Source organism: Ideonella alba (assembly GCF_018069875.1).
GTDB lineage: Bacteria > Pseudomonadota > Gammaproteobacteria > Burkholderiales > Burkholderiaceae_C > Ideonella > Ideonella alba.
Genome location: NZ_JAGQDF010000013.1, coordinates 108,721 through 164,186, shown reverse-complemented (window position 1 = coordinate 164,186; position 55,466 = coordinate 108,721). Strand labels below are relative to the sequence as shown.

Genomic DNA, 55,466 nt, shown 5'->3' with positions numbered 1-55,466 from the left:
CGGCCTCGACCTTGGACAGGTCCAGGATGTCGTTGATCAAGGCCAGCAGGGTCTGGCCGGAGCCGTGGATCAGCTCGGCGCAGCGCCGCTGCTCGTCGCTCAGCGGCGTGTTCAGCAGCAGGCTGTTCATGCCCAGCACGGCGTTCAGCGGGGTGCGGATCTCGTGGCTCATCGCCGCCAGGAAGCGCGACTTGGCCTCGTTGGCGGCCTCGGCGGCCTGCTTGGCGCGCGCCAGCTCGCGCTCGTTGCGGGTGATGTCGCGGAACACGCTGACCACGCCACCCTCGGGCGTGCGCCGCTCCACCGCGTGGATCACGCGGCCGTCGGGCAGCTCCTGCTCGTAGCCGCCTTCGCGCTGGCGGTGCACGGCCAGGCGCATCTGCACCCAGCCCTGCTGGTCGGCCTGGCTGGCGTCGGGCATCAGCGCCAGCGCACCGGTCAGGGCCAGGCGCTCGAAGTCGACGCCCGGCGCCAGCACCGGCTTGAGCCAGGGGAACAGCTCCTCGTAGCGCTGGTTCCACACGACCACCCGGTCCTGCGCGTCGCACAGCAGGAAGCCGTCACCCATGGCCGACAGCGCGCGCTCGAGCGAGTCCTTGGTGCGCTGGGTCTCGGCGCGGGCGCGCGCCAGGCCCCGCAGGTAGTGGTCGGCGGCCACGGCGGCACCGATCAGCGCCAGCGAGAACAAGGCCGCCACCGCCACCACCAGGCGGCGCGTCAGCTCGCCCTCCTGCAGCGCCGCCGCCTGCGACAGGCCGGCGCTGACCAGCAGGCCCTGGTAGAGCAGCGGCCGCGCGGCCACCAGCGCGGGCTCGCCACGCAGGCGCCCCTCCACCTCCTGCGCCTCGCCGCCGGTCTTCAGCGTGCCCAGCGGCCGGGCCAGCTGGCTGCCCAGCAGGGCGTCCTGCGGTGGCGCCACGGCCATCAGCAGTCCGTCGTCGCGCTCCAGCGTGAGGCAGATGCCACCTTCCTCGGCATTCGGGCCGAGGATGGACGCGGCCACCGCCGCTGGCCACTCGGCGACGATGAACCAGCGCCGCCCGCCGGGGTCGATCAGCGGCCGCGCCAGGTAGAGCACCCGCTCGGCGGTGGCAAAGGTCTGGACCGGCGCGGACACGCGCAGCTGGGGCACGGCCTGCTGGCGCAGGCCACTGAGCCAGTCGGCCGGCGGCTGCATCGGCGGGCGGCCGTCCAGGGCCTGGGCCGACACCCGCACCCGGCCCTGCTCGTCAATCAGGGCCACGTCGCGCAGCGACAGGTTCTGGCGCACGGTGGCATACAGCAGCTGGCGGGCGCGGGCCTCGTCCAGGCCGGTGGGCGACCAGGCCGGTTGCAGCGTGCTGTCGTGGCCGGCCAGCAGCAGATCCAGGCCCAGCAGGCTGCGGTTGAGCGCGGCCTCGGCGCCGGCCACCTGGCGCTCGACGGCGCCGCGCGCTTCGCGCAGCGCCTCCTCGCGCAGGCTGTGCAGCAGCCAGGCGGTCACCCCGGCGACCAGGGCCACCAGCACCGCGGCCATCAGGCCCACGGCGCGGCGCGTGCGCCGGGTCTCGGCCGCGCCGTCGGTGGACAGGGCGGTGGGGGTCACGGTCCGCGCGGCGCCATCGTGCCGCTGACCGGCCCCAGCGTTCGGTTCCAGGCCTCGGCGCAGCCGGCGCCGCAGCGCTGCAGCCAGCGGGTCAGCACGGTGCTGGCGAAGATCTCACGCTGGCGACGGACATCGGCCGGCGTCGCCCGCACCTCGGCCATGCGGCCCTTGCGGCCGCCCACGCAGGCCTGGGCGCCGATGTTGCAGGCCAGGCCTTCGCCGGTTTCATGGTCGGACTCCAGCCAGATGTCGTGTTCCAGCCGCGCCAGCTCGCGGTTCAGCAGCTGGCGCAGGTCGGCCGGCAGCGCCAGCCAGGCAGCGCGGTTGGCGCCGAAGTAGGACAGCCCCCAGGTGATCGGCAGCGTGTGGATGTGGGTGGTGACCTCGTGCAGGCCGATGGTGTTGCCCGACATGCTGCCGGTGACCGCGCAGTCCAGGCCGCCACTGCGCATCTGCTGCACGATCTCGGCGAAGGGCGTGGTGACCGCGGTGCCGCCCAGCGCTTCCACCCAGTCGGCCTGGGTGGGGCTGGAGGTGCGCACCTTGCGGCCCGCCAGGTCGCCCAGGCTGGCCAGCGGCTTGTTGCAGAAGACCATCTGCGCCGGGTACGTGTAGACCGCCAGCAGCTCGATGCCGTGGCGCTCGCGCAGGCGCTCGGCCAGCAGGGGCCGGAAGGCCGCCAGGTGGCGGCGCAGGCTGGCGATGTCCGGGTTCAGGCCCGCCAGGTCCACTGCGCCCAGCAGCGGGTCCTGGCCGCTGGCCTGGCTGACCAGCAGTGTGCCGAAGCTGACCACGCCCAACTGCATCAGCCGCACCATGTCGGCACCCCGGATGCCGGCGCGGTCGAAGGGCACGATGTCGGCACGCAGGCGCCCGGCGCTCAGGCCCGGCAGCTCCTGCGACCAGAACGGCTCCTCGTGGCGCAGGTACTGGTTGACGCCTGCCAGGCCCCCCACCACGCGCAGCACGGTGGGCTCCGGCGCTGCGGCCGTGGCCGTCGCCGCGACCAGCCAGGCCGCCGCCATGAGCGCCCGGCGGCCAGACCATCGCACGGCCGGTTGCCGCCCCGATCGCCACCAGGTGCCGTGGTGCATCGCTGGAACTCCTTCATCGCGCGCCGCGGCTCGCTGCGGCCGCAGTGGTGGCTGGAAGTATGGCACCGTCGGGGTGACATCCCTCTTCAGACGTCGTCAATCCTGACCCACTAGCATCGCCGACCATGCGCCACTACCGCCCTCATCCCATGCGACTGCACGCCCTGGCCCTGGCCGGTCTGGCCAGCCTGCTGGCCCCGGCCAGCCACGCCGCCGATGACGAAGGCCATTTCAGCTACCAGGTCGGGCTGGCCACGGCCTGGAAGCCCAGCTATGCAGGCTCGGACAACTACGACGTGTCGGCGCGGCCGGTGATCGGGCTGCGCTGGGGGCGTTTCCGGCTGACCTCGTCGCAGGCCAACCTGATCGAGGGGCCCAGCGACGGCAGCCGGGCGCCAGGCGCCAGCGTGTCGCTGGTGGAGTCGACCCGGTGGAGCTCGGGCCTGGCACTGCGCTACGACAAGGGCCGCTTCGCCAGCGACGACCCGCGCCTGGCCGCGCTGCCCGAGGTGCGCAGCACGCTGCGCGCCCGGCTCTACGGCCGCTACGCGCTGGAGGGCGAGGCCGATGACCAGCGCGCCATCAGCGCCGCGCTGTCAAGCGACCTGCTGGGCCGCGACGGCGGCGTGACGCTGTCGGTGGATCTGTCGCGCCGGGTGGCCTTGTCACCCACGCTGCGCTGGACCCAGGGCATCGGCCTGAGTGCGGCGGACGCCACCTACATGCGCAGCCACCACGGCGTGCCGGCCGCCTCGGCGCCGGCGGCCGGGCTGCCGGCCTACGACCCGGGCGCCGGCCTCACCGATGTCCATGTGGGCACGGGACTGACCTGGCGCGTCCACCCGAACTGGCGCCTGGGCGGCACGGTCGGCCTGACCTACATGCTGGGCCCCGCGGCGGCCAGCCCGCTGACGCTCCAGCGCAGCTCGGTGGGGCTGGTGCTGGGGCTGGTCTACATCAGTTCTCCTGACTGAGACCCAGCGATTCGTGGGCGCCGAAGTAGGTCGCGAACAGGTCCTCGTCGCGGCTTTCCTGCACCTGCAGGCCGGCCAGCACCTGGCGGAAGGGGCGCGGCCGCGGCGGTGATTCCACGCTCAGGCCCATCGGCTGGGTGTCGGCCCAGCAGGTGGAGACAGCGGGGGCGGGGCGCAGCGCGGCGGCAAATCGGCGGGCGAGTTGAAGGGGCATGGCGTTCTCCGGACGACTCCTGCAATGTCGGAGGCTTCGGTCCAGAGCCTAAGGGCCGCGTGAGGCCCGCAGCGTGGCGAAATGCGGGGGAAAAGCCGCCTTGGCCCCCCTACGCCTCGGGGGGCAGCGGCGTCAGGGGCTCGGCCAGCGGGGCGGTGAGGGCTTCGCCGTCCACGCTGGCGCGGCCCACCGCCCGGTCGACCGGCCAGCTGCGCAGCGCCTGCGGCGGTGTCGGCGGCAGCAGCGCAGCGAGTGCCTCGGGCCGCTGCTCGCCGCGGTCCAGCCAAGCCGCCCAGTGCGCCGGCTCGACGATCACCGGCATGCGGTCGTGCACCGGCGCCATCGTGGCATTGGCCTCGCGGGTCAGGATGCAGCAGCTCAGCAGCCAGTCGGCGCTTTCGTCAGGGCGCCAGGCCTCGAACAGGCCGGCGAAGGCCAGCGGCGCGCCGTCGGCGGCGCTGAAGTACCAGGGTTGCTTGAAGGGCTTGCCGTCGGCGCCGCGGCGCGGCTGCCATTCGTAGAAGCCGCTGGCCGGGATCAGGCAGCGGCGTCGGCGCAGCGCCTGGCGGAACGACGGCTTCTCGGCCGCGCTTTCCAGCCGCGCGTTGTTGAGCTTGGCACCGATGCCGGCGTCCTTGGCCCAGTGCGGCACCAGGCCCCAGCGCATCAGCGTGCCGATGCGCTCGCCCTCGCGCGTGTCATGGACCACCGGCACCTCGCTCTGCGGGGCGATGTTCCAGCGCCGCTCGAAGGGCTGGATGCGGGTCAGGCTGAAACCCTGTACCAGCGTCGCAGGGTCATAGGCCACCACGTAGCGGCCGCACATCGCAGGCTCCTCCCGGGCAATGGGTCGGCCTGGATGATAGGGCCGCGGGCGTTCAGGCGGCGCGGATGCCCTGCATCGCCTGGGCCAGCTGACCGGCCTGCTGGCGCAGGCTCTCGGCAGCGGCCGAGCTCTGCTCGACCAGCGCGGCGTTCTGCTGGGTGGAGGCGTCGAGCTGGTGCACCGCGCCGTTGACCTGGGCGATGCCCTCGCTCTGGGCCTGCGTGGCGGCGGTGATGTCACGGATGATGTCGGAGACGCGCTGCACCGCGGCGACGATCTCGTCCATCGTCGTGCCGGCCGAGCCCACCAGCTGGGCGCCGGCGTCCACCTTCTGCACGCTGTCGCCGATCAGCTGCTTGATCTCGCGCGCCGCCTCGGCCGAGCGGCCGGCCAGGCTGCGCACCTCGCCGGCCACCACCGCGAAGCCGCGGCCCTGCTCGCCGGCGCGGGCGGCTTCGACCGCCGCGTTCAGCGCCAGGATGTTGGTCTGGAAGGCGATGCCGTCGATGACGCCGATGATGTCGGCGATGCGCTTGGAGGCCTGGTTGATCTCGCCCATCGTGGTCACGACGTCGGCCACCACCTGGCCGCCGCGCCCGGCCACCTCGGCGGCGCCGGCCGCCAGCTGGCTGGCCACGCGGGCGGACTCGGCCGTCTGCTGCACGGCGCCCGAGAGCTGCACCATCGCCGAGGCGGTCTGCTGCAGCTGTCCGGCAGCCTGCTCGGTGCGGCCGCTGAGGTCCAGGCTGCCGCTGGCGATCTCGCTGGACGCGGTCTGGATGCTGGCGATGCTGCCACCCACGGTCTTCAGCACCTCCCCCAGCGACAGCAGCGCCGTCTTCAGCCCGGCGGCCGCGGACGTGCGCGCCGGCAGCGACTGCACGTCCAGCGCGATGCGGCCCTGGGCGCCCAGGTGCTCGACCAGGCTTTCCAGCTCCTGGCCCTGGGTGGCCGCGCTGCGCATCAGCGTCGCCAGGTACACCTCCAGCGCGGTCTGCACCACCACGTAGCCGGCGTGCACCATCACCCGCATCAGGTCGGGCTCGGCCAGGCAGTAGGTGCCCAGGCCGGCCGCCTGCAGACGATCGAACACCACGTGGTGCACCGCAATCACGCCGGCCGCCAGCACCAGCGGCCGCCAGTCACGGTAGGCCAGCAGGAAGGCCAGGGTCACGAAGACGCCGAAGTGCATCTCGGTCAGGCCGCGGGCCAGCTGGATGTGCAGCGCCACGCTGGACATCAGCGTCGCCGACAGCACCAGCCGCGACGCCAGCGAGCCCGGCGCGCCCAGCGCCACCAGGGTGCCCAGCAGGGCCAGCGGCAGGCCGGCGCCCAGGGCCAGGCCCGGCTGGCCGACATACACCCCCAGCCCGACGGCCATCACGACCGAGGCGAGCAGGGACAACAGGATCAGTCGATCCGCCTGGCGGGCCAGGCGGGACGGGGGAAGGGACGAGGCCATGCGGTCTCCTGGCAAGGAACGGGACGGCGACGGGGGCAGTCGCCCAGGACGCCACTGTGCCGGTCAGTCCGGGCGGCCATAGGCGCAAAATGCCCGGGCTTGCCGGTCCTGTTCCGCCGGGGGCGACCCGCGCGGGGTTCACGCGCAAGCGACCGCCGCGCAACATGCGCGCAACACGCCCTCGCCACGATCGCCTGCCAGCCGACAAGACACCCAACCGACCTGCCGAGGAGCCCCTTTTGTCCGAACACCGCCTGTCCAAGCGCCACTTCCTGGGCCTGATTGCCGCCCTGCCGATGACCAGCCTGGTCGGCTGCGGGGGCTCCAGCAGTGGCGATGCCTCGCTGCGCCTGGTCAACGCCAGCGGCTACGACGCGCTCGACCTGTACATCGACGATGAGCTGCTGCTGTCCTCGGTGGCCTACGGCAGCGCCAGCAGCTACACCAGCGTCTCGGCCGCGACCGTCACCGCGGCACTGACCAATGCCGACTCGGCCACCTACCTGCTGAGCCAGAGCCGTACGCTGGAGACCGACACCCAGTACACCGCCGTGGCCTACGGCTGGCAGGGGGCGCTGAAGTCCAACCTGATCGCCGACTCGGTGGACGCCGCCGACAGCGGCAAGACCAAGCTGACGGTGCTCAACACCGCCAGCGATGCCGGCAGCCTGGACGTCTACCTGACCGCCGCCAGCGATGACCTGGACGCCTCGACACCGGTGGCCACCGGCGTGGCGGGCGGCTCGTCCTCGAGCGTGACCAGCGTGACCGCCGGCACCTACCGCCTGCGCGTCACCGCCAGTGAAGACACCAGCGACCTGCGGCTGGACGTGGCCAGCATCACGCTGGCCAGCACCGGCGTGGTCACGCTGGTGCTGATGCCCGGCCCGGGCGGCGTGCTGGTGCATGCGATGCAGCTGGTGCAGGGCGGCGCGGTCACCGCGCTGCTGAACACCCAGGCGCGGGTGCGCGTGGTGGGGGGCGTGGCCAGTGGCGCCACGGTCAGCGCCAGCGTGGGCGGCGTGTCGCTGCTCAGCGGCGCGCCCTCGCCGACGATCGGCAGCTACAAGCTGGTGGACGCGGGCAGCAGTGTGGCGATCAGCGTCAGCGTGGCGGGCAGCAGCCTGGCCGCGCGCACCGCCACGCTGGAGGCCGGCGGCGACTACACGCTGCTGGTCAGCGGCACCGCCGCCTCGCCCACCGTCAGCGTGGTCGAGGACGACAACCGCCTGCCCACCAGCACCAGCAAGTACAAGCTGCGTCTGCTCAATGCGATGAACGGCATGGACAGCTACCCGCTGACGCTGACGGTCGACTACGAGGCCGTGATCTCGGACCTGGCCGCCGGCGCGGTGTCCGACCCGGTGGCGCTCAACAGCAACGACGCCGCGACGCTGGAGGTCAGCTCGGCGCTGTCCTCGACCGCGCTCTACAGCCTCACCGACACCGCATTGGCGGCACAGGGCGTGTACACGGTGTTCATGTTCGGCACCTCGGCCGCGCCTTCGGGGGCGCTGCGCAAGGAACGCTGATTGGCGCCCCCGGCCGCGGGGTACCGCGGCCACCCCCCGAGGGGGTGCGCAGGCCGCTTTGGGCGAGTCCTGACGTGTCGACGTCCTGAGGACGTCGGCGCGCCTGACGAGCCGGGCGAGCTCTGCGAGCCCGTGGAGCGGCCGTGCGCTGGCCTGCGCGGCGCCCCCGGCCGCGGGGTACCGCGGCACGGGGCGCTCCGCTCAAGACGACTTGAGCTTGCAGAACACGAACTTGCCGGACACGCCCCAGATGTGCTCGGCGACGGTGCCGCCGGTGACGCCGGGGAAGTTGAACTCCATGCCGCCACCGGTGCTCATGAAGTCGCCGGTGCGCATGTAGATCACCACGCCGTTGGCATCGACGTCGATCTCGTCCACCGCTGTGCCGGCAAAGGCCAGCGACGGTGTCGCCGCCAGCTTGGCCTGCTGGTAGGTGGGCATCCAGATGCCCAGCCCCGGCTCCAGGAAGAAGTTGCAGTCGTCGTTCAGGGCGATCGTGGTCAGTGAGCCGTCGGTGGCCTGACCCTTGAGGCCGTCAGCCTGGTACACCTTGCCCGGCCCGTTGGGCGGCGTGGCGGTGTCGGAGTTGGCCGCGATCCAGGCGTTGATCGCACCGAACACGTCCTGGTTCGCCTGCGCGTCGGTGGTCGAGGCCTTGCACTGCGTGTAGGCGACGATGGTGCCCAGCGTGGTCTTGGTCGGGCAGAGCTTCTCCAGCTGCGACAGCGTGACCGTCGGACCATCGCCGGACGGCGGCGGGGGGGGCGGAGGAGGAGGCGGGGGCGGCGGCGGGGGAGGGGGAGGGGGCGGCGCCGGCACCGGCGCAGGGGCGGGTGAGTCACTGCCGCCACAGGCGGTCAGGCCCTGGCCCAGGGCCAGGACAGCGGCGAGCGCGAACATGACGCGCAGCGCACTCAGGTGGGTGGTCTTCATGGTGTGGTGTCGGGCTTCGGGCTGCTCGCCGCCCCGGGGCGGGGCCGTCCACGTGGCGGCCTCGATGGGGAACGCCCAGCGCCCGGGTGGGACGGCTCACCAGACACCCCCCTAGGTGTGCAGTCCCCCCCCAGTTTCCGACCTGGCCGTCGCGCCAGTCCGGCCGGTCCGGCCCGACCGGGCCGCGCGCGCCCTCAGGCCAGGCGGCCGGCGCGGAAGTCGGCGATCGCCTCGTGGATCTGCTGCGGCGTGTTCATCACGAACGGGCCGTACTGGACGATCGGCTCACCCAGCGGCTGGCCCGCCAGCACCAGCAGGCGTGCCGGCTGCACACCGGGGTTGGACAGCTGCACGCCGTCGCTGCCGGCCTGGTTGGCCAGCAGGCCCATCTGGCCCGCCACCAGGCGGCCGCCACCCAGCGCGGCTTCGCCACGGTAGACGTGCACGAAGGCGTTGTGCGCGGCCGGGATGGCCACCGCGTGCGACGCACCCGGCGCCAGGTGCACGTCCAGGTACAGCACCTGGGTGGCCTCGCGCTGCACCGCGCCCTGCACGCCCTGGTGTTGGCCGGCGATCACGCGCACGCGCACGCCGCTGGCCTGCCACTCGGGGATCTGGGCGTCGCTGAAGTCGCGGTACCAGGGCGGGCACAGCTTGTCGCGGCCGGGCAGGTTCAGCCAGAGCTGGAAGCCCTCCATCCGGCCCTCTTCCTGCTCGGGCAGCTCGCTGTGGATGACGCCGCGGCCGGCGGTCATCCATTGCACGCCGCCGTTTTCCAGCAGGCCCTCGTGGCCGGCCGAGTCGCGGTGGCGCATGCGCCCGGCGATCATGTAGGTCACGGTCTCGAAGCCGCGGTGCGGATGGTCCGGGAAGCCGGCGATGTAGTCGGCGGCCTCATCCGAGCCGAAAGCGTCGAGCATCAAGAACGGATCCAGGCGCTGCTGCAGCGGGCCATCGAGCAGGCGCACCAGGCGCACGCCGGCACCGTCGCTGGTGGGGCGGCCGGTGACGATGGTGTCGAGGAGACGGGGCGAGGTGAGGGTGTCCATGGGCACAGATGCTAGAGCCGACGCGGGCGCCCCAGGTGCAGGCGCGCCGCACGCAGCGTTGCAATTTCTCGCTGGTGCGGGGCGCCTCAGCGCTTCATGGCCTCGACGGGCACGTCGTCAGGCAGGCGCAGGCAGGGCAGGCGCTCGATCCAGGCGCTGAGCAGCCGCTGCTGGCGCTCGCGGTGGGCGGAAAACTCATCCTGGCCGATGTGGAAGTTGCCCTGCGGATCGGGCAGCGTCACCCGGCCCTCGACCGCGAACAGGCGGTCGTGGACCAGCACATGGCGGCGCACCAGCGGCCAGACGCAGTCGCGCAGGAACCACTGGTCGACGTTGGGCGTCTCGGCCTGGCGGCTCTGGTAGGCCGTCAGCAGCGGCCCCAGGTCGGGCAGCACGCCGGCCACGCCGCCCCACAGGCCGGCCAGCATCAGGTCGGTGTGGGTCCACCAGTCGCGGATCACATGGAACCAGCGGCCCGAGGCGATCCAGTCGTCGACCGCGCGCACCTCGCGCAGGCTGAACACCGAGTCGCAGTCGCGCACCACGAAGCGCCCCACCGCCGGGTCGTTGGCCACCAGGAAGCGCCAGCACAGGCGCTGGCGCAGCGACTGCCCGGACGGCATCACGCGCACGTCCACCCGCAGCGCGCGCAGCGCGTCGACGAAGGCCTGGGGCACGCTCTCGTCCAGCGACAGACGCATCACCCAGCCGGGGTAGAGGTCGGGCATCAGCAGTGCGTTGCGCAGCGCGCCGCGCAGGTAGCGCGGGTTGGCGCCCCACAGCGAGAACGACACCACCGACGCCTTGCCCTGCACCTGCTGCGCCAGCGGGTGCGGTGGCGGCTGCCAGGGTGATCCGGGCTCGGGCAGTGCGCGGTCCTTGGTCTCCAGCGACAGGCGCCCGGCCTCCTGGGCCTCCGCGCGGCGGCCCACGCGCATCAGCGACTTGGCCCGCAGGTCCAGCGCCAGCGGCAGATCGGGCTGCAAGGCCAGCACCCGTTCGGACAGCGACAGCACCTCGCCGTGCCGGCCCAGGCGCTGCAGGCAGACGGCCAGGTTGATCAGGGCCTCCTGGTGTTCAGGCTGCTGGCGCAGCAGCTGCTCCAGCACCGTGGCGGCGCCGCCGTAGTCACCGATCAGGAAGAGGTAGTAGGCCAGCTGCAGCACGCGCGGCGCCGGCTTGCGTTCGCCGAAGCCGTTGATCGACGCCACGGCCGCCTGGATGGCCGGCATGCGCTGGCCCGCCCGCCACAGGCGTTCAGCGGGCTGGTCCCAGCCCTCGGGCATCGGGCGCGCAGGGGTGTTGTCGGCCATGGCGCGAGGCTAGCATGCGGGGCGATGACCGCGCCTGCTCTTCGCGCCACGCCCGCCCAGCGCCAGCGACTGCGCGCGCTGTGGCGCTCGGCCGGCTGGCCCAGCCGCGACATGCTGGAGCTGGAGCTGATCGGCGCCGGCTGGGTCGAGCGCCTGCTCGACGGCGAGGGCCGCGAGACGCTGCGCCTGACCGATGCCGGCATCGCCCAGCTGCTGGACGCGCGGCGGCGGCACCAGGCCGCGCGCGGCGCGCACGAGGACCTGGTCGCGCAGGTCGCGCAGGCGATGCAGCGCGACGGCCGGCTGGCCTGGCGCGGCCTGGCGCTGCGCGCCCCGCTGGTCGAGCCCGGGGCGGCCGGCGGCAGCCGCACGCGCTGGGTGGTGGCCATGCCGGATGTCTACTCGATCCGCCACACCACCCGCGAGGACGCGCTGCTGCCGATCGCCCACGAGGTGAAGGTCTCGCGCGCCGACCTGCTGGCCGACCTGCGCCGCCCGGCCAAGGCCGAGGCCTACCGGGCGCTGGCCAGCGAGTGCTGGTATGTGCTGGCCGCCGGCATTGCGCAGGCCGACGAGATCCCGCCGCTGTTCGGCGTGCTGCAGGCCACGCCCGGCGGCGCGCTGGAGGTGCTGCGCCCGGCGCCCCGGCGCCCGTTCACGCCGCAGCTGGGCCTGTGGATGGCGCTGGCCCGCGCCACGCCGGAGCCGCCGGACGAGGAGAGTCCCCAGGCGCCACTGGGGCCGGTGGCGTAGCAGAATCGGGCCCCGACCGCGGAGCCGCCATGAAACACACTGCCCTGATCGCCACCCTGCTCTGTGCGCTGGCCGGCCCGGTGCCTGCCGCCCTGCCCTCGGGCCCGGGCGCCGTGGCCTGGCTCAGCGCCGAGGCCGACGCCGACATCGAGCGCGCCTTCGCCCAGGCCCGCGAGCAGCGCAAGCCGGTGCTGCTGTACTGGGGCGCGGTGTGGTGCCCGCCCTGCAACCACCTGAAGTCCACGCTGTTCAACCGCCAGGACTTCATCGAGCGCAGCAAGTCGGTGGTGCCGGTCTATCTGGACGGCGACGCGCCCGGCGCGCAGAAGCTGGCCAGCCGCTTCAAGGTGCGCGGCTACCCGACGATGATCCTGATGGACGCCCAGGGCCAGGAGCTCACCCGCCTGCCTGGCGAGATTGACGCGCCGCAGGTGCTGCGCGTGCTGCAGCTGGGCCTGTCGGGCGGACGGCCGGTGTCGGCGGTGCTGGCCGATGCGCGCGCCGGCAAGCCGCTCAAGCCCGCCGAGTGGCAGCTGCTGGCCTTCTACAGCTGGGACACCGACGAGGACCGCCTGGTGCCCGAAGCCGAGCGCCCCGGCCTGCTGGCCCAGCTGGCTGCCGCCTGCCCGAAGACCGAGCGTGACAGCGCCGAGCGCCTGCTGCTGCGCGCGCTGGCCGCCAGCAACGAGCAGCGCGGTCTGCGCGCCGATGCCGCCACCCGCCAGCGGGTGCAGGCGCTGATGGGCCAGCCGGCCCGCGCCCGCGCGCTGATGGACGTGCTGGTCAACTACCCGGCCGAGCTGGCCGCGGCCGCCGCCCCGGTGGCCGGCGCCGACCGCGATGCGCTGGTGGCCGCCTACGACCGCGCGCTCCAGGCCCTGCAGGCCGACGCCACGCTGTCGCGCGCCGACCGCCTGAGCGCGCTGATCGCCCGCATCGACCTGCAGCGCCTGGGCCAGCCCAAGGACACCAAGGCACCCACCCTGCCCGCAACACTGAAGCAGCAGATGCGCGACATGGCCGCGCTGTTCGACCGCGACGTCAAGGACGGCAACGAGCGCCAGACCGTGATCACCGCCGCCGCCCATGGCCTGGCCCGCGCCGGCCTGTGGGCCGACAGCGACGCGCTGCTGAAGGCCAACCTGGCGAAGAGCCACTCGCCCTACTACCTGATGAGCCAGCTGGCCAGCAACGCACGCCAGCAGGGGCGCACGGCCGAGGCGGTGGACTGGTCAGGCCAGGCCTTCGAGCGCGCCAGCGGCGGCGCCACCCGGCTGCAATGGGGCGCCGCCTATGTCAGCACGCTGGTCGATCTGGCGCCGCAGGACAGCGCGCGCATCGAGGCCGCGGCCGCGGCGATGCTGAAGGAAGCCGCCGGCCAGAATGCCGCCTTCCACGAGCGTAGTGCGCGCTCACTGCAGCGCATGTCCAGCAAGCTCGCCAGCTGGAATGCCGACGGCAGCCACGCCGCCGTGATCGGGCGCTTGCGCGGCCAGCTCGGGCCGGTGTGCCAGGCCCTGCCGGCCGCCGATGCGCAGCGCGCCACCTGTGACGCGCTGCTGAAAGGCTGACGCCGTCAGCGAGCGCTTACTTGATCAGGCCTTCGGCCTGCATCGCCGCCTGCACCGCCGGGCGGGCCGACACGCGGGCCCGGAAGGCCGCCAGGTTCGGCAGATCGCTGATGTCGATGCCGGTGGGCGCGGTCCAGTTGCTGACCACGAACAGGTAGCTGTCGGCGATCGTGAAGGTGTCGCCGGTCAGGTAGTCGCGGCCGGCCAGCTGGCTGTCGACCCAGGCCAGGCGCTCCTTCAGGCGGCCGGCGAAGACGGGCTTGGCCTCGGCCGGCACGGCCGGGTTGAACAGCGGCGAGAAGCCCTTGTGCAGTTCGCTGGTGACGAAGTTCAGCCACTCCAGCACGCGGTAGCGCGCCATCGTGCCGGCGGGCGGCACCAGGCCGCTGGCCGGGGCCAGGTCGGCGATGTACTGCTGGATCACCGGGCCTTCGCTGAGGCGCTCGCCGTTGTCCAGCTCCAGCAGCGGCACCTGGCCCTTGGGGTTGATCGCCAGGTAGTCGCTGCCGTCGGCCAGCTTCTTGGTCTTGGTGCTGGCCAGCACCAGGTCGAAGGGCAGACCGGTCTCGCGCAGCGCGATGTGCGGAGCGAGCGAGCAGGCGCCGGGGCTGTAGAAGAGCTTCATCGGAGGGGTTCCATCAGTGGTCAGGGGGGCCGATGCTGCCAGCAAGCACCCCCCGCTCGCAAGGCCTGCGTGCCCCGACTGGCGCACACGGCTGTGGTGCGGCCACCCAACGGAAGTGTGTCATCGGGGCGCTGCGGTGGTCGGCGCCTCAGGCTCGGTATACATTCGCAGTTTCTGGGGAGCCAGGTCCACGGCGTCGCCGCAGAGCGGCCCGGGACTCGGTGGCGCGGTCCGGCTCGGCCGCGCGGTCATGCGATGGTCGATGGGCGCAACATGACGAGGAGTCGGCACCAGGTGCCGGTCAGCACGGGGGCGGCCCCAGGCGGGTCTGCCGCCAGCCTGTCAGCGCCCACTCGGCGAGGGCGGCCGCTCCAGGCCGTCGTCGCGCCGACGCCGCGCCCGCGACGGCGGCGCCTGGGTGCCGTCGGCGCGCAGCCGACGCAGCGCCTTCAGGATCGTCGCCTGCCAGGGCAGCGCATGGACGATGGCATTCAGGTGCGCCGCGGCGCGGCTGGCATGGATCGGCTCGCGCTCCTGCAGGAAGCACAGGTTCGAGTTGATGCCCAGCGGGTCGGCCAGCACGACGATGCCGTCGTCGATCAGCGCCCAGTCCCAGCCCAGCCGCACCATCGGACCGGCCTCGATCGACTGCCAGGTGGTGTAGCCGACCTCGCGGGCGCGGGGCAGCTCAGGCTCGTCCACCGTGGTGTGCAGGTGGCGGAATCGGGTGGGGGGGACGTGGCAGGTGGGCCATTCGACCTGCGGCAATGCCAGGGTGCTCCAACGGTACATGGTTCCTTCCTGGGCCGGTTTGTCCGGCGCGATGTGTCGTGCCGTCATTGTCTGGAGCGTGCTGGTGGGGTCAACCTGCCTGGGTTGATAGGGCTGACCCGGAGGGCGTCATGGTGATCGCCACCGAGTACCTGGACGCCCGCGACGCCGCCAGCCTGGTCGACCTGGAAGGCGCGCTGATCCGCTTCGCCCAGCGGCGCGACTTCGCCACCGTCAGCGCGGTGGTGGTGGTGGACCAGCCCGACGGCGACGCCACCTTCGTCTCGGTGGGCAACATTCCCGAGGCCTTCTATGCCGCGCACAAGAACCGCGACAACTCGCGCCGCGACCCGGTGCTGCAGGCGGTCAAGCACCAGACGCTGCCGGTGGTCTGGGACCAGAACACCTATGTGAAGGCAGGCGCGTCCGACCTCTGGGAGGAGCAGGCGCCCTTCGGCTTCCACCAGGGCATCGGCCTGGCCATGCATGCCGGCGGCCTGCATTACCTGCTGGGTGTGAACGGTCCGGGTCGGCTGCCCGACAGCGTGGACACGCTGACCTCGCTGGTGGCCGAGCTGCAGCTGATGGCGGTCTACAGCCATGACGCCGCGCTGCGCCTGATCCGCGTGCCCGAGCCCGAGGAGGACTCGGTCAGCCTGACCGCGCGCGAGCGCGACGTGCTGACCTGGACGCTCGAGGACAAGAGCGCCTGGGTGGTGGGCAAGCTGCTCAGCATCAGCGAGCACACGGTGGCCTTCCACCTGAAGAACGCGATGCGCAAGCTGGGCTGCGCCACCAAGCATTCGGCCGCCGCCAAGGCGGTCCGACTGGGCCTGATCACCCCGCCTAGACGATAGGCGCCAACTTGTCAAGCTGCCACGGCGCGTAGCTGCCCGCAGGGTGGGCTCGCTGGTGCAATGACGTCATTCCAGATCGGATTGCCGTCCAGACACCAGGAGTCGAGCCATGAACCCAATCGCTGTCATCGCGTCGCAACGTGACTTCCCCCGCACCGGCGGTTGGTGAGTCGCGCCAGTGCGCGTCCTATATCTACAAGCAGTGGTGAGGTCGTCGTTGGGACACCCCGCCGAACAAGGCGACGAGACGGAGGCGCACATGGATGCCACGCCCGTTCGCTGACAACGAGATCCCTCCACAGCCCGCGCGGCCTCGCGCCTGACGGGCTGAGCTTGGACCCGGCAGGCCTTGCGCCTTCCGGGTCGTTTTTCTTGGGGCGGTGTCAGTCCTTCTTCATCGGGCAGGTGCTCATGCCCAGCAGCGGGTAGGCCGGGCAGAAGCGGGTCAGCCCGGTCAGCAGGGGCACGACGCCAATCCAGCCCCAGACACCGATCTGGCCAGCCAGCGTGAGGCCGATCAGCACCAGGCCGACGAGGATGCGGGCGATGCGGTCGATGCCGCCGACGTTTGCAGTCATGGTGAATTCCTTCCAGCGTTGATCAAGGCCCTGTGCCGGGCCAGGCCTGCGCATGGTGCTCGCGCCGGGGCGATTCGTCTGTGACCGCCGTCACTCAGCGCTCTGGCCGGCCGCCAGGCGGCGCAGCGCCGGGGCGTCGAGCAGCTCGATGCGCTCGCGGCCCAGGCTGAGCCAGCCGGCGCGCTCGAAGCGCTTGAGCAACCGGGTGACGATCTCGCGCACCGTGCCCAGCTCGTCAGCCAGCGTCTGGTGGGTGACCAGCAGCGGGCTGCCATGGCCGAGCAGCGCGGCCGCCAGGCGCTGGTCCAGGCGCTGGAAGGCCACCGCCTCGGCCAGGCCCATCAGGTCGGCCAGGCGGTCGCCGAAGACGCCGAAGACAAAGCGCCGGAAGCCCGGATCGACCACCCAGAACTCGAACCCCGCGCGGCTGAGCACGACCAGCTCGGTGGGCTGCGTGGCGCTGCCGTGCGCCACCAGCGGGCTCTGGCCGAACAGCCCGGCGGTCGAGGCCACGCACAGCTCGCCCGGGGTCACCCGGTACAGCTCCAGCGAGCGGCCGCCCTGCGAACCACGCGCCACCCGCACCTCGCCGCTGAGCAGCATCGGAAAACCCTGGCAGGGCGCGCCCTCCTCGAACAGCGGCGTGCCCGGCGGCACCGTCAGCACCATGGCCTGCGTGGCCAGCACCTGGTCGCGCAGCTCAGCCGGCAGGGCTGCCACGGCAGGGTAGGCCTGGCCCAACCGGTCGGCGAGGCTGGGGGAAGGCGGGGCGTCGGTCATGCGCAGAGTGTAGAAGCGCCACCGGCCGCCCTGGTGCGGGCTATGCAGGCGATCAAAACTATCAAATGGTGCTGTTCGATAGTTTTTTCGAGAATGGGCGCCATTGCAGCACAGGAGTGTGTCCATGGCCAAGTCCGCCGCCTTCGGCGTCGTCCACATCGCCACCTCGTTCGGCGTCGGCTACGCGCTGACCGGCAGCCTGGCGCTGGCCGGTGCGATCACGCTGGTCGAGCCACTGGTCAACACCGTGGCCCACTACGGATTCGACAAGGCCTGGGACCGCTGGGCCGCGCCGGGACGCGGCGGTCAGTCCGCCGGACGCGTCTGCGCTTCCAGCCCACTGAGCCAGCGCATCGCCTGCTCGCGGCTGTCGCCGCACATGTCCTCGCACGGCTGCAGCGACGCGCACACCGCGGGCCGCTCCGGTCGGCCGAAGATCCGGCAGCGGTCGGCGTCGTCCAGCTGCACGCAGCGCACGCCCGCCGGCTTGCCCTGCGGCATGCCGGGGATGGGGCTGCTGATCGACGGTGCGATGCAGCAGGCGGCGCAATGGGGTCGACAGTCCATGCGGCGGATTGTCCCTGCCGCCGGGCGGGCGTGCACGCCGGCGGGCCGCCCACTAAAATCACGGGTCCCCCTGACGCCGGAGACGCTGCGCGCGCGACGCCGCAGCCGCCGGCCCCTGCCCGCCCATGATCTACCCCCAGGAATTCGACGTCATCGTCGTCGGTGGCGGCCACGCCGGCACCGAGGCCGCGCTGGCCGCCGCCCGCATGGGCGCGGCCACGCTGCTGCTGAGCCACAACATCGAGACGCTGGGCCAGATGAGCTGCAACCCGTCGATCGGCGGCATCGGCAAGGGCCACCTCGTCAAGGAGGTCGATGCGCTGGGCGGCGCGATGGCACTGGCCACCGATGAAGGCGGCATCCAGTTCCGCATCCTCAATGGCAGCAAGGGCCCGGCGGTGCGCGCCACCCGCGCCCAGGCCGACCGCATCCTGTACAAGGCCGCGATCCGCCGCCGCCTGGAGAACCAGCCGAACCTGACGATCTTCCAGCAGGCGGTGGACGACCTCGTGGTCGACGGCGACCGCGTCACCGGCGCCGTCACCCAGCTGGGCATCACCTTCCGCGGCCGCGCGGTGGTGCTGACCGCCGGCACCTTCCTGGACGGCAAGATCCATGTGGGCCTGGCCCACCATGCCGGTGGCCGCGCCGGCGACCCGCCCGCCCAGCGCCTGTCGGCCCGGCTGAAGGAGCTGAAGCTGCCGCAGGGCCGGCTGAAGACCGGCACGCCGCCGCGCATCGACGGCCGCACGATCGACTTCACCCGCCTGACCGAGCAGCCCGGTGATGGCGTGCCGCTGGTGGGCCGCTGGGGCGAGTCAGCACCCACCGGCCCCGAGGTGCCGGTGTTCAGCTTCCTGGGCTCGGCCGCCATGCACCCGCGCCAGCTGCCCTGCTGGATCACCCACACCAACGAGCGCACGCACGCCATCATCCGCTCGGGCTTCGACCGCAGCCCGATGTTCACCGGCATCATCGAGGGCGTGGGGCCGCGCTACTGCCCCAGCATCGAGGACAAGATCAACCGCTTCGCCGACAAGGACAGCCACCAGATCTTCCTCGAACCCGAGGGCCTGACGACCAACGAGTTCTACCCCAACGGCATCTCCACCTCGCTGCCCTTCGACATCCAGCTGGCCGCGGTGCGCTCGATGACCGGCCTGGAGAACGCCCACATCCTGCGCCCCGGCTACGCGATCGAGTACGACTACTTCGACCCGCGCGAGCTGAGCAGCACGTTCGAGACCCGCGCGATCCGCGGCCTGTTCTTCGCCGGCCAGATCAACGGCACCACCGGCTACGAGGAGGCCGCCGCCCAGGGCCTGTTCGCCGGTGCCAATGCCGCTGCCCAGGTGCTGGGCCGGCCCGCGCTGAGCCTGCGCCGCGACCAGGCCTACCTGGGCGTGCTGGTTGATGACCTGGTGACCAAGGGCGTGTCCGAGCCCTACCGCATGTTCACCAGCCGCGCCGAGTTCCGGCTGCAGCTGCGCGAGGACAACGCCGATGCCCGCCTGACCGAGGTGGGCCGCTCGCTGGGCCTGGTGGATGACGTCCGCTGGGACGCCTTCAACCGCAAGCGCGACGCTGTTTCACGTGAAACCGAACGCCTGAAGTCCACCTGGGTCCACCCCGGCATCTTCCCGGCCGAAGCCGCCGAGCCGCTGCTGGGCAAGGCGATCGAGCGCGAGTACAACCTGGCCGACCTGCTGCGCCGACCCGGCATCAGCTTCGACACCCTGGCCGCGATCGCCGCCACCGCCCGCCCGGACGCCGGTGTTTCACGTGAAACCTTGCGCGCAGAGCTGGGCGAGCTGCTGGCCGACACCGTGGTCGAGCAGGTGGAGATCGGCATCAAGTACGCCGGCTACATCGACAAGCAGCAGGAGGAAGTCGAGCGCGCCCAGGCCTATGAGCACCTGACGCTGCCACCCGAACTGGACTACAGCCAGGTCACCGCCCTCAGCCACGAAGTGCGCCAGAAGCTGGCCCGCCAGAAGCCCCAGACCCTGGGCCAGGCCGCCCGGATCTCCGGCGTGACGCCGGCGGCGATCTCACTGCTGCTGGTCCACCTGAAGAAGAAGCGCTTCAAGGGCTTCGACGGCCAAGCCACCGCCACCCCGGAAACCACACCACCGTGAGCCACCCGCACGCCGCCGCGCTGGCGCGTGGCATCACCGCCCTGGGCCTGACACTGCCCGACGGCGCTGAAGCCCAGCTGCTCGCCTACCTGGACCTGATCGCCCGCTGGAACCAGGTCTACAACCTGACCGCCGTGCGCGATCCCGCGCAGATGCTGACCCAGCACCTGCTGGACTGCCTGGCCGTGGTGCAGCCGCTGCGCCAGCAGGCCGCCGCCCTGGGCCACGCCGATGATCTGCGCCTGCTCGACGTGGGCAGCGGCGCCGGCTTGCCCGGCGTGGTGCTGGCCATCGCCAACCCCGGCTGGTCGGTCACCTGTGTCGACACCGTCGCCAAGAAAGCCACGTTCATCCGCCAGGTGGGTGCCGAGCTGGGCCTGCGCCAGCTGCAGGCGGTGCACCAACGGGTCGAGGCCATGAGCAGCGCGCCATACACGATGATCACCTCGCGGGCCTTCGCCTCGCTGGTCGACTTCATCACCCTCACCCGCGGCCGCCTCGCGCCCGGCGGCTGCTGGGCCGCGATGAAGGCCCGCCTGACCGAGGACGAGCGCCAGGCCGTGCCGACGGATGTGTCGATGTTCCACGTGGAACGCCTGACGGTGCCCGGGCTGGACGCCGAGCGCTGCATCGTCTGGCTGCGGCCCGCTCACTGACCGCCCACAGGCCGTCCACCCCTGTTCCACGGCCTGCCCACAGGCGGGTCCACAGCTTTGTCCACAGGCCGCTGAAGTATGCTGAGGCCATGGACCTTCCCAGCCTCAGCGGCCCGTTCATGGGCATCGCCGACTACCCGGCCTTCTGCGCGGCCATCGTGCTGTTCCTGGCCCTGCCCGGCCCAGGCACGTTCGCACTCCTGACCAGCACCGCCAAGGGCGGCTTTCGCGCCGGCGCTGCAGCGACCTTCGGCATCATTGCCGGCGACCAGGTGCTGCTGTGGCTGGCCGTGGCCGGCGTGGCCGCCCTGATGGCCGCCTACCCCGCGGTCTTCGACGCCGTGCGCTGGGCCGGCGCCGCCTACCTGGCCTGGATCGGCCTGAAGCTGCTGACCGCCAAGGACGGTGAATCGGCCAGCCCGGTGCGCATCGAGCCGCACCACTACTTCCGCCAGGCGCTGCTGATCACCCTGCTCAACCCCAAGGCCATCGTCTTCTACATGGCCTTCTTCCCGCTCTTCATCGACCCCGCCCAGCACCGCGGCCTGCCCACCTTCGCCGCGATGGCCATCACCATCGCCCTCATCACGGCGGTGTACTGCCTGCTGCTGTGCGCCTTCGCCCAGGCCGTGGCCGCGCAGGTCCGCGCCCACCGCCGCGTGGCCCGCTGGCTGGAGCGACTGGCCGGCGTGTTCCTGATCGGGTTTGGCTGGCGGCTGCTCAAGGACTGAATGCTGCCCACAGCGGCCGTTGGCCGCTGTGGGCCAAGGCCCCGAACGTTGGGCTCCCCCCAGCCCCCCTCCAAGAGGGTGGCTCCAGTCAGAACCACAAAAGGTGGTGCGCCAAGCGTGCCAGCGCCACGCCGGCCGGCAGGCCGGCCCGAAGCTCATGCTGGAGCCCCCTTCTTGGAGGGGGGCTGGGGGGAGCTCAACGGAATAGGGCTCTGCCCACAGCGGCCTGCGGCCGCTGTGGGCAGAAATCAGACACCCCGTCCCAGACTCCAGCGACAATCGCCCCGCCCCTACGCGCCCATCCCAGCCCACCATGTCCCGCATCTTCTGCATCGCCAACCAGAAAGGCGGCGTCGGCAAGACGACCACCTGCGTCAACCTGGCCGCCGGCCTGGCCAAGGTGGGGCAGCGCGTGCTGCTGGTCGACCTGGATCCGCAGGGCAATGCCACGATGGGCTCCGGCGTGGACAAGCGCAGTTTGGAGATGAGCGTCTACGACGTGCTGCTGGAAAGCGCCAGCGTCGCCGAGGCCCGTGCGCGCGCCGAGAAGGCGGGCTACGACGTGCTGGGCGCCAACCGCGAGCTGGCCGGCGCCGAGGTGGAGCTGGTCCCCCTGGAGCACCGCAACGAACGCCTGCGCCGCGCGCTGAAGGCCGCCGAGGCCGACTACGACTTCGTGCTGATCGACTGCCCGCCGTCACTGAGCCTGCTCACCCTCAACGGCCTGTGCAGCGCCCATGGGGTGATCGTGCCGATGCAGTGCGAGTACTTCGCGCTGGAAGGCCTGACCGACCTGGTCAACACCATCAAGCAGGTCCACGCCAACCTCAACCGCGACCTGCAGCTGATCGGCCTGCTGCGCGTGATGTTCGACCCCCGCATCACGCTGCAGACCCAGGTCAGCGACCAGCTCAAGTCGCACTTCGGCGACAAGGTTTTCAACACCGTCATCCCGCGCAATGTGCGCCTGGCCGAGGCGCCCAGCTACGGCCTGCCGGGCGTGGTGTTCGATCCGGCGTCCAAGGGCGCCCTGGCGTTTGTCGAATTCGCGCGCGAGATGGTGCAGCGGGTGAACGCCTGAGCCGGCGCTAGACTCCCGCTCAGCCGGTCCACCGGCCGGGCCGCCCGCGCGTTGTGGGCGCTCACACCAACGCGCTTCCAGGGAGTCTGTCGATGTCCGTTCCTCACTTCGGGGCGCTGCGCCGCGCCGCCGCCGCGCTGTCCTGCCTGCTGCTGGCCGCCGCGCCGGCCTGGTCCGCCACCTCCAGCTACGCGGACGTGCCCGGCAGCGCTGATCACCCGCTGGTCAAGCGCTTCGCCGGCTCCACCCTGGTGGGCATCAAGAAGGCCGACTGGGACCAGGCGCTGCTGCCGCTGTCGGCACGTGAAAGCGAGGACGGTCGCTCCAGGCTGCTCGACACCCGCACCGTCGAGGGCAAGCTCACCCGCCTGGTCTACCTGGCGCCGCTGGGCAAGACCCCGCTCGAAGTACATCGCAACTACGAGGCCGCGCTGCAGGCCGCCGGCCTGAAGAAGCTTTACGCCTGCGACCGCGACTGCAGCAAACTCTACTTCTCGTGGACCAAGACCGCCGACATCGACGCCGGCATGACCTGGTCCAAGGGCTCGATCGCCAGCGTCAACAGCGGCACCTACAACGTGTCCTCGCCGCTGCATTACGACGGCCGCATGCTGGTGGGCAGCCTGAACCAGGGCGGCCGGGAGGTGTATGTGCTCACCTACACCTCCAGCGCCGTGGGCGACGACACCCGCACCACCGCCACCTACCTGGAGATCGTCGAACCCAAGGCCATGCCCACCGGCCAGGTCGCGGTCGACGCCAAGGCACTGCAGGCCGGCCTGCAGAGCGACGGCAAGATCGCGCTGTACGGCCTGTTCTTTGACACCGGCAAGGCCGACATCAAGCCCGAGTCCAAGGCCCAGCTCGACGAGATGGCCAAGCTGCTGCAGGCCCAGCCGGCGCTGAAGGTCTACATCGTCGGCCACACCGACAACCAGGGCGCGCTGGACGCCAACCTGGCGCTGTCGCAGCAGCGCGCGCAGGCGGTGGTGGCCGCCCTGGGCGCGGCCCCCTACAAGGTCGATGCCCGCCGCCTGCAGCCGCGCGGCGTGGCCAGCCTGGCGCCGCTGGCCAGCAACGCGGCCGAGGACGGCCGCGCGCGCAACCGCCGGGTCGAGCTGGTGCTGCAATAAGGCCGGGGCGTCGCGGGCCTCACAGGCCCAGCGACTCCTCGCAGCCCAGGTGCACGTTCATCGCCTGCACCGCGGCGCCGCTGGCGCCCTTGCCCAGGTTGTCCAGCCGCGCCATCACCACCGCCTGGGTGTCGTTGGCGAAGACGAACAGGTCCACGCGGTTGGTGTCGTTGCAGGCCTGCACGTCGAAGAAGCCGCCGGCCAAGGTGTCCGGGTCCGAGAGCGGCATCACGCGGATGAAGCGCTCGCCGGCGTAGTACTCGGCCAGCGCCTGCTGCAGCTGCGCACCGGTCGTGCCCGGCTTCAACATCGACAGATGCAAGGGCACACTCACCGCCAGACCCTTGTAGAAGCTGGCAACGATCGGCATGAACACCGGCGGCCTCGCCAGCCCGGTGTGGGCCTTCATCTCGGGCAGGTGCTTGTGCGCCAGCGCCAGCGCATAGGGGCGAGGCGCCGTCAGCGCCGCATCGCCACCCGCCTCGTACTGGGCGATCATGCTCTTGCCGCCGCCCGAGTAGCCGGTGATCGACGTGGCCGTGACCGGCGCATCGGCCGGCAGCAGCCCGGCCTGCACCAGCGGCCGCACCGCCAGCACGAAGGCGCTGGCGTGGCAGCCGGGGTTGGCGATGCGCTTGCCGGCGCGGATCGCGTCGCGCTGGCCCGGCGCCAGCTCGGGCATGCCGTAGGTCCAGCCTGGCACCGTGCGGTGGGCGGTGCTGGCGTCGATCAGGCAGGTCTTGGGGTTGGTGACCATCGCGGCCGCCTCGCGCGAGGCGGCATCGGGCAGGCACAGGAAGGTGATGTCCGAGGCATTGATCAGGCGCGCCCGCTCGGCCGCGTCCTTGCGCTTGTCGGCATCGATCTTCAGCACCTCCAGGTCCGCACGGCCCGCGAGGTACTCGTGGATCCGCAAGCCCGTCGTGCCTTCCTGGCCATCCACGAACACCTTGAACGTCATGTCGATCTGCCCCACGCGCACAAGCGGTGCGCAAGAATCCGAAGAACCGCTGATACTACGGTAGAAACCCACCCCATGAACACATCGCCCCGCATCCTGCTGTTGCCCGGTTGGCAGGACTCCGGTCCCACGCACTGGCAGAGCCGCTGGGAAGCGCTGCACGGCGACCTCCGCGTGCAGCAGCACGACTGGCTGTGGCCCAAGCGCGGCGACTGGATGATGCAGCTCGAAGAAGCCCTGCTGGCCGACGAGCGCCCCGCGGTGCTGGTGGCCCACAGCCTGGGCTGCCAGCTGGTGGCCGCCTGGGCCGCGCACAGCCGCCACAGCGCCCGGGTGGCCGGCGCGCTGCTGGTGGCACCGCCTGATATCGAACGCGCCGATGCGCCGCCGCAGATCGCTGGCTGGGCACCGATCATCCGCCGCGCGCTGCCCTTCCCGGCCATCGCGGTGATCAGCAGCGACGACCCCTACTGCAGCAGCGAGCGCGCGCATGAAATGGCTGCCGACTGGGGCGCCGCTGCGCTGGAGATCGGCCCGCTGGGCCACATCAACGGTGACTCCGGCCTGGGCGACTGGGCCGAAGGCCGCGCGCTGCTGCGCAGCCTGACCGAGCCGGTCGACGACGACGACGACTGATCGCCGACAATCCGGGAATGAACCCACCCCAAGCTCACTCCGTTCGCGGCCCCCGAGGGGCGCGTCAGCGCCTACGGGCGGCCGGGCGACGCTGACATGGCAACCAAGAAACCCAAGGGCCTGGGCATGGGCCTGGAGGCCCTGCTGGGCCCCAAGGTCGGCGACGGCCCCAAGCCCGCCGAAACGCGCGATGGCGCGCCGGCCACGCTGGCGGTGGCACAGCTGCAGGCCGGCAAGTACCAGCCGCGCACGCGCATGGACGAGGGCTCGCTCTACGAGCTGGCCGAGTCCATCCGCAGCCAGGGCATCATGCAGCCGATCCTGGTGCGCCCGGTGGGCGACCCGGTGCTCGCGCGCTACGAGATCATCGCCGGCGAGCGGCGCTTCCGTGCCGCCCAGCTGGCCGGCCTGAGCGAGGTGCCGGTGCTGGTCAAGCCCGTGCCGGACGAGGCCGCGGCGGTGATGGCGCTGATCGAGAACATCCAGCGCGAGGACCTGAACCCGCTGGAAGAAGCCCAGGGCCTGAAGCGACTGGTCGACGAGTTCGGCCTGACGCACGAACAGGCCGCGCAGAGCGTGGGCCGCTCGCGCAGCGCCGCCAGCAACCTGCTGCGTCTGCTCAACCTGGCTGATCCGGTGCAGAAGCTGCTGATGGCCGGTGATCTGGACATGGGCCACGCCCGCGCGCTGCTGGCCCTGCCTGGCGCACAGCAGGTGCTGTCGGCCAACGAGATCGTCGCCAAGAAGCTGTCGGTGCGCGACGCCGAGAAGCTGGTCCAGCACGCCCTGAACCCCGGCCGCCAGACGCCGCTGCTGCGCGTCAAGCAGCAGAAGTCGCGCGACATCCTGCGGCTCGAGGAACGCCTCGCCGACCGCCTCACCGCCGAGGTCGAGATCCGCGTGCAGAAGAAGACCAAGCGCGGCGAGCAGGGCGAGATCGCAATCCGCTTCTCGTCGATCGACGAGCTCAACGGCCTGCTGGACAAACTCGGCGCGCTGGACGAGTGAGCGTCAGCCCGCCGCCGCCGCGCGCGGCTGCCGCGCCAGCCACAGCAAGCCCAGCGCCACCAGGCCGATCGGCAGCAGCGAACCCAGGTTCAGCCAGGTCCAGCCCTGTGTGGTGATCAGCGCGCCCGACGAGAACGAGGTGACGGCCATCACCGAGAACATCACCGTGTCCATCGCGCCTTGGGCGCGGTTCTTCTCCTCGGGCCGGTAGGTGCTGGTGAACAGCGTGGTGGCGCCGGTGAACAGGAAGTTCCAGCCCACGCCCAGCACCAGCAGCGCCCCCAGGAAGTCCATCACCGCCACGCCTGAGAGCGCCATCGCCACGCAGGCCGCGTTCAGCAGCACGCCCACCGCCATCACCGGCAGGGCGCCGAAGCGCTTGATCAGGTGGCCGGTGAAGAAGCCGGGCACGAACATGCCCAGCACATGCCACTCCAGCACCAGCGCCGCGGCCGAGAACGGGTGCTGGCACTGCGCCATCGCGATCGGTGTGGCGGCCATCAGCAGGTTCATCACGCCATAGCCCAGCGCGCCGGCCAGGATGGCGACGACAAAGGCCGGCTGGCGCGCCAGCTCGCGCACCGAGCGGCCCGGCGCAGCGCCCGGCGCCGGCGCCTGGTGCGTCGGGAATGCGATGAAGGACAGCGCCAGCAGCGCCAGCGCCGCCACGCCAATCAGCGCGATATAGGCGCCGGCAAACGGCACCGCCAGCCAGTCGCGCGTGGCACTGGCCAGGTTGGGGCCGGCGAAGGCGCCCAGGATGCCGCCACCCAGCACCCACGAGATCGCCATCTCCTTCTTCTCGGGCGCCACCAGCTCGGGCCCGGCGAAGCGGTAGAGCTGCGCATTGGCGTTGTAGAAGCCGGCCACCACGGTGGCTGCCAGCAGGGCCCAGAAGTCCTGCCGCCAGGCCGCCAGCGCGCACAGCGCGGCGGTCAGCATGGCCACCACCAGGCCCAGCTGGAACGAGCGCTTGCGGCCCCAGCGCGCCTGCACGCGCGCCACCAGCGGCGCGCTGAGCGCACCGCCCACCACATAGCCGGTCACCGGTAACGTCGCCATCCAGCCCACCGGCGCCAGCGCCAGGCCCACCAGGCCGTTGATCGCGATGAAGGTGACGTTGTTCGTGAGAAACAGGCCCTGGCACAAGGCCAGCAACGCGAGGTGGCGGTTCATGACCCCGATGTTCGCACCGGATTGGCGTCAACCCGCATGCACTCGGTGCGCGTTACAGCCATCATGGGGCTGTCCGGGCCGCTGCGGAACCAAAGCCGTGCGGCATGGTCCTTGCGAGAAATGCCAGGGCAAGCCGGCCTTTCTCGAGCCTTGATCGGAGTCCAACCCGCGAGAAGCTGCGCCCCATGCACTGACCACACGGAAAGCTCTGATGACGCCCGGGTCTGTCCAGCCGGGACGCCATCAGAACTTCCCCGACGCCCCGCCGGCCTGATCCCCGGCGCGCGCCGCCTGATGCCCGACAGGAGGTCTTGCATGGACGTGATCAGCAGCTTCGCCGCCCGCTACGAGCGCACCCGCGAGGAGGAAATGTCCCTCGAGGACTACCTCGCCGAGTGCAAGCGCAATCCGCTGGCCTACGCCACCGCCGCCGAGCGCATGCTCAAGGCGATCGGCGAGCCGCAGATGGTGGACACCCGCAACGACCCGCGGCTCTCACGCATCTTCGCCAACAAGGTCATCAAGATCTACCCGGCCTTCGCCGAGTTCTACGGCATGGAAGACGCGATCGAGCAGGTCGTCTCCTACTTCCGCCATGCCGCGCAGGGTCTGGAAGAGAAGAAGCAGATCCTCTACCTGCTGGGCCCGGTGGGCGGCGGCAAGAGCAGCATTGCCGAGCGCCTGAAGGCGCTGATGCAGGAGGTGCCGTTCTACGCGATCAAGGGCTCGCCGGTGAACGAGTCGCCCCTGGGCCTGTTCGACTTGGCCGAGGACGGCCCGCTGCTGGAAGAACAGTTCGGCATTCCGCGGCGCTACCTCAACCGCATCATGAGCCCCTGGGCGGTCAAGCGCCTCGAGGAGTTCGGCGGCGACATCCGGCAGTTCAAGGTGGTCAAGCGCTACCCCAGCATCCTCAAGCAGGTGGGCATCGCCAAGACCGAGCCGGGCGACGAGAACAACCAGGACATCTCCAGCCTGGTGGGCAAGGTCGACATCCGCAAGCTCGAAAGCTACGCCCAGGACGACCCCGACGCCTACAGCTACTCGGGCGGCCTGTGCCTGGCCAACCAGGGCCTGCTGGAGTTCGTCGAGATGTTCAAGGCGCCGATCAAGGTGCTGCACCCGCTGCTGACCGCCACCCAGGAAGGCAACTTCAAGGGCACCGAGGGCTTCGGCGCCATCCCGTTTGACGGCGTGGTGCTGGCCCACAGCAACGAGAGCGAGTGGAAGGCCTTCCGCAACAACAAGAACAACGAGGCCTTCCTCGACCGCATCTACATCGTCAAGGTGCCCTACTGCCTGCGCGTCAGCGAAGAGGTGAAGATCTACGAGAAGCTGATCCGCAGCTCCAGCCTGGCCGAGGCCAAGTGCGCCCCGGGCACGCTGAAGATGATGAGCCAGTTCGCCATCCTCACGCGCCTGAAGGAGCCCGAGAACTCCAGCCTGTACAGCAAGATGCAGGTCTACGACGGCGAGAACCTCAAGGACACCGACCCGCGCGCCAAGAGCTACCAGGAGTACCGCGACTACGCCGGTGTCGATGAAGGCATGAGCGGCATCAGCACGCGCTTCGCCTACAAGATCCTGTCCAAGGTCTTCAACTTCGACAGCCAGGAAGTCGCCGCCAACCCGGTGCACCTGATGTACGTGCTGGAGCAGCAGATCGAGCGCGAGCAGTTCCCCAAGGAGACCGAAGAGAAGTTCGTCGCCTTCATCAAGGAACAGCTCAGCCCGCGCTACGCCGAGTTCATCGGCAAGGAGATCCAGACCGCCTACCTGGAGAGCTACTCCGAGTACGGCCAGAACATCTTCGACCGCTACGTCACCTACGCCGACTACTGGATCCAGGACCAGGAGTACCGCGACACCGACACCGGCGAGGTCTTCGACCGCGCGGCGCTCAACGCCGAGCTGGAGAAGATAGAGAAGCCCGCGGGCATTGCCAACCCCAAGGACTTCCGCAACGAGATCGTCAACTTCGTGCTGCGCGCGCGGGCCAACAACCAGGGCAAGAACCCGGTCTGGACCAGCTACGAGAAGCTGCGCTCGGTGATCGAGAAGAAGATGTTCTCGAACACCGAGGAGCTGCTGCCGGTCATCAGCTTCAACGCCAAGGCCAGCGCCGATGAGGCCAAGAAGCATGAGGACTTCGTGCAGCGCATGGTGGCCAAGGGCTACACCGCCAAGCAGGTGCGCCTGCTGTGCGAGTGGTACCTGCGCGTGCGCAAGAGCAGCTGACAGACCCCCCCGAAGCGGCCTGGCGGCCGCCTCCCCCCAGGGGGCGCCGCCAGCGGCCCGGCCAAGCCGGTTCCGCGGCGGCCACCTGGACTAGGCAGAGGCACAGCAGAACATGGCGCTGCAACAGATCATTGACCGCAGGCTGGCCGGCAAGAACAAGTCGATCGGCAACCGCGAGCGCTTCATCCGCCGCCACAAGGACCAGATCCGCGAGGCGGTGCGGCGCGCGGTGGACGGTCGCGGCATCCGCGACCTGGAGCGCGGCGAAGAGGTGCGCATCCCCAAGAAGGACCTCTCCGAGCCGGTCTTCCACCACGGCCAGGGCGGCCAGCGCGAGTACGTGCACCCGGGCAACCAGGAGTACGTGCAGGGCGACCGCATCGAGCGGCCCAAGGGCGGCCAGGGGCAGGGCGGTGGCCAGGGCCAGGCCAGCGACTCCGGCGACGGCGAGGACGACTTCGTCTTCGCGCTGTCCAAGGAGGAGTTCATGCAGATCTTCTTCGAGGACCTGGCGCTGCCGCACCTGATCCGCACCCAGCTCGCCGAGATCCCCGAATACAAGACCCACCGCGCCGGCTTCACCACCGACGGCACGCCCAACAACCTGCATGTGGTGCGCTCGATGCGCGGCGCGCTGGGCCGGCGCATCGCGCTGGGCGGCGAATCCCGGCGCGAGCTGCATGCGCTGGAGGACCGCGCCGCCGAGCTGCGGCGCCTGCCCGCCACCGACCCGGCCACGCAGCGCGAGCTGGCCGAGGTGGAGGCGCGCATCGCGGTGCTCAAGGCGCGCCTGGGCCTGATCCCCTTCCTCGACCCGATCGACCTGAAGTTCCGCAGCCGCGTGCGCACCCCGGTGCCGTCCAGCAAGGCGGTGATGTTCTGCCTGATGGACGTGTCGGGCTCGATGGACGAGCAGCGCAAGGAGCTGTCCAAGCGCTTCTTCATCCTGCTCTACCTGTTCCTGACGCGGCACTACGAGAAGATCGACCTGGTCTTCATCCGCCACCACACGCAGGCGCAGGAGGTCAACGAGCACGACTTCTTCCACGCCCGCGAGACCGGCGGCACCGTGGTCTCCAGCGCGCTGGAGCTGATGGACCAGATCATCCGCGCCCGCTACAACCCCAGCGAGTGGAACATCTACGGCGCCCAGGCCAGCGACGGCGACAACTGGCACCACGACTCCGCCCGCTGCCACGAGCTGCTGTCGCAGCGCGTGCTGCCCGCCTGCCGCTACTACGCCTATGTGCAGGTGGCCGAGGAGGAGCAGAACCTGTGGGAGGAATACGCCCGCCTGGCCGAGCACCACAAGAACTTCGCGATGAAGAAGGCGCTGGACGCCGCGCAGATCTACCCGGTGTTCCGTGACCTGTTCAAGAAGGAAGGGGTGCCCGCATGAGCGCAGACAGACCGCGCGAGTACTCGCAGGACCGCCGCTGGCACGACGACCGCAGCAAGATCCCCGAGGCCGGCGACCGCCGCCGCGGCCGCGAACCGTTGCTGGCCCCGCGCCCGCTGCCCCGGCGCCCCGAGCAGCCGCTGCCCGACCCCAGCGACTGGTCCTTCGAGCTGATCGAGCAGTACCACACGGTGATCGCCGCCACCGCGCGCCGCTTCGGTCTGGACACCTACCCCAACCAGCTCGAGATCATCACCGCCGAGCAGATGATGGACGCCTACGCCAGCGTGGGCATGCCGGTGAACTACCGCCACTGGAGCTACGGCAAGGAGTTCATCGCCACCGAGAAGAACTACCGCCGCGGCCACATGGGCCTGGCCTACGAGATCGTCATCAACTCCAACCCCTGCATCAGCTACCTGATGGAGGAGAACACGATGGCGATGCAGGCGCTGGTGATCGCCCACGCCGCCTACGGCCACAACAGCTTCTTCAAGGGCAACTACCTGTTCCGCATGTGGACCGATGCGGCCTCGATCATCGACTACCTGGTCTACGCGAAGAACTACGTGGCCGAGTGCGAGGAACGCCACGGCGTGGAGACGGTCGAGCTGTTCCTGGATTCCTGCCACGCGCTGCAGAACCACGGCGTGGACCGCTACCGCCGCCCCAGCAAGAAGAGCCTGGCCGAGGAACTGGCCGCGCGCCAGGACCGCGAGGCCTACGCGCAGCAGCAGGTCAACGACCTCTGGCGCACGCTGCCACGCAAGGCCGATGCCGCGGAGGAAACCCAGACCGCACGCCGCTTCCCGGCCGACCCCGAGGAGAACATCCTCTACTTCATCGAGAAGAACGCCCCGCTGCTCGAACCCTGGCAGCGCGAGATCATCCGCATCGTGCGCAAGGTCGCGCAGTACTTCTACCCGCAGCGCCAGACCCAGGTGATGAACGAAGGCTGGGCCACCTTCTGGCACCACCGGCTGCTCAACCAGATGTACGACGACGGCTACCTCACCGACGGCGTGATGATCGAGTGGCTGAAGTCGCACACCAACGTCATCTACCAGCCCAAGGTGGGCCAGCGCGGCTACAACGGCATCAACCCCTACGCGCTGGGCTTCGCGATGTTCACCGACATCAAGCGCATCTGCGAAGAGCCCACCGACGAGGACCGCGCCTGGTTCCCCGACCTGGCCGGCACGCCCTGGCTGCCCGCGCTGGACCAGGCGATGCGCAACTACAAGGACGAGAGCTTCATCGGCCAGTACCTCAGCCCCAAGCTGATGCGCGACTTCCGCTTCTTCGCGATCAAGGACGACGAGAAGGACAGCGAGCTGGAAGTCAGCGCCATCCATGACGAGAGCGGCTACCGCCGCGTGCGCGAGGCGCTGAGCCGCCAGTACGACCTGGGCAGCCGCGAGCCCAACATCCAGGTCTGGAACGTCAACCTGAGGGGCGACCGCAGCCTGACGCTGCGCCACACCCAGCACCTGGACAGGCCGCTGGACGACGGCGCCCACGAGGTGCTGCGCCATGTGGCGCGGCTGTGGGGCTTTGGCGTGCAGCTGGAAAGCGTCAACGGCCAGGGCGACATCACCCGGCGCTGGAGCGTGCCCGCCCCATCGAACTGAAGGGGCCGGCGCGGCGGCGGACGCGGCCCTTGATGCGGCGCAATGGGCGCCGCCATGGCAGGCGTAAAAGAGGCTTGCCGGCCGGCGATCTCGCCCCAAGGCGGTGGAGGTCGACCGAGGGGCCGGTGAAGCTCCAAAGGAAGTCCCCCCATGTCTGCCCTGCTCCGCACCTCCGCATCGCGCGTGTTCGCGCTGTCCGCCCTGTTCGTGGCCGCCGCGGCCGCCGCCGCGCCCGCCATCACCGATCTGCCCCACATGGCCCCGGCGCAGCGCGCCCAGGCGCTGCAGGCCCTGCGCCAGACCCCGGCGCTGCCGATGGCGGCGCTGGACACCACGCCACCGGTGGTGGTGTCGATCAACGCCGGCACCACGGTCGATGCCGGCAAGAGCATGAACCAGCTGGTGGTTGATCTCAACGTCACCGACGATCTCTCCGGCCTGCTGCACACCTTCATGACCGCCAGAAGCCCCAGCGGCGCCCAGACCGTGGCCAACGGCCAGCACCTGGGCGGCTGGACGGCGTTCAAGGGCCAGATGGCGCTGCGCTTCGGCCCCTTCGCCGAGCCGGGCGTCTGGACCATCACCGAGGTCTACGGCAGTGACATCGCCGGCAACAACTTCGTCTGCGACGCCGCCTGCCTGGGCGCACTGGGCGGCAACCTGCAGTTCACGGTCACCGGCACCCGGGCCGATGCGCAGGCACCCACGCTGAGCAGCGGCCGCATCCTGACGCCCGCGGTGTCGCTGAGCACGCCGGTCAAGGGCACACTGGACCACCTGCCGATCGTGCGCATGCAATTGGGCACCGCCGACCAGGGCGGCTCAGGCACCGCCGGCGCCTACGCCACCTTCTGCCTGCCGGACCAGAGCAGTTGCTTTGGCACCTGGAGCGAGAACTGGGTCTACGCGCAGAAGAAATCCACGCTATACGGCTACGCCAGCACCTGGGTCGGGATGCCCATCGGCACCTACCTGCTGAAGGACGTCACGCTGCATGACCACGCCGGCAGCACGCGGGTCTACACCAGCACCGCCTTCGGCGGCAGCACCGACTTCGCGCCGTGGTTCCCCAATGGCACGCAGGTGATCGTCAACCCGTGATGCCACGGCGGGGGCCTCTGGCCCCCGGCAGCGCCAGCGGTGTGCGGGCCACCGCGGGGATGCTGCGCACCCGGCTCAGTCGCACGTCGGTGAAGCGTTCGTCCGTCGGCTTGACGATGCGCGGGCGGGCCCGTGTCAGAACAATCAGGCGCCATCAGAACATCCTGAGGGAGCCTCCATGCGACACCCCGTCCTCGCCTTGTTGCTGGCCGCGTTGAGCGCGGCAGCGCCGCTCATGGCTGATGCGGCCGCTCCGCGCCGGCCTGTCGCGCCGGCTTCGGATGAGACGCCACCGCAGCTGACCTACCTCAACCTGCCCAAGTCGGTGAGCGTTGGGCCGTTCGGGGCCTCGCTGGTCTATGACATCCGGGCCCAGGACGATGTGGCCGGCCTGTGGCAGGTGTGGCCAACGCTGGTTGGCCCCTCTGGACAGACCATCGAGTTGAGCACGGCGCCCTATTGGGGTGACCTGTCGATCGACAAGCAGGTGGGCTGGTACCTGATGCCGTCGGTCGAGCCGGGACAGTGGACGATCCGCTCGGTGCAGTCCTGTGATGCCTTCGGCAACTGTGCCGTCCTCGACGCAGCGGCCCTGGCCAGCGTAGGCGGGCGCCATCGCATCACCGTCAAGAACCCGGGCTATGACGCCGTCGCGCCCACCCTGACGACCGGACAACTCAGCGCCTACTATCGCCAGGGCCGGTTGCCTCCCTACCTGATCGCACGACTCACGATTCAGGACACCGGAACGATCAGTGTGTCAGGCGTCAACGGCGCTGAGGTTGTGCTTTGCCTCGCCGACGGCTTCACCTGCGTGAGCGCATCGGGCGGCACCCTGGTTCCGGGCCTCGCGAGCACCACCGTCGTCGCGGCCAGCCAAGTGAGCGAGTACATGCCACAGGGCCAGTACTGGATCAAGTCCATCCGCGTGAGCGACCAGCAAAGCAATCAGCGGGTCTACACCAGCACCCTGTTCGGGGGCGAGACCGACTTCGCGCAGATCGTTCCTCAACCCTGGCTGAACCTGCCCTGAGGCCCGGCCACACCCCTCAGCCCAGCAACTCCAGCAGCGTGCGCGCCACCACCTTGGTGGCGCGGCGCAGGTCGTCCAGCACGATGTGCTCGTCGGCGCGCTTGGCGTTGCTCTCGCGCACGGTGCGCGGGCCGGCGCCGTAGATCACCGCCGGGATGCCGCGCTCGCAGTACAGGCGCACATCGGTGTAGAGCGGCGTGCCGCTCTCGGGGATGGGCTCGCCGAACACCGCCTCGCCGTGGCGCTGCAGCGCGGCCACCAACGGGCGGTTGCCCGGCAGGGGCTGGAGCGCATGGGCCATCAGCAGGCGCTTGATCTCGACCGTCACGCCGGGCACGGCGGCGGCGGCTTCGGTGATCACGCGGCGGATGTCGGCCTCCACCGCCACCGGGTCTTCCTCGGGGATCATGCGGCGGTCGAGCTTCAGCACCACCTTGCCCGGCACCACATTGGTGTTGGTGCCGCCCTCGATGCGGCCGACATTCAGGTAGGGGTGGGTGATGCCCGGCACCTGCGAGCTGATCTTCTTGTATTGCGCGTTCTGTGCGTACAGCGCCGACAGGATGGCGGTGGCGCCCTGCAGCGCATCCACGCCGGTGTGCGGAATGGCCGCATGCGCCATCACGCCGTGCACCGTCACCTCCATCTGCAGGCAGCCGTTGTGGGCGGTGACCACCTGGTAGCTGAAGCCGGCGGCGATTTCATAGTCGGGCTTCGTGTGGCCATGCTTCAGCAGCCAGCCCGGGCCCAGCTCGCCACCGAACTCCTCGTCGTAGGTGAAGTGCAGCTCCACCCCGCCCTTCAGCGGCAGCCCCAGCGCCTCGATCGCGCGGGTGGCGAAGGTGTAGGTGGCGAAGTCGCACTTGCTGACCGCCGACGCGCGGCCATAGAGCTTGCCGTCGACCACCTCGCCGCCATACGGGTCATGCGTCCAGCCCTCGCCCGGCGGCACCACGTCGCCGTGGGCATTGAGCGCGATCACCGGGCCGCCGTCGGCGTAGCGGCGCCGGGCGATCAGGTTGGTCACGCTCTGCATGCCATAGGCGTGCACCTCGGCGGCCGGCACCGGGAACCGCTCGGCGGGGATGCCGAAGCCCGCCAGCAGCTCGGCGGTGCGCTCGGCGTGCGGTGCGTTGTTCCCGGGCGGGGTGTCGGTGGGCACCTGCACCAGGGCCTGCAGGAAGCGCACTTCCTCGTCGAAGTGGGCATCGATCCATTGATCGAGTGAGGCGTAGCGGTCGGTCATCGGTGGTCCGCGGCAAGTTGTTCGGTCAGGTGGGTGAAGGCGCGCACCGCGAGTTCGCAGTCGTCGTTGCTCACGCCTTCGAGCGGGTTGTGGCTGATGCCGTCGTTCAGGCCGCGCACGAAGAGCATGGCCTGGGGCATCGCCTCGTGCAGCTTCATCGCGTCATGGCCGGCGCCGCTGGGCAGGGTGAAGACCGGCAGGCCCAGCGCCTGCACCGCGGCCTCCCAGCGGCGCTGCCAGGCCGGCGCGCTGGGGGCAGCGGCCGCGCGCATCGTCTCTTCCAGCGTGATCGCCACGCCGCGGCGGGTGGCGATGCGCGCCGCCTCGGCCTGCACGTCGGCCAGGCAGGCGTCGCGCACCGCGTTGGTGGTGGCGCGGATGTCCAGGCTGAAGCGGCAGCGGCCCGGCACCACGTTGATCGAGCCCTCGGGCACCTGCAGCATCCCCATCGTGCCGACCAGGTCGGGCACGCTGGCGGCGCGCTGCTCCAGGAACAGCGCCAGCTCGGCCACCGCGCAGGCGGCGTCGCGGCGCTGGCCCATCGGCGTGGTGCCGGCGTGGCTGGCCAGGCCCACGGCCTCGCCCAGCAGGCGCACGCTGCCATTGATGCTGGTGACCACGCCCAGCGGCAGGTCGCGCGCACTCAGCACCGGGCCCTGCTCGATGTGCACTTCCACGAAGCCCAGGTAGCGTGCGGGGTCACGCCTGAGCGTAGCAATCGCGGCCGGGTCCAGCCCGGCCTGCTGCATCGCGCTGCGCATCGTCACGCCGTCGGCGTCGGCCTGGTCCAGCCAGCCCGGATCGAACTGGCCCACCAGCGCACCCGAGGCCAGGAAGGTGGCCTTGTAGCGCTGGCCTTCCTCTTCCGCAAAGCCCACCACCTCGATGCCGAAGGGCAGGCGCCGGCCGGCCTGGTGCAGCGCGCGCACCACCGCCATCGGCACGAAGATGCCCAGGCGGCCGTCGTACTTGCCGCCGTTGCGCACGGTGTCGTAGTGGCTGCCGGTGAGCAGGCGCGGGGCCTGCGGGTCGATGCCGCGGTACAGGCCCACGACATTGCCCACGGCATCGATCGTCACCTCGTCGAAGCCGCACTCCTCGCGCATCCAGGTGCACAGGTCGCGGGCGCAGGCGCGGTGCGCGTCGGTCAGGTAGGTCACGGTCAGCTCGCCGCGCTCGGCGAAGCCGGGGTCGCTGTGCACGGCCAGGCGCTCGGCCCAGTCCCACACGCGGTTGCCCTCGGTCGGTTCCACGCCGAACTTGTCGTTCAGCCGGATCTCGGCGATGCGGTGGATGTTGCGCAGGCACTCGGCGCGCTCCATGTCCACCGGGTTGTTCAGGCGGCGCGCGAAGGTGGCGATGATGGCGTGGCGATCCAGCCCCAGACCACGCGGGCCACGCACCGCCAGGATGAAGGGGAAGCCGAACTTCGCGTTGTAGTCGGCATTGAGTTGCTGCAGTCGCGCGAACTCTTCGGGCGTGCAATCGGTCAGGCCGGCCTTGCCCTGCTCGTTGGTGGATTCGGCGGTGAGGCTCTTGCTGACCATCGCCTTGCCGGCCAGCTCGGGGTGGGCGCGGATCAGAGCTAGCTGCGCGGCCACGCCGGCCTCGTCCAGCACCCGCACCATGCAGTGCTTCAGGTGGGCCAGGCTGCGGAAGGGCCGCAGCGCGCAGGCGCGCTCGGCGATCCACGGCGAGTGCTCGTAGGTGCCGTCCAGCAGGCGGGTCACCTCGTCGACCGAGGCGGCATTGAGTTGATCGATCGTCAGCGGCACGGCGCGCTCACTCCCAGATGAAGGCGGTCTGCGCATCGAACGGGTGCTCGGCGCGCCAATGGTGGGCAATGTCGATGCGCCGTGTCACCCAGACCCGGTCATGCGACTGCACATGGTCGAGGAAGCGCTGCAGCGCACGCATCCGGCCCGGGCGGCCCAGCAGCCGGCAGTGCATGCCGATGCTCATCATCGCGGGCCGCTCGTCGCCCTCGGCGTACATCACGTCGAAGGCGTCCTTCAGGTACTGGAAGAACGGGTCGCCGTGGCTGAAGCCCTGCGGCAGCGCAAAGCGCATGTCGTTGCAGTCCAGCGTGTAGGGCACCACCAGGTGCGGCGCCAGCGTGCCGTCGGTCTTCCTGACCTGCAGCCAGAAGGGCAGGTCGTCGCCGTAGTAGTCGCTGTCGTAGGCGAAGCCGCCATGGTCGGCCACCAGGCGGCGGGTGTTGGGACTGTCGCGGCCGGTGTACCAGCCCAGCGGACGTTCACCCGTCAGGCGTTCAATGATCTCCATGCCGCGCTGCAGGTGCTCGCGCTCCTCGCACTCGGGCATGGTCTGGTAGTGGATCCACTTCCAGCCGTGGCAGGCGATCTCGTGGCCCAGTTCCACAAAGGCCTGCGTCACCTCGGGGCAGCGCGCCAGCGCGCTGGACACGCCGAAGATGGTCAGCGGCAGGCCGCGGCGCTCGAACTCGCGCAGCAGGCGCCACACGCCCACGCGTGAGCCGTATTCGTAGATGCCCTCCATGCTCAGGTGCCGCGCCGGGTAGCTGGCGGGGTTGAACATTTCGGAGAGGAACTGCTCGGAGCCGGCGTCGCCGTGCAGCACCGAGTTCTCGCCGCCCTCCTCGTAGTTCAGCACGAACTGCACCGCGATGCGGGCGTTGCCGGGCCAGCGGGCGTGGGGGACGTCGCGCCCGTAGCCCTTCAGGTCGCGGGGATAGCGTGGGGTCATCTCAGGTCTCGGTGGACAGCACCGCCGCCAGGTCCGGCGCGCGTGGATGCATGCTCAGGTTGGTCTCGACGCTGCGCAGGTGGTGTTCCATCAGGCGCACCACCGCACGGCTGTCGCGGCGGGCCAGCGCGTCGACGATGGCCTCGTGCTCGGCCTGCGAGGCCTCGGCCGAATGCGCCGACTGGTACATCAGCGAGATCAGCGAGGAGCGCCGCAGCAGTTCTTCCAGCAGCTGCGCCAGCACCTCGTTGCCCATCATCCGCGCCAGCAGCACATGGAAGTCGGCCAGCAGCCGGGTGCGGCCGGGCACGTCGGTGCGGGCCACCGCCTCGCGCTCGGCCTTCAGGTGGCGGCGCAGTTCGGTGACCTGGGCGTCGGTGATGCGCGCGCACAGCTGGCGCGCCATCGCCGACTCGATCATCGAGCGCACCTCGAAGACCTGGCGCGCTTCTTCCGGGCTGGGCATGGCCACGAAGGCGCCGCGCGCCGGCTCCAGCGTCACCAGGCGGTCGCGGCTGAGCTGGTTCAGCGCCTGGCGCACCAGCGTGCGCGAGACCTGGAAGATGTCGGCCAGCTTCTGCTCGGCCAGCTTGGTGCCGGGCATCAGCCGGCGCTCGACGATGGCGGTGGTGATCGACTCGACGATGCGCGCGGTGCTGCCCATGACCTGTGCCTCTGCGGCCGCCTCGGCCACGGCGGCACGCGGCTTGCGTGCTGTGCGGGTGGTGGTGGTGGCGCTGCGGGTCATGATCGGTTGACGTGTATTCGAAAGTGTATACACTTTTATGCATTCCGCAAGCCACGCCACCGAAAGGACACCTCCCATGGGACTCAGCACCCACGTGCTCGACACGATGAACGGCTGCCCCGCCGCCGGCATGGCGGTGCGCCTGGAGCGCCTGCTGCCCGGTGGCAGCCAGGTGATCCGCAGCCTGACCCTGAACGACGACGGCCGGGCCGACGGGGGCCCGCTGCTGGCCGGCCTGGACATGCAGATCGGCCGCTACCGGCTGGTGTTCTCGGTGGCCGCGTACTTCAAGTCCCGCGGCGTGGACCTGCCCGACCCGCCCTTCCTGGACGAGGTGCCGCTGGACTTCGGCATCGCCGACATCGCCGCGCACTACCACGTGCCGCTGCTGGTCAGCCCCTGGTCGTATTCCACCTACCGCGGCTCCTGAAGCCGCCACGCCGGGCACGGCACTTGCACGCGCCCGCACACCCTCACCCTGCCGGAGTTGCTGCCATGCGCCTGTCCCGCCGCCTTGCCCTGTCCTGCCTGGCGCTGGCCGCCAGCCTGGCCGCACTGCCCGCCCGGGCCGCCTGGCCCGACAAGCCCATCCGCCTGGTGGTGACCTTTGCCGCCGGCGGCGCCAGCGACATCGTCGCCCGCACCATCGCCGACCCGCTGGCCAAGGCGCTGGGCCAGCCGGTGGTGGTGGACAACAAGCCCGGTGCCGGCGGCACGATCGGGGGCCTCGACGTGGTGCGCTCCGCACCCGATGGCTACACGCTGATGCTGTCGAACTCCACGCCCACCTCGATCGGCCCGTACACCGTGCCCAAGCCGCCCTACGACCCGGTCAAGCAGTTCACCCATGTGGCGATGCTGGGCGTGGCGCCGGTGCTGATCATGGCGAACCCCAAGACCGGCCCGGCCAGCCTGAAGGACCTGCCCAAGGCGGCGGCCGCCCCAGGCTTCGTCTTCGGCAGCGGCGGGCCGGGCTCGATCGGCCACATCGTCGGCGAGATGACCAAGGACGCGATGAAGCTGCAGATGACGCACGTGCCCTACCGCGGCGGTGCGCCCATGACCACCGACCTGATCGCCGGCACGATCCCACTGGGCATCGACGTCATCACCGCCTTCGTGCCCATGGTCAAGAGCGGTCAGATCCGCGCGCTGGCCGTGACCACGCCGGGCCGCTCGCCGCTGCTGCCCGAGGTGCCCAGCGTCACCGAGCTGGGCCTGCCGCAGCTGGTGGCCGAGAACTACTTCGGCGTCTCCGGCCCGGCCGGCCTGCCCAAGGAGGTGGTCGATCGGCTGACCAAGGCGCTTGCAGACATCGAGTCCGACCCCGCCATCCTCAAGCGCTTCGGCGAGCTGGGCATCACCCCCTCGCGCATGACCGGCGCCGCCTTCGGCGCCTTCGTCGCCAAGCAGGTGGCCGACTGGGCCCCGGCCATCAAGGCGGCTGACCTGGCGCCCTGAGGCACGCACATCCGGGTCGTCCCGCTGGACGATCGTGTACGAATGTGTATACACTTTGACCCACGTCGCCGCGGAGCCCGCGTCGCCCTGCCCGGGGCGCGGTTGCGACGTCACTCCCTCACAGAGCCCGCCGTGGTGAGGACCGGCCAGCGTCGCCCCCCGGCGTCCCGGCCGGCCGAACGCTAGAGGGCATGATGGAAGCGTATCTCCTCGACTGGGCCAACCTGCTGCTGCGCTGGCTGCACGTGATCACCGCGATCGCGTGGGTGGGCTCCTCGTTCTACTTCGTCTGGCTGGACAACCACCTGATCCGGCCCAAGTCGCCCGACCTGCTGGAAAAGGGCGTGGATGGTGCGCTGTGGGCGGTGCACGGCGGGGGTTTCTACAACCCGCAGAAGTACATGGTGGCGCCCAAGAAGATCCACACCGAGCTGCACTGGTTCTACTGGGAAAGCTACTCCACCTGGCTGTCGGGCTTTGCGCTGTTCACGGTGCTGTACCTGTTCAACGCCAGCACCTTCCTGATCGACCAGAGCGTCTACGCCTGGACGCCACTGGGCGCGATCGCCGCGGCGCTGGGCTTCCTGGTGGTGTTCTGGCTGGTCTATGACGGCATCTGCCGCACGCTGGGCGCCGGCCCCGAGGCCGACACCAAGGTGGGCGTGCTGATCACCGTGCTGGTGGTCTTCGCCGCCTGGCTGGCCTGCCAGCTGTTCGCGGGCCGCGCTGCCTTCCTTCTGGTGGGCGCGATGATGGCCACGTCGATGAGCGCCAACGTGTTCTTCTGGATCATCCCGGGCCAGCGCAAGATCGTCGCGGCGATGACCGCCGGCCAGCCGTCCGATCCGATCCACGGCAAGCGCGGCAAGCAGCGCAGCGTGCACAACACCTACTTCACGCTGCCGGTGCTGGCGGCCATGCTGAGCAACCACTACGGCATGCTCTACAGCCACCGCTGGAACTGGGTGATCCTGGTGCTGATCATGCTGGGCGGGGCGCTGATCCGGCACTTCTTCGTGGCCCGCCACAAGACCCACGTCAAGGGCCTGCCCGACCCCTGGCCCTGGGCCGTGGCCGGCGTGCTGCCGCTGCTGGCGGCGGTGGCCCTGGCCGCGCCCTGGGACCGCCTGAACGCCCCACCGCCGCGGGCCGACGCCCCGGCGCCCACGCTGGCCGCCGTGCAGACCATCGCGCAGCAGCGCTGCGTGATGTGCCACAACGAGCAGGTCAACAACAAGGGCGTGATGCTGCACAGCGCCGAGCTGATCGTGAAGCACGCGCCGCAGGTCTACCAGCAGGCCGTGGTGCAGCGCCTGATGCCGCTGAACAACGCCACCGGCATCACCGAAGACGAACGCGCGCTCATCGCGCGCTGGTTCGAATCCGGCGCAAAACCCTAGACCCCCACGCTCCCTGCCGGTCGCTGCCCCCCGAGGGGGCTTTGGCAGCGGACCGGCGAAGCCGGATCCGCGCCAATCTCTTGACGGGGTCTGCTGGCTGCTGAACGACAAGACGAGGAGACATCCATGACAACCGCATCCACGGTCCACCCGGTGGACGAGAAACTGCCTGCTGGCCGCCTGGCCGCGCTGGGCCTGCAGCATGTGCTGGTGATGTACGCCGGCGCGATCGCGGTGCCGCTGATCGTCGGCCGGGCGCTCAAGCTCAGCCCCGAGCAGGTGGCGCTGCTGATCTCGGCCGACCTGTTCTGCTGCGGCCTGGTCACGCTGATCCAGTCACTGGGCTTCACGCGCTGGTTCGGCATCAAGCTGCCGGTGATGATGGGCGTGACCTTCGCCGCGGTGGGCCCGATGGTGGCCATGGCCAACGCCATGCCCGGCCCGGACGGCGCCCGCGCGATCTTCGGCGCCATCATCGGCGCCGGTGTGATCGCCATGCTGCTGGCGCCGGTGATGGGCCGCCTGCTGCGCTACTTCCCGCCGGTGGTCACCGGCACCATCATCGCGGTCATCGGCATCAGCCTGATGCGGGTGGGCGTGGGTTGGGCGCTGGGCGGCCCGGCCAACCTGGCGCAGAACGTGGACGTGCCCAAGCTGGTGGCCATGGTCGATGGCGCCAAGGCCACGGCTGAGGCGGCGGCCGCGTCGGCCGCCCCAGGCGCCTCGGCACCCGCGCTGAAGCTGGGCCCGGTGCCCATGGTCAACAACCCCGGCTACGGTGCGCTCGACAACCTGGCGATCGCCGGCTTCGTGCTGGCCGTGGTGCTGCTGCTGGTGAAGTACGGCCGCGGCTTCGTCGCCAACATCGCGGTGCTGCTGGGCATCGTCGCCGGCAGCGTGCTGGCGGTGGCGCTGGGCAAGATGAATTTCGACAAGGTGGCCAAGGCCGCCTGGGTGGATGTGGTCACGCCCTTCGCCTTCGGCATGCCCAGCTTCGACCCGTTGATGATCGGCACGATGACGCTGGTGATGATCGTCGTGATGATCGAGTCCACCGGCATGTTCCTGGCGCTGTCCGACATCACCGGCAAGCGCGTCAGCCAGGCCGAGCTCACCGCCGGCCTGCGCACCGACGGCCTGGGCACGCTGATCGGCGGCCTGTTCAACACCTTCCCCTACACCAGCTTCTCGCAGAACGTGGGCCTGGTGGGCGTGACCGGCGTGCGCAGCCGCTATGTGTGCGTGGCCGCCGGTGTGATCATGATCGTGCTGGGCCTGCTGCCCAAGATGGCGGCGCTGGTCGAATCGGTGCCGCAGTTCGTGCTGGGCGGCGCCGGCCTGGTGATGTTCGGCATGGTGGCCGCCACTGGCATCCGCATCCTCGGCCGCGTGGACTTTGCCGGCAACCGCCACAACCTCTACATCGTCGCCATCTCGGTGGGCATGGGCCTGGTGCCGCTGGTGGCACCGCGCTGGACGCAGCAGATGCCGCACCAGCTGCACCCGCTGCTGGAGTCGGGCATCCTGCTGGCGGCCCTGACCGCGGTGCTGCTGAACCTGTTCTTCAATGGCAGCCGGGGCGCAGATACCGCGGCCTCGGTCGAAGCGTCGAAGAGCTTCGACGCCCACTGAGCCCCGCTGGCCGCCCGGCCGCTCAGGCCTGCGGCCAGCCATCCGCCGCCATCGCGCTGCGCAGGAACTCGATGAAGTGCGTCACCTTGGCCGGCACCAGCCGGGGTGACGGGAACACCGCGTGGATGTCCTGCGCCGGCAGCGCGTGGTCGGCCAGCACCGGCTGCAGGCGGCCGTCCTCCAGCGCATGGCGCGCCACGTACAGCGGCAGCGCGGCCAGGCCCAGGCCGGCGCAGCAGGCGCCCAGCACCGCGCTCAGGTTGTTCGAGCGCAGCGGCCCGCGCACCGGCACCGACAGCTCCACGCCGCCGGGTGGGCGCAGCGTCCAGCGGTCGTCGCCCTGCACGCTGGAATAGACCAGGCAGGCGTGGGTGACCAGTTCGGCCGCATCGGCCGGCGCGCCATGGGCAGCCAGGTAGCCAGGCGCCGCCACCAGCAGCCAGGGGTTGCGGCCCAGGAAGCGCGCGCCCAGTGACGAATCGGCCAGCCGGCCCATGCGGATCGCCACGTCCACGCCCTGCTCGACCAGGTTGACGTAGCGGTCCTCGAAGCTCAGGTCCAGCACCACCTCGGGGTGGGCCTGCATGTAGCGCAGCGCCAGTGGCACCAGCACCCGCCGGCCAAAGGCCACCGAGCTGCTCACCCGCAGCTGGCCCGCCAGCCGGCCCTGCTGCAGCGCGGCCAGGTTGTCGGCCTCGTCCAGTGCCTCGGCGATGCGCTTGCACTGCTCGTAGTAGCGCTGGCCGATCTCGGTGGGCGCCACGCCACGCGTAGAGCGGTGCAGCAGCCGCGCGCCCAGGTGCTGCTCGATCGCCGCCACCGCCTTGGTGGCGGTGGGCTGGGTCACGCCCAGCTCGGCAGCGGCCTTGCTGAAGCTGCCGGTCTCGACGACCCGGATGAAGAGTTGCACGCGCGCGATGCGGTCCATGGCGCCGATCCTAGGGCCACCAGCCATTCCTGCGCAGAATAGGACTTATCGACGGACTGCGGTTCACAGCACCGCCGTCACGCCCGAGCATCCGCCCCAACCCCTACAGGAGACACGCGATGCCCAAGATGACCGCGGCCATGGCCGCCGTGCTGGTGATGGAAAAGGAAGGCGTGACCCAGGCCTTCGGCGTCCCCGGCGCGGCCATCAACCCCTTGTACGCCCAGCTGCGCGAGCGGCAGACCATCGGCCACATCCTGGCCCGCCATGTCGAGGGCGCCTCGCACATGGCCGAGGGCTACACCCGCGCCAAGGCCGGCAACATCGGCGTGTGCATCGGCACCTCGGGCCCGGCCGGCACCGACATGATCACCGGCCTGTATTCGGCCCAGGCCGACTCCATCCCCATCCTGTGCATCACCGGCCAGGCGCCGCGCGCCCGGATGCACAAGGAAGACTTCCAGGCGGTGGACATCGCCCGCATCGCCGCCCCGGTCACCAAGTGGGCCACCACGGTCATGGAGCCGGCCCAGGTGCCGCGCGCCTTCCAGCAGGCCTTCCACCTGATGCGCTCGGGCCGCCCGGGCCCGGTGCTGATCGACCTGCCGGCCGATGTGCAGACCGCCGAGATCGAGTTCGACATCGACACCTACGCCCCGCTGCCCGTCTACAAGCCCGCCGCCACCCGCGCCCAGATCGCCCACGCGCTGGCGATGCTGCAGACCGCCGAGCGACCGCTGATCGTGGCCGGCGGCGGCATCATCAATGCCGACGCCAGCGCGCTGCTGGTGGCGTTCGCCGAGCTGACCGGCATCCCGGTGATCCCCACGCTGATGGGCTGGGGCGCGATCCCCGACGACCACCCGCTGATGGCCGGCATGGCCGGCCTGCAGACCCAGCACCGCTACGGCAACGCCACGCTGCTGGCCAGCGACTTCGTACTGGGCATCGGCAACCGCTGGGCCAACCGCCACACCGGCTCGCCCGAGGTCTACTGCCGCGGCCGGCGCTTCATCCATGTGGACATCGAGCCCACCCAGATCGGCCGTGTCTTCGCGCCCGACTACGGCATCGTCAGCGATGCCCGCGCAGCGCTGGAACTGTTCGTCGAGGTGGCGCGCGAGATGCAAGCCGCCGGCACGCTGAAGGACCGCCGCGCCTGGGCCGCCGACTGCGCCGCGCGCAAGCGCGACCTGGGCCAGCAGCGCAAGACACAGTTCGACCAGGTGCCGATGAAGCCGCAACGCGTCTACCAGTGCATGAACCGCGCCTTCGGCCGCGACACCACCTACGTCAGCACCATCGGCCTGAGCCAGATCGCCGGCGCGCAGTTCCTGCACGTCTACCACCCGCGCCACTGGATCAACTGCGGCCAGGCCGGCCCGCTGGGCTGGACCGTGCCCGCCGCGCTGGGGGTGCGTGCGGCCGATCCGGGGCGGCGCATCGTGGCGCTGTCGGGCGACTACGACTTCCAGTTCATGCTGGAAGAGCTGGCCGTGGGCGCGCAGTTCAAGCTGCCCTACCTGCACCTGGTGCTGAACAACAGCTACCTCGGTCTGATCCGCCAGGCGCAGCGCGGCTTCAACATGGACTACTGCGTGCAGCTGGGCTTCGACAACATCAACACCCCGCCCGGGCAGAACGCGCGCCGCTACGGCGTGGACCACATCAAGGTGGTGGAAGGCCTGGGCTGCAAGGCGATCCGCGTGGAGCGCCCCGAGGACTTCGCCCCGGCCATCGCCCAGGCCGAGGCCTGGATGAGCGAGTACCAGGTGCCGGTGGTAGTGGAGGTGCTGCTGGAGCAGGTCACCAACATCGCGATGGGCACCGAGATCAACGCCATCCATGAGTTCGAGGAACTCGCCACCACCGCCGCCGACGCCCCCACCGCGCTGGCCCTGATCGACTGAGGACCGCCCATGCCGCGCTTGGCTGCCAACCTGACGATGCTCTTCACCGAGGTCCCGTTCCTGGACCGCTTCGAGCGCGCCGCGCGCGCCGGTTTCCAGGCGGTGGAGTTCCTCTTTCCCTACCCGTTTGCAGCCGACGAGATCCGTGCCCGGCTGGACGCCCACGGCCTGCAGTGCGTGCTGCACAACCTGCCCGCCGGCCACTGGGACCTGGGCGAGCGCGGCATCGCCTGCCTGCCCGGCCGCGAGGAGGAATTCCGCCGCGGCGTGGACACCGCGCTGCGCTACGCCGAAGCGCTGGGGGTGCAGCAGCTCAACTGCCTGGTGGGCATCGCCCCCGCTGGTGTCGACGAGGCCACGCAGCGCGCCACGCTGCTGGCCAACCTGCGTCATGCGGCGGATGCGCTGGGCCGCGCCGGCCTGACGCTGCTGGTCGAGCCGATCAACCGCTACGACATCCCCGGCTTCTGGCTCCACCGCAGCGAGCAGGCGATCGCGCTGATCGACGAGGTCGGCTCGCCGCACCTGAAGCTGCAGCACGACCTCTACCACGCGCAGCGCAGCGAGGGCGAGCTGGTCGGCACGCTGCAGCGCCTGATGCCGCGCATCGGCCACCTGCAGATCGCCGACAACCCCGGCCGCCACGAGCCCGGCACCGGCGAAATCCACTGGCCGTTCGTCTTCGCCGAGATCGACCGCCTGGGCTACGCCGGCTGGATCGGCTGCGAATACAAGCCCGCCACCAGCACCGAGGCCGGCCTGGGCTGGCGCCAGCGCCTGGCCCTCTGAAACCACAGCTTGCCTCACAGGATCATTGCATGAGCCACCCTGAGTCCCGCGCCCTCGGCTTCATCGGCCTGGGCATCATGGGCGCGCCGATGTGCGCCCACCTGATCGACGCCGGCCACACGCTGTTCGTCCACACCCGCTCGCGCGTGCCCGAGGCAGTGGCCAGCCGCCGCGCCACCCACTGCACCACCGCGCGCGGCGTGGCCGAGCGCGCCGAGGTGATCTTCCTGATGCTGCCCGACACGCCCGATGTCGAGCGCGTGCTCTTCGGCCCCGACGGCGTGGCCGAAGGCCTGAAGAACGCCACCACCCGCAAGACGGTGGTCGACATGAGCTCGATCTCTCCCATCGCCACGCGCGGCTTCGCCCACCGCATGGCCGCGCTGGGGCACGATTACGTCGACGCACCGGTGTCGGGCGGCGAAGTGGGCGCGAAGAGCGCCACGCTGTCGATCATGGCCGGTGGCGACGAAGGCGCCTTCGGCCGCATCCGCCCGCTGCTGCAGCACATGGGCCAGAACATCACCTGGGTGGGCGAGGCCGGTGCCGGCCAGACCGCCAAGGTGGCCAACCAGATCGTCGTGGCACTGACGATCGAGGCCGTGGCCGAGGCGCTGGTGTTCGCCGCCAAGGCCGGCGTCGATCCGGCCAAGGTGCGCCAGGCGCTGCTGGGCGGCTTTGCCAACTCGAAGATCCTGGAGGTGCATGGCGAGCGCATGGTCAAGCGCACGTTCAACCCGGGCTTCCGGATCTCGCTTCACCAGAAGGACCTGGCGCTGGCGCTGGACAGTGCGCGCGCGCTGGGCATGGCCCTGCCCAACACCGCCAGCACCCAGCAGCTGTTCTCGGCCTGCGTGGCCCAGGGCGGCGCCGGCTGGGACCACTCGGCGCTGGTGCGGGCGATCGAGGCCCTGGCCGGCCAGGCCGTGGCCGACTGACCCGCCCGCGATGGACCCCCGCACGCTGCTGCGCCAGCTGTTCGACGCCGCGATCGCCTCAGCCCAGCCCGCGCGCGCACTGGCACCCCACCTGGCCGGTCTGGCCGAATCCACCCGGGGCCGCATCCGCGTGCTGGGCGCCGGCAAGGCGGCTGCCGCCATGGCCCAGGCGCTGGAGCAGGCCTGGCCCGGCGACCCGGCCCGGCTGGGCGGCCTGGTGGTCACCCGCTACGGCTATGGCGCCGCCTGCCGCCACATCGAGGTGGTGGAAGCCGCCCACCCGGTGCCCGACGCTGCCGGCCAGCAGGCCGCCGCCCAGCTGATGGCCGAAGCCCGCGCGCTGGGCCGCGACGACCTGGCCCTGGTGCTGATCTCCGGCGGTGGCTCGGCGCTGCTGCCGCTGCCCCCCGATGGCGCCACGCTGGCCGATCTGCAGACCCTGAACCGCGCGCTGCTGGCCAGCGGCGCCACGATCCGCGAGATGAACACCGTGCGCCGCCACCTGTCCGCCATCCAGGGCGGTCGCCTGGCCGCTGCCGCCCACCCGGCGCGGGTGCTGACGCTGGCACTGTCCGACGTGCCCGGCGACGACCCGGTGGACATCGCCAGCGGCCCCACCGTGGCCGACCCCAGCACCGTGGCCGACGCGCAGGCGGTGATCGATCGCCACCGCATCACGCTGCCCCCCGCGCTGGCGGCGGCGCTGCAGCGCCCGGAGGCCGAATCGGCCAAGCCCGGCGACCCGCGCCTGGCCCGCGCCGAATGCCGCCTGATCGCCACGCCCGGCCAGGCCTTGCAGGCCGCTGCGGCCGTCGCCCGCGCGGCCGGCATCACCCCGCTGATCCTGGGCGATGCGCTGGAGGGCGAGGCCCGCGAGGTGGGCACGGTGCTGGCTGGCATCGCCCGCCACGCCGCGCGCCAGGGCCAGCCCGCCACCCGGCCCTGCGTGCTGCTCAGCGGCGGCGAGACCACGGTCACGCTGGCCCAGGGCCTGGGTGGGCGCGGCGGCCGCAACGTCGAGTGCCTGCTGGCCAGCGCGATGGCGCTGCAGGGCGAGACCGGCGTCTGGGCCCTGGCCGGTGACACCGACGGCGTGGACGGCGCCGAGGAGGTGGCCGGCGCCGTGATTGGCCCGGACACGCTGGACCGCGCGGCGGCGCTGGGCCTGTCCGCCCGCCAGGCGCTGGACCGCCACGATGCCCACGCCTTCTTCGAGCAGTTGGGCGACCAGGTCATCACCGGCCCCACCCGCACCAACGTCAACGACTTCCGCGCCTTCCTGGTCCTCTGAGCGGGGACTCCTGGGGTTTTTTTCGCCGCGCCGCCGCGCGGCTTTCTCCACACCTGTCTTCATAGAAGTCTCATTGGTAGGAGTAGTAGAGGGCGCCCGCATCTGTGGACAAGTCGCTTTTGTCGTGGCCTGACAGGCACTTGGCGCACCGGTCTTCCTGTGTCCAGGCCCAGGGACGGCCACACGGTCGGGCGACAACAACTTGGCGCCACAGGCCCTGCCCTGTGGACAAGCCCGACTTGTTCAGGACACTGTCCACAGCCTTGTGCGTTGACAGCGCGCCAGAATGCCGCCATGAGCCGCCCCGCCCCCGCCTGGAAGCCGCCGCCGCGCCAGGGCGTGGGGGCCAGCGCGGTGGCCTTGCCGCACGGGGACTGGCCCACGGTGCTGGCCTTTCTGGCCTGGCGCCTGCCCAAGGCCAGCACCGCCGAATGGGCCCAGCGTCTGGCTGCGGGCGAGGTCTTCGACGAGACCGGCCAGCCGGTGCCGCCTGACGCCGCCTACCGCCCGGGCCAGCGGCTCTGGTACTGGCGCACCCCGCCTGCCGAGCAGCCGGTGCCCTTCCAGGCCGAGATCCTGTTTCAGGACACCCACCTGCTGGTGGTCGACAAGCCGCATTTCCTGGCAATGACGCCCAAGGGCCGCCATGCCCGCGAAACCCTGCTGGCCCGGTTGCAGCACCAGCTGGGCCTGGACACCCTGGTGCCCATCCACCGCCTGGACCGCGAGACCGCCGGCGTGGTGGTTTTCAGCCTGCGGCCCCAGGACCGCGGCGCCTACCAGGCGCTGTTCCGCGAGCGGGCCGTGGCCAAGGTCTACGAGGCACTGGCGCCTGACCGGGCCGACCTGGCCTTTCCGCTGACCCGCCACACCCGCCTGGCGCCCTGCAGCGAACAGTTCATGGTGGTGCGCGAGGTGCCCGGCGAGCCCAACGCCCTCACGCGCATCGAGCTGATCGAGCGCCTGGGTGACCTGGCCCGCTACCGCCTGCACCCGCAGACCGGCCAGACCCACCAGCTGAGGGTGCACCTGAACGCGCTGGGCCTGCCCATCGTGGGTGACCGCATCTACCCGGTGCTGCAGCCGGCGCCCGCAGCCGGTGAGGCCGAGGACTTCAGCGCGCCGCTGCAGCTGCTGGCGCGGCGCATCGCCTTCACCGATCCGGTGACCGGTCAGGCCCGGGTGTTCGAGAGCCGACGGCAGCTGGCGCTGCCGCCCAGTATCCCTTCCATGTCTTCAATATCTGATTGGTCATAGCAGTAGAGCAGGCGCTGCGCTGTGGACAAGGCGCCGAGCCGCCGCTGCGACAGGCACTTGCGTGACCGCAGACCCTGTGGGCAGCACCCGGGAGGGATCCGGGATGAACAGACAACAACCTGCGCAGCGCAGACGCGGCTGTGGACAAGCGAGGAGTTGTTCCAGGCTTGTCCAAAGGTTTGTCCAGAGGCCCGCCGCCCGCACGGGCGGCGGCTGAACGGGCAGGGGCGTCAGGGTGTCTGCAGGTAGACGACCTGGGTCTCCATGTACTCGTACAGCCCGTGCTTGCCGTCGGCGCCGCCGATGCCGCTCTTGCGCCGGCCGGCATGGAAGCCCTGCATCGCCTCGAAGTGCTCGCGGTTGATGTAGGTCTCGCCGAAGCGCAGCTCGCGCGCCGCCTTCATCGCGGCATTCAGGTTCTGCGTGAAGACCGACGAGGTCAGGCCGTACTCGGAGTCGTTGGCCAGGGCCAGCGCCTCGTCCAGGCTGTCGACCACGCGCAGCGGCAGCACCGGACCGAAGATTTCCTTGGTCATCACGTCCATGCCGTCGGTGCAGCCCACCAGCACCGTGGGCTCGTAGTGGAAGCCGGGGCGGTCGGCCACGCGGCCGCCGGTGCGCACCTGCGCGCCCTGCGCCTTGGCCGATTCGACCAGCGCCGCCACCTTGTCCAGGCCGGCCTGGTTCATCAGCGGGCCCATGTGCAGGTTGGGGTCGGTCAGCGGGTTGCCGTACTGGGTCTCGGCCATCAGGCGGGTGACACGGTCGGCCAGCCTGTCGGCGATGCCGCGCTGCACGTACACACGCTCGGCCGCGTTGCAGACCTGGCCAGTGTTGAGCACGCGGCTGTTGAACAGCGCGTTGGCGGTGAGCTCCAGATCGCAGTCGTCCAGCACGATGGCCGGGGCCTTGCCGCCCAGCTCCAGGTTCACGCGGGTCAGGTTCTTCGACGCGGCCTCCATGATCTTCATGCCGGTGCCCACATGGCCGGTGAACGAGATCAGGCCCACGTCCTTGTGCGCCGACAGCGCCGCGCCGGTGGTGCGGCCGCCGGTGACCAGGTTGAACACGCCCGCCGGCAGGCCGCACTCGTGCAGCAGCTCGGTGAAGTCGAAGGCGTTGAGCGGCGTTTCCTCGCTGCTCTTGATGACGATGGTGTTGCCCGCCACCAGCGCCGGCGCCATCTTGCGGGCGATCAGGAAGAAGGGGAAGTTCCACGGCAGGATGCCGGCCACCACGCCGATCGGGCGGCGGTGCAGGTAGATGGTCTCGCCGGGGCGGTCGCTGTTGAGGATCTCGCCCTCGATGCGGCGCGCCCACTCGGCCATGTAGTCCATGTAGTTGGCGGTGAAGTCGATCTCCACCTCGGCCAGCGGCAGGATCTTGCCCTGCTCCAGCGAGATGCGCCGGGCCAGGCGCGTCTTGTGCTCGCGCAGCTTCTGCGCGACGGTGCGGATGAAGCCGGCGCGCTGGATCGCGGGCAGGCGCTCCCAGGCCGGCTGGGCGGCCCGGGCGGCGGCCACCGCGCGGTCCACGTCGTCGGCGTTGGAGTCGGGCACGCTGGCGATGAACTCGCGGGTGCTGGGGTTGTGCACCTGCAGCGTGGCGGTGGACGAGGGGCTGACCCACTCGCCGTTGATGTAGTTGCGCTCGAACTTGTCCATGGTGTGTCTCCTGTGGTGGACGAAGGTCACTTCTCGAGTTTGAAGACCATGACCGTGCCGCCTTGCGGCACGGCCTGGGGCTTCCCGGTGAGGCTGTCGATGCCCGACTGCATGCGCTGGGCGTCGACGCCCCAGCCGGCCTGCACGGCGATGAACTGCTCGCCATTCACCTCGAAGGAGGTGGGCACGGCGGTCACGCCCGAAGGCATCGCGTACTGCCACAGCAACTGGCCGTTGCTGGCGTCGAAGGCGCGGAACTGGCGGTCGTTGGTGCCGCCGGCGAAGACCAGCTTGCCGCCGGTGGTCAGCAGCGGGGCCCAGAGGTGGGTGTCGAACTTGTGGACCCAGACCTGCTTGCCGGTCTTCAGGTCCCAGGCCTGCAGTTCGCCGATGGTGCTGGGCTTCTGGCCGTCCTTGTAGCGCAGGCTGCCCAGCACGCCCTCGATCGGGTAGCCGATATAGAGGTCACCCTTCTTGTACTTGCCGGGTTCGGCGGCGGGCAGTTCGGCGCACAGGTTGTTGTTGGCCGGGATGTAGAACAGGCCGGTCTTGGGGTTCCAGGCTTCCGGCGGCCAGTCCTTGCCACCCCACAGCGAGGGGCAGAACCCCACCGCCTTGCCCATGCCCGGGCGCTTGCTCTCGTCGTAGCTGGGCCGGCCGGTGGTCTTGTCGATGCCGGTGAAGACGTTGTTGTAGACGTAGGGCTGGGCGTCGATGAAGCCGATCTTGCCGCCCTCCTTGCGCTCCAGCATCCACAGGTAGCCGTTGCGGCCGGCGTGGATCGCGGCCTTGACCTTGCGGCCCTTGACCTCGGTGTCGATCAGCACCGGCGCGCTGACCTCGTCCCAGTCCCAGGCGTCGTTGTGGTGGTACTGGTGGTGGCCCTTGATGGCACCGGTGTCCACGTCCAGCGCGATGGCGCTGGTGGTGTAGAGGTTGTCGCCCTTGCGGCCCTCGGTGGGCCAGGGGGCGGGGTTGCCGGTGCCCCAGTAGGCCAGGTTGGTGGCGGCGTCGTAGCTGCCGGTGATCCAGATGCTGCCGCCGCCGTTCTTGTGGGTGTCGCCGGGCCAGGTGTCGCCGCCGGGCTCGCCCGGAGCGGCCGTGGTGAAGGTGCGCCAGGCTTCCTTGCCGGTGGCGGCGTCGAAGGCGGCGACGAAGCCGCGCACGCCGGTCTCGCCGCCCGACGAACCCACCATGATCTTGCCCTTGGCCGCCAGCGGCGCCAGCGTGATGTACTGCAGGGCCTTGGTGTCGCCCACCTGGGCGGCCCAGACCTGCTTGCCGGTCTTGGCGTCCAGCGCCACCAGCTGCGCGTCCACCGTGGCCACATAGACCTTGTCGCCGTACAGCGCCACACCGCGGTTGGTGGGGTGCAACTGCATCAGGTCACCGGGCAGCTCCTTCTTCCAGCGCCACAGCTCGGCGCCGCTGGCGGCGTCCAGCGCAATCACCTGCGCACCGGGCGTGGTGACGAACATGTAGCCGTTGTTGACGATCGGCGGCGACTGGTGGCCCTCGGTCTGGCCCGTGGCCAGCGACCAGGCCAGCTTGAGCTTGCCGACGTTGCCGGTGTGGATCTGCTCCAGCGGGCTGTAGCCCCAGCCGCCGTAATTGCCGCGGTACTGCAGCCAGTTGGCCGGCTCGGGGTTGGCCAGGCGGGCGTCGGTGACGGGGGCATAGGGGCCCAGCGCGAAGGCCGCGGGCGTGGCCAGCGTGAGGGCGATCAGCGCGGCGGTGAGCGGGCGCAGGGTGGGGTTCATCGTTTGTCTCCTGGGTGGTGTGTGGGAAAGCGAAGGCCTCAGGCGGGTGCGCCGCCGGGTGGGGCTGTGAAGGCGCCGGCGATCACCAGCTGATCGCCCTCCAGGCGCAGTGGCACGGCGGGCAGCGCGCGGGTGGCCGGCCCGCCGACGACCGCGCCGCCATCAAGCAGCGCGAACTTCGACGAGTGGCAGTAGCAGACCAGGGCCTTCTCCTTCGAGAGCCAGGTCTTCACGTCGCAGCCCTGGTGGGTGCAGACGGCGGAATAGGCCAGCACGCCGCCGGCCGCACGGGCGCGGGTGTCAGCGGCCATCTCGGCCTCGGTCAGGCGGATCAGCACGATCTTGTTCAGCCGGGTCTCGTCGCGCGGGGCGCCGCGCTGCGTGTCCAGCGGCCAGGCCACCAGCGGCTTGCCGGGCTTCAGGTCGGACAGGCGCAGCGGCTGCGGCGCGCCCTCGGCGTCTTCTTCCACCAGGCGGTCGCCGGCGGCCGCGGCGGCGGCCGGCAGGGCCGCCATGGCCAGCGGTGCAGCCAGGCTGGCCGAGGCGATGCGGATGACGCGGCGGCGGCTGGCATCGACCGGCGGCTGGCCACAGCAGCCGCAGGCGGGAGCGGGGGAGTCGGTGCGGTTCATGGGCAGATCCTCGGGTGAGTGCGGCCAATGTACTCTGAATTCAGAGTTCTGCATTTGGGGTAATCCCGGTGCATACTGAATTCAGAATGTCAATTTGTCGCGCCCATCGCTGCCTGCGCCCAGGCCCCGGGGAGGGTCGCGCGGTCAGCGCGCCGCGGCGGTCCGGCGGTGTCGATCCGGCGCCGGCTTGTTCGTCGAGAATCCCGTGGCGCCGTCGTCTGAGCGCGCCCGCCGATCCACCCTTCCCAGGAGTTCAGCCATGTCCTACATCGACGGCTTCGTGATCGCGGTGCCCACCGCGAACCGGCAGGCCTTCATCGACCATGCCCAGCACTTCGACGCCCTGTTCCTGGAGCTGGGCGCGCTGCGCGTGATGGAGTGCTGGGGCGACGACGTCCCCGACGGAAAGCTCACCGATTTCCGCCGCGCCGTTCAGGCCACGGCCGACGAAACCGTGGCCTTTTCATGGGTGGAGTGGCCCGACAAGGCCACCCGCGACGCCGGCATGAAGAAGATGATCGAGGACCCGCGGATGGACCCGAACAACCCGGACAACCCGCCGATGCCGTTTGACGGCAAGCGGATGATCTTCGGCGGCTTCCAGCCGGTGGTGGAGGTCAAGGCCTGATCGGCCAGGACCCCGTCAGGCGTAGCTCAGCGCCCGGGCCTTGCCGCGG

At 70.6% G+C, this 55,466-nt stretch carries 51 protein-coding genes and 1 pseudogene (2 of these 52 only partly in view); 28 read left to right on the top strand and 24 right to left on the bottom strand.

Annotated features, from left to right (window positions below):
• Together KAK07_RS25860 and KAK07_RS20330 are read right to left on the bottom strand one after the other, a co-directional pair.
• Positions 1-1,585, bottom strand: partial view of an ATP-binding protein gene (locus KAK07_RS25860; protein ID WP_210862899.1) — the 5' portion only. It extends 920 nt beyond the left edge of the window; 1,585 of the gene's 2,505 nt are visible here — the first part of the coding sequence; it begins with the start codon at positions 1,583-1,585; its stop codon lies off the left edge, out of view.
• Positions 1,582-2,679 (bottom strand): TRAP transporter substrate-binding protein, encoded by a 1,098-nt coding sequence (locus KAK07_RS20330; protein ID WP_210862897.1) that lies wholly within the window; start codon positions 2,677-2,679, stop codon positions 1,582-1,584. The genes KAK07_RS25860 and KAK07_RS20330 overlap by 4 nt, the downstream gene beginning before the upstream one ends.
• Positions 2,680-2,828: 149 nt before the next feature.
• On the opposite strand from KAK07_RS20330, the gene KAK07_RS20325 reads away from it, so the two are divergent.
• On the top strand, positions 2,829-3,653 hold the full coding sequence (locus KAK07_RS20325) for a MipA/OmpV family protein (RefSeq protein WP_210862895.1): 825 nt from the start codon (positions 2,829-2,831) through the stop codon (positions 3,651-3,653).
• On the opposite strand, the gene KAK07_RS20320 is transcribed toward KAK07_RS20325, so the two are convergent.
• From KAK07_RS20320 to KAK07_RS25855, 3 genes are all read right to left on the bottom strand, one after another.
• A complete protein-coding gene (locus KAK07_RS20320) occupies positions 3,637-3,867 on the bottom strand; it encodes a hypothetical protein (RefSeq protein WP_210855236.1) in 231 nt (76 codons plus the stop codon). The genes KAK07_RS20325 and KAK07_RS20320 overlap by 17 nt on opposite strands.
• A 109-nt stretch (positions 3,868-3,976) precedes the next feature.
• Positions 3,977-4,693 (bottom strand): SOS response-associated peptidase, encoded by a 717-nt coding sequence (locus KAK07_RS20315; protein ID WP_210862893.1) that lies wholly within the window; start codon positions 4,691-4,693, stop codon positions 3,977-3,979.
• 52 nt (positions 4,694-4,745) lie between these two features.
• Complete coding sequence (locus KAK07_RS25855) at positions 4,746-6,155, bottom strand: methyl-accepting chemotaxis protein (RefSeq protein ID WP_210855240.1); 1,410 nt, start codon at positions 6,153-6,155, stop codon at positions 4,746-4,748.
• A 239-nt stretch (positions 6,156-6,394) separates the two neighbouring features.
• Here KAK07_RS25855 and KAK07_RS20305 point away from each other — a divergent pair, with 239 nt between their 5' ends.
• Positions 6,395-7,687: a DUF4397 domain-containing protein gene (locus KAK07_RS20305; protein ID WP_210855242.1), complete on the top strand. Its 1,293-nt coding sequence runs from the start codon at positions 6,395-6,397 to the stop codon at positions 7,685-7,687.
• Between the two features lie 201 nt (positions 7,688-7,888).
• Here the strand turns inward: KAK07_RS20305 and KAK07_RS20300 are convergent, their stop codons facing one another.
• The 3 genes from KAK07_RS20300 to KAK07_RS20290 all read right to left on the bottom strand — a co-directional run bounded on the left by KAK07_RS20300 (position 7,889) and on the right by KAK07_RS20290 (position 10,982).
• Positions 7,889-8,620 carry a hypothetical protein gene (locus KAK07_RS20300; protein WP_210855244.1) on the bottom strand — a complete coding sequence of 244 codons (732 nt, stop codon included), beginning with the start codon at positions 8,618-8,620 and terminating at the stop codon, positions 7,889-7,891.
• 194 nt (positions 8,621-8,814) lie between these two features.
• Positions 8,815-9,669, bottom strand: a complete 855-nt coding sequence (locus KAK07_RS20295) for a pirin family protein (protein WP_210862891.1) — start codon at positions 9,667-9,669, stop codon at positions 8,815-8,817.
• A gap of 86 nt (positions 9,670-9,755) precedes the next feature.
• Positions 9,756-10,982: a tetratricopeptide repeat protein gene (locus tag KAK07_RS20290; protein WP_210862889.1), complete on the bottom strand. Its 1,227-nt coding sequence runs from the start codon at positions 10,980-10,982 to the stop codon at positions 9,756-9,758.
• 24 nt (positions 10,983-11,006) lie between these two features.
• Between KAK07_RS20290 and KAK07_RS20285 the strand changes: the two genes are divergently transcribed.
• Both KAK07_RS20285 and KAK07_RS20280 read left to right on the top strand, forming a co-directional pair.
• On the top strand, positions 11,007-11,735 hold the full coding sequence (locus tag KAK07_RS20285) for a hypothetical protein (RefSeq protein WP_210862887.1): 729 nt from the start codon (positions 11,007-11,009) through the stop codon (positions 11,733-11,735).
• Between the two features lie 29 nt (positions 11,736-11,764).
• Positions 11,765-13,306 carry a thioredoxin family protein gene (locus KAK07_RS20280; RefSeq protein WP_210862885.1) on the top strand — a complete coding sequence of 514 codons (1,542 nt, stop codon included), beginning with the start codon at positions 11,765-11,767 and terminating at the stop codon, positions 13,304-13,306.
• A 16-nt stretch (positions 13,307-13,322) separates the two neighbouring features.
• Here the strand turns inward: KAK07_RS20280 and gstA are convergent, their stop codons facing one another.
• A complete protein-coding gene (gene gstA / locus KAK07_RS20275) occupies positions 13,323-13,931 on the bottom strand; it encodes a glutathione transferase GstA (protein WP_210862883.1) in 609 nt (202 codons plus the stop codon).
• Between the two features lie 342 nt (positions 13,932-14,273).
• Complete coding sequence (locus KAK07_RS20270; RefSeq protein WP_210862881.1) at positions 14,274-14,723, bottom strand: DUF4902 domain-containing protein; 450 nt, start codon at positions 14,721-14,723, stop codon at positions 14,274-14,276.
• A gap of 110 nt (positions 14,724-14,833) precedes the next feature.
• Here KAK07_RS20270 and KAK07_RS20265 point away from each other — a divergent pair, with 110 nt between their 5' ends.
• On the top strand, positions 14,834-15,559 hold the full coding sequence (locus KAK07_RS20265; protein WP_210862879.1) for a helix-turn-helix transcriptional regulator: 726 nt from the start codon (positions 14,834-14,836) through the stop codon (positions 15,557-15,559).
• 383 nt (positions 15,560-15,942) lie between these two features.
• Here the strand turns inward: KAK07_RS20265 and KAK07_RS20260 are convergent, their stop codons facing one another.
• Complete coding sequence (locus KAK07_RS20260; protein ID WP_210862877.1) at positions 15,943-16,137, bottom strand: YgaP family membrane protein; 195 nt, start codon at positions 16,135-16,137, stop codon at positions 15,943-15,945.
• A gap of 90 nt (positions 16,138-16,227) precedes the next feature.
• Positions 16,228-16,917 carry a Crp/Fnr family transcriptional regulator gene (locus KAK07_RS20255; protein ID WP_210862876.1) on the bottom strand — a complete coding sequence of 230 codons (690 nt, stop codon included), beginning with the start codon at positions 16,915-16,917 and terminating at the stop codon, positions 16,228-16,230.
• A 124-nt stretch (positions 16,918-17,041) separates the two neighbouring features.
• Between KAK07_RS20255 and KAK07_RS20250 the strand changes: the two are divergent.
• Positions 17,042-17,185 (top strand): annotated as a pseudogene (locus KAK07_RS20250) (DUF2061 domain-containing protein); the annotation flags it as partial.
• Positions 17,186-17,223: 38 nt separating this feature from the next.
• Here the strand turns inward: KAK07_RS20250 and KAK07_RS20245 are convergent.
• Complete coding sequence (locus KAK07_RS20245) at positions 17,224-17,484, bottom strand: YkgJ family cysteine cluster protein (protein WP_210862874.1); 261 nt, start codon at positions 17,482-17,484, stop codon at positions 17,224-17,226.
• 125 nt (positions 17,485-17,609) lie between these two features.
• On the opposite strand from KAK07_RS20245, the gene mnmG reads away from it, so the two are divergent.
• From mnmG to KAK07_RS20220, 5 genes are all read left to right on the top strand, one after another.
• On the top strand, positions 17,610-19,622 hold the full coding sequence (mnmG, locus tag KAK07_RS20240; RefSeq protein ID WP_210862872.1) for a tRNA uridine-5-carboxymethylaminomethyl(34) synthesis enzyme MnmG: 2,013 nt from the start codon (positions 17,610-17,612) through the stop codon (positions 19,620-19,622).
• Positions 19,619-20,278, top strand: a complete 660-nt coding sequence (gene rsmG, locus KAK07_RS20235) for a 16S rRNA (guanine(527)-N(7))-methyltransferase RsmG (RefSeq protein WP_210862870.1) — start codon at positions 19,619-19,621, stop codon at positions 20,276-20,278. The genes mnmG and rsmG overlap by 4 nt, the downstream gene beginning before the upstream one ends.
• 89 nt (positions 20,279-20,367) lie before the next feature.
• Positions 20,368-21,009 (top strand): LysE family translocator, encoded by a 642-nt coding sequence (locus KAK07_RS20230; protein ID WP_247664505.1) that lies wholly within the window; start codon positions 20,368-20,370, stop codon positions 21,007-21,009.
• A 313-nt stretch (positions 21,010-21,322) separates the two neighbouring features.
• Positions 21,323-22,090, top strand: coding sequence for a ParA family protein (locus KAK07_RS20225; protein WP_210855272.1), 768 nt, complete (start codon positions 21,323-21,325; stop codon positions 22,088-22,090).
• Positions 22,091-22,182: 92 nt separating this feature from the next.
• Complete coding sequence (locus KAK07_RS20220) at positions 22,183-23,223, top strand: OmpA family protein (protein ID WP_210862868.1); 1,041 nt, start codon at positions 22,183-22,185, stop codon at positions 23,221-23,223.
• 19 nt (positions 23,224-23,242) lie between these two features.
• Here the strand turns inward: KAK07_RS20220 and argC are convergent, their stop codons facing one another.
• On the bottom strand, positions 23,243-24,184 hold the full coding sequence (gene argC / locus KAK07_RS20215; RefSeq protein WP_210862866.1) for an N-acetyl-gamma-glutamyl-phosphate reductase: 942 nt from the start codon (positions 24,182-24,184) through the stop codon (positions 23,243-23,245).
• A 75-nt stretch (positions 24,185-24,259) separates the two neighbouring features.
• Between argC and KAK07_RS20210 the strand changes: the two genes are divergently transcribed.
• Together KAK07_RS20210 and KAK07_RS20205 are read left to right on the top strand one after the other, a co-directional pair.
• Positions 24,260-24,820, top strand: coding sequence for an RBBP9/YdeN family alpha/beta hydrolase (locus KAK07_RS20210; protein WP_210862864.1), 561 nt, complete (start codon positions 24,260-24,262; stop codon positions 24,818-24,820).
• 96 nt (positions 24,821-24,916) lie between these two features.
• Positions 24,917-25,828: a ParB/RepB/Spo0J family partition protein gene (locus KAK07_RS20205; protein WP_210862862.1), complete on the top strand. Its 912-nt coding sequence runs from the start codon at positions 24,917-24,919 to the stop codon at positions 25,826-25,828.
• 3 nt (positions 25,829-25,831) lie between these two features.
• Here the strand turns inward: KAK07_RS20205 and KAK07_RS20200 are convergent, their stop codons facing one another.
• Positions 25,832-27,004, bottom strand: a complete 1,173-nt coding sequence (locus tag KAK07_RS20200; RefSeq protein WP_210855282.1) for an MFS transporter — start codon at positions 27,002-27,004, stop codon at positions 25,832-25,834.
• Between the two features lie 315 nt (positions 27,005-27,319).
• On the opposite strand from KAK07_RS20200, the gene KAK07_RS20195 reads away from it, so the two are divergent.
• The 5 genes from KAK07_RS20195 (at position 27,320) to KAK07_RS20175 (ending at position 34,406) form a co-directional block, all read left to right on the top strand.
• Complete coding sequence (locus tag KAK07_RS20195; protein WP_210855283.1) at positions 27,320-29,242, top strand: PrkA family serine protein kinase; 1,923 nt, start codon at positions 27,320-27,322, stop codon at positions 29,240-29,242.
• Positions 29,243-29,354: 112 nt separating this feature from the next.
• Complete coding sequence (locus KAK07_RS20190) at positions 29,355-30,641, top strand: YeaH/YhbH family protein (protein ID WP_210855286.1); 1,287 nt, start codon at positions 29,355-29,357, stop codon at positions 30,639-30,641.
• On the top strand, positions 30,638-32,272 hold the full coding sequence (locus KAK07_RS20185; protein ID WP_210855288.1) for a SpoVR family protein: 1,635 nt from the start codon (positions 30,638-30,640) through the stop codon (positions 32,270-32,272). Before KAK07_RS20190 ends, KAK07_RS20185 begins: the two co-directional genes overlap by 4 nt.
• A gap of 150 nt (positions 32,273-32,422) precedes the next feature.
• Positions 32,423-33,373 carry a hypothetical protein gene (locus KAK07_RS20180; RefSeq protein WP_210855290.1) on the top strand — a complete coding sequence of 317 codons (951 nt, stop codon included), beginning with the start codon at positions 32,423-32,425 and terminating at the stop codon, positions 33,371-33,373.
• Between the two features lie 178 nt (positions 33,374-33,551).
• A complete protein-coding gene (locus tag KAK07_RS20175; RefSeq protein WP_210855292.1) occupies positions 33,552-34,406 on the top strand; it encodes a hypothetical protein in 855 nt (284 codons plus the stop codon).
• Between the two features lie 16 nt (positions 34,407-34,422).
• Here KAK07_RS20175 and KAK07_RS20170 read toward each other — a convergent pair whose 3' ends face one another.
• The 4 genes from KAK07_RS20170 to KAK07_RS20155 are packed head-to-tail and all read right to left on the bottom strand — an operon-like array spanning position 34,423 to position 39,127.
• Positions 34,423-35,652, bottom strand: a complete 1,230-nt coding sequence (locus KAK07_RS20170) for a M20 family metallopeptidase (RefSeq protein WP_210855294.1) — start codon at positions 35,650-35,652, stop codon at positions 34,423-34,425.
• Positions 35,649-37,427, bottom strand: a complete 1,779-nt coding sequence (uraD, locus tag KAK07_RS20165; protein WP_210855296.1) for a 2-oxo-4-hydroxy-4-carboxy-5-ureidoimidazoline decarboxylase — start codon at positions 37,425-37,427, stop codon at positions 35,649-35,651. The genes KAK07_RS20170 and uraD overlap by 4 nt, the downstream gene beginning before the upstream one ends.
• Positions 37,428-37,434: 7 nt before the next feature.
• Positions 37,435-38,379, bottom strand: coding sequence for an allantoinase PuuE (puuE, locus tag KAK07_RS20160; protein WP_210855298.1), 945 nt, complete (start codon positions 38,377-38,379; stop codon positions 37,435-37,437).
• Between the two features lies 1 nt (position 38,380).
• Positions 38,381-39,127, bottom strand: a complete 747-nt coding sequence (locus KAK07_RS20155) for a GntR family transcriptional regulator (RefSeq protein ID WP_210855300.1) — start codon at positions 39,125-39,127, stop codon at positions 38,381-38,383.
• A 76-nt stretch (positions 39,128-39,203) separates the two neighbouring features.
• On the opposite strand from KAK07_RS20155, the gene uraH reads away from it, so the two are divergent.
• From uraH to KAK07_RS20135, 4 genes are all read left to right on the top strand, one after another.
• Positions 39,204-39,557, top strand: coding sequence for a hydroxyisourate hydrolase (uraH, locus tag KAK07_RS20150; protein WP_210855303.1), 354 nt, complete (start codon positions 39,204-39,206; stop codon positions 39,555-39,557).
• 65 nt (positions 39,558-39,622) lie between these two features.
• Positions 39,623-40,588: a Bug family tripartite tricarboxylate transporter substrate binding protein gene (locus tag KAK07_RS20145; RefSeq protein WP_210855305.1), complete on the top strand. Its 966-nt coding sequence runs from the start codon at positions 39,623-39,625 to the stop codon at positions 40,586-40,588.
• 194 nt (positions 40,589-40,782) lie between these two features.
• The gene (locus KAK07_RS20140; RefSeq protein ID WP_210855307.1) at positions 40,783-41,988 is read left to right on the top strand and encodes a urate hydroxylase PuuD; all 1,206 of its coding nucleotides are present in this window, start codon (positions 40,783-40,785) and stop codon (positions 41,986-41,988) included.
• Between the two features lie 126 nt (positions 41,989-42,114).
• Complete coding sequence (locus KAK07_RS20135) at positions 42,115-43,620, top strand: nucleobase:cation symporter-2 family protein (RefSeq protein WP_210855309.1); 1,506 nt, start codon at positions 42,115-42,117, stop codon at positions 43,618-43,620.
• Positions 43,621-43,642: 22 nt separating this feature from the next.
• Here the strand turns inward: KAK07_RS20135 and KAK07_RS20130 are convergent, their stop codons facing one another.
• A complete protein-coding gene (locus KAK07_RS20130) occupies positions 43,643-44,548 on the bottom strand; it encodes a LysR family transcriptional regulator (protein WP_210855311.1) in 906 nt (301 codons plus the stop codon).
• Positions 44,549-44,667: 119 nt separating this feature from the next.
• Here KAK07_RS20130 and gcl point away from each other — a divergent pair, with 119 nt between their 5' ends.
• From gcl to KAK07_RS20105, 5 genes are all read left to right on the top strand, one after another.
• Positions 44,668-46,458: a glyoxylate carboligase gene (gene gcl, locus KAK07_RS20125; RefSeq protein ID WP_210855313.1), complete on the top strand. Its 1,791-nt coding sequence runs from the start codon at positions 44,668-44,670 to the stop codon at positions 46,456-46,458.
• Positions 46,459-46,467: 9 nt separating this feature from the next.
• The gene (hyi, locus tag KAK07_RS20120) at positions 46,468-47,247 is read left to right on the top strand and encodes a hydroxypyruvate isomerase (RefSeq protein ID WP_210855315.1); all 780 of its coding nucleotides are present in this window, start codon (positions 46,468-46,470) and stop codon (positions 47,245-47,247) included.
• Positions 47,248-47,276: 29 nt separating this feature from the next.
• A complete protein-coding gene (locus KAK07_RS20115; protein WP_210855317.1) occupies positions 47,277-48,185 on the top strand; it encodes a 2-hydroxy-3-oxopropionate reductase in 909 nt (302 codons plus the stop codon).
• Between the two features lie 10 nt (positions 48,186-48,195).
• Complete coding sequence (locus KAK07_RS20110; RefSeq protein ID WP_210855319.1) at positions 48,196-49,476, top strand: glycerate kinase type-2 family protein; 1,281 nt, start codon at positions 48,196-48,198, stop codon at positions 49,474-49,476.
• Positions 49,477-49,770: 294 nt separating this feature from the next.
• Positions 49,771-50,733: a pseudouridine synthase gene (locus tag KAK07_RS20105; protein WP_210855321.1), complete on the top strand. Its 963-nt coding sequence runs from the start codon at positions 49,771-49,773 to the stop codon at positions 50,731-50,733.
• Positions 50,734-50,963: 230 nt separating this feature from the next.
• On the opposite strand, the gene aldA is transcribed toward KAK07_RS20105, so the two are convergent.
• From aldA to KAK07_RS20090, 3 genes are read right to left on the bottom strand one after another with little or no spacing between them, the layout of a single operon-like run.
• Entirely contained in the window at positions 50,964-52,397 is a 1,434-nt protein-coding gene (gene aldA / locus KAK07_RS20100) for an aldehyde dehydrogenase (RefSeq protein ID WP_210855323.1), read from the bottom strand.
• A 26-nt stretch (positions 52,398-52,423) separates the two neighbouring features.
• On the bottom strand, positions 52,424-54,157 hold the full coding sequence (locus tag KAK07_RS20095; RefSeq protein ID WP_210855325.1) for a PQQ-dependent dehydrogenase, methanol/ethanol family: 1,734 nt from the start codon (positions 54,155-54,157) through the stop codon (positions 52,424-52,426).
• A gap of 38 nt (positions 54,158-54,195) precedes the next feature.
• Complete coding sequence (locus tag KAK07_RS20090) at positions 54,196-54,789, bottom strand: QcrA and Rieske domain-containing protein (RefSeq protein WP_210862859.1); 594 nt, start codon at positions 54,787-54,789, stop codon at positions 54,196-54,198.
• 259 nt (positions 54,790-55,048) lie between these two features.
• Here KAK07_RS20090 and KAK07_RS20085 point away from each other — a divergent pair, with 259 nt between their 5' ends.
• Entirely contained in the window at positions 55,049-55,417 is a 369-nt protein-coding gene (locus KAK07_RS20085; RefSeq protein ID WP_210855329.1) for a DUF1428 domain-containing protein, read from the top strand.
• A 15-nt stretch (positions 55,418-55,432) separates the two neighbouring features.
• Here KAK07_RS20085 and KAK07_RS20080 read toward each other — a convergent pair whose 3' ends face one another.
• A protein-coding gene (locus KAK07_RS20080) for a cytochrome d ubiquinol oxidase subunit II (RefSeq protein ID WP_210855332.1) crosses the window boundary here: on the bottom strand, positions 55,433-55,466 show its end. The gene runs 962 nt beyond the window's last position; only the last 34 of its 996 coding nucleotides appear in the window; its start codon lies off the right edge, out of view — the gene reads right to left on this strand; its stop codon occupies positions 55,433-55,435.

Excerpts from the sequence above, each read along its gene's own strand:
- KAK07_RS25855 (WP_210855240.1), bottom strand. The coding sequence starts at position 6,155 with ATGGCCTCGTCCCTTCCCCCGTCCCGCCTGGCCCGCCAGGCGGATCGA.
- KAK07_RS20290 (WP_210862889.1), bottom strand. The coding sequence starts at position 10,982 with ATGGCCGACAACACCCCTGCGCGCCCGATGCCCGAGGGCTGGGACCAG.
- KAK07_RS20260 (WP_210862877.1), bottom strand. The coding sequence starts at position 16,137 with ATGACTGCAAACGTCGGCGGCATCGACCGCATCGCCCGCATCCTCGTC.
- KAK07_RS20110 (WP_210855319.1), top strand. The coding sequence starts at position 48,196 with ATGGACCCCCGCACGCTGCTGCGCCAGCTGTTCGACGCCGCGATCGCC.
- KAK07_RS20105 (WP_210855321.1), top strand. The coding sequence starts at position 49,771 with ATGAGCCGCCCCGCCCCCGCCTGGAAGCCGCCGCCGCGCCAGGGCGTG.
- KAK07_RS20255 (WP_210862876.1), bottom strand. The coding sequence starts at position 16,917 with ATGACCGACGCCCCGCCTTCCCCCAGCCTCGCCGACCGGTTGGGCCAG.
- KAK07_RS20145 (WP_210855305.1), top strand. The coding sequence starts at position 39,623 with ATGCGCCTGTCCCGCCGCCTTGCCCTGTCCTGCCTGGCGCTGGCCGCC.
- KAK07_RS20225 (WP_210855272.1), top strand. The coding sequence starts at position 21,323 with ATGTCCCGCATCTTCTGCATCGCCAACCAGAAAGGCGGCGTCGGCAAG.
- uraH (WP_210855303.1), top strand. The coding sequence starts at position 39,204 with ATGGGACTCAGCACCCACGTGCTCGACACGATGAACGGCTGCCCCGCC.
- KAK07_RS20320 (WP_210855236.1), bottom strand. The coding sequence starts at position 3,867 with ATGCCCCTTCAACTCGCCCGCCGATTTGCCGCCGCGCTGCGCCCCGCC.
- KAK07_RS20185 (WP_210855288.1), top strand. The coding sequence starts at position 30,638 with ATGAGCGCAGACAGACCGCGCGAGTACTCGCAGGACCGCCGCTGGCAC.
- KAK07_RS20090 (WP_210862859.1), bottom strand. The coding sequence starts at position 54,789 with ATGAACCGCACCGACTCCCCCGCTCCCGCCTGCGGCTGCTGTGGCCAG.
- KAK07_RS20195 (WP_210855283.1), top strand. The coding sequence starts at position 27,320 with ATGGACGTGATCAGCAGCTTCGCCGCCCGCTACGAGCGCACCCGCGAG.
- KAK07_RS20085 (WP_210855329.1), top strand. The coding sequence starts at position 55,049 with ATGTCCTACATCGACGGCTTCGTGATCGCGGTGCCCACCGCGAACCGG.
- KAK07_RS20210 (WP_210862864.1), top strand. The coding sequence starts at position 24,260 with ATGAACACATCGCCCCGCATCCTGCTGTTGCCCGGTTGGCAGGACTCC.
- aldA (WP_210855323.1), bottom strand. The coding sequence starts at position 52,397 with ATGGACAAGTTCGAGCGCAACTACATCAACGGCGAGTGGGTCAGCCCC.
- KAK07_RS20265 (WP_210862879.1), top strand. The coding sequence starts at position 14,834 with ATGGTGATCGCCACCGAGTACCTGGACGCCCGCGACGCCGCCAGCCTG.
- KAK07_RS20300 (WP_210855244.1), bottom strand. The coding sequence starts at position 8,620 with ATGAAGACCACCCACCTGAGTGCGCTGCGCGTCATGTTCGCGCTCGCC.
- KAK07_RS20205 (WP_210862862.1), top strand. The coding sequence starts at position 24,917 with ATGGCAACCAAGAAACCCAAGGGCCTGGGCATGGGCCTGGAGGCCCTG.
- KAK07_RS20175 (WP_210855292.1), top strand. The coding sequence starts at position 33,552 with ATGCGACACCCCGTCCTCGCCTTGTTGCTGGCCGCGTTGAGCGCGGCA.
- KAK07_RS20285 (WP_210862887.1), top strand. The coding sequence starts at position 11,007 with ATGACCGCGCCTGCTCTTCGCGCCACGCCCGCCCAGCGCCAGCGACTG.
- gstA (WP_210862883.1), bottom strand. The coding sequence starts at position 13,931 with ATGAAGCTCTTCTACAGCCCCGGCGCCTGCTCGCTCGCTCCGCACATC.
- KAK07_RS20245 (WP_210862874.1), bottom strand. The coding sequence starts at position 17,484 with ATGGACTGTCGACCCCATTGCGCCGCCTGCTGCATCGCACCGTCGATC.
- KAK07_RS20330 (WP_210862897.1), bottom strand. The coding sequence starts at position 2,679 with ATGCACCACGGCACCTGGTGGCGATCGGGGCGGCAACCGGCCGTGCGA.
- KAK07_RS20295 (WP_210862891.1), bottom strand. The coding sequence starts at position 9,669 with ATGGACACCCTCACCTCGCCCCGTCTCCTCGACACCATCGTCACCGGC.
- KAK07_RS20280 (WP_210862885.1), top strand. The coding sequence starts at position 11,765 with ATGAAACACACTGCCCTGATCGCCACCCTGCTCTGTGCGCTGGCCGGC.
- hyi (WP_210855315.1), top strand. The coding sequence starts at position 46,468 with ATGCCGCGCTTGGCTGCCAACCTGACGATGCTCTTCACCGAGGTCCCG.
- mnmG (WP_210862872.1), top strand. The coding sequence starts at position 17,610 with ATGATCTACCCCCAGGAATTCGACGTCATCGTCGTCGGTGGCGGCCAC.
- KAK07_RS20315 (WP_210862893.1), bottom strand. The coding sequence starts at position 4,693 with ATGTGCGGCCGCTACGTGGTGGCCTATGACCCTGCGACGCTGGTACAG.
- KAK07_RS20325 (WP_210862895.1), top strand. The coding sequence starts at position 2,829 with ATGCGACTGCACGCCCTGGCCCTGGCCGGTCTGGCCAGCCTGCTGGCC.
- gcl (WP_210855313.1), top strand. The coding sequence starts at position 44,668 with ATGCCCAAGATGACCGCGGCCATGGCCGCCGTGCTGGTGATGGAAAAG.
- KAK07_RS20115 (WP_210855317.1), top strand. The coding sequence starts at position 47,277 with ATGAGCCACCCTGAGTCCCGCGCCCTCGGCTTCATCGGCCTGGGCATC.
- KAK07_RS20155 (WP_210855300.1), bottom strand. The coding sequence starts at position 39,127 with ATGACCCGCAGCGCCACCACCACCACCCGCACAGCACGCAAGCCGCGT.
- argC (WP_210862866.1), bottom strand. The coding sequence starts at position 24,184 with ATGACGTTCAAGGTGTTCGTGGATGGCCAGGAAGGCACGACGGGCTTG.
- KAK07_RS20180 (WP_210855290.1), top strand. The coding sequence starts at position 32,423 with ATGTCTGCCCTGCTCCGCACCTCCGCATCGCGCGTGTTCGCGCTGTCC.
- puuE (WP_210855298.1), bottom strand. The coding sequence starts at position 38,379 with ATGACCCCACGCTATCCCCGCGACCTGAAGGGCTACGGGCGCGACGTC.
- KAK07_RS20270 (WP_210862881.1), bottom strand. The coding sequence starts at position 14,723 with ATGTACCGTTGGAGCACCCTGGCATTGCCGCAGGTCGAATGGCCCACC.
- KAK07_RS20230 (WP_247664505.1), top strand. The coding sequence starts at position 20,368 with ATGGACCTTCCCAGCCTCAGCGGCCCGTTCATGGGCATCGCCGACTAC.
- KAK07_RS20140 (WP_210855307.1), top strand. The coding sequence starts at position 40,783 with ATGGAAGCGTATCTCCTCGACTGGGCCAACCTGCTGCTGCGCTGGCTG.
- KAK07_RS20170 (WP_210855294.1), bottom strand. The coding sequence starts at position 35,652 with ATGACCGACCGCTACGCCTCACTCGATCAATGGATCGATGCCCACTTC.
- KAK07_RS20220 (WP_210862868.1), top strand. The coding sequence starts at position 22,183 with ATGTCCGTTCCTCACTTCGGGGCGCTGCGCCGCGCCGCCGCCGCGCTG.
- KAK07_RS20135 (WP_210855309.1), top strand. The coding sequence starts at position 42,115 with ATGACAACCGCATCCACGGTCCACCCGGTGGACGAGAAACTGCCTGCT.
- KAK07_RS20130 (WP_210855311.1), bottom strand. The coding sequence starts at position 44,548 with ATGGACCGCATCGCGCGCGTGCAACTCTTCATCCGGGTCGTCGAGACC.
- KAK07_RS20200 (WP_210855282.1), bottom strand. The coding sequence starts at position 27,004 with ATGAACCGCCACCTCGCGTTGCTGGCCTTGTGCCAGGGCCTGTTTCTC.
- KAK07_RS20190 (WP_210855286.1), top strand. The coding sequence starts at position 29,355 with ATGGCGCTGCAACAGATCATTGACCGCAGGCTGGCCGGCAAGAACAAG.
- KAK07_RS20095 (WP_210855325.1), bottom strand. The coding sequence starts at position 54,157 with ATGAACCCCACCCTGCGCCCGCTCACCGCCGCGCTGATCGCCCTCACG.